Raw genomic sequence first — 57,671 nt, 5'->3', positions numbered from 1 at the left:
TTGATTGCAAAACCGTTTAATTGTGGGTTGAAATCAAAGTCAGTTACTTTATTGTGGCCTAACATTACTTTAGTAGCGTAATTTACGTAAGGCTCTCCATAAGCTTTTGCAATGAACGGAACTGTTCTTGAAGCTCTTGGGTTTGCCTCGATGATGTAAACCGTATCGTCTTTAATTGCAAACTGAATGTTGATTAATCCAACCGTTTTTAAAGCTCTAGCAATTTTATGTGTGTGATCTTTAATTTGCTGCATTACGAATTCTCCTAAGTTGAAAGGAGGCAATGTTGCGTTACTATCTCCAGAGTGAACACCGCAAGGCTCAATGTGCTCCATAATTCCGATGATGTACACATTTCCATCAGCATCACAGATGGCATCTGCTTCAGCTTCGATTGCTCCAGCTAAGTAATGGTCTAGTAACAATTTATTTCCTGGAATTGCTTTCAGCAAATCGATTACGTGCTCTTCAAGCTCTTTTTTGTTGATTACAATCTTCATTCCCTGACCTCCTAATACATAAGAAGGACGGATTAAAAGTGGAAAATCTAAAGTATCAGCTAATTTTGAAGCTTCATCAGCCGTTTCAGCGATTCCGAATCTTGGGAAAGGAATATTTAACTCAGTTAATAAGTCTGAGAAACGTCCTCTATCTTCAGCTAAGTCAAGTGCATCAAAACTAGTTCCGATGATTTTTACACCGTATTTAGACAATTTATCTGCTAATTTAAGAGCTGTCTGACCTCCAAGCTGAACGATCACACCTTCTGGTTTTTCGTGCTGGATAATGTCATAAATATGCTCCCAGAAAACTGGCTCAAAGTATAATTTATCAGCCGTATCAAAGTCTGTAGATACTGTTTCAGGATTACAGTTAATCATGATGGTTTCGTAACCGCATTCTTTAGCAGCTAAAACTCCGTGTACACAAGAGTAATCAAACTCGATTCCTTGTCCAATTCTGTTTGGTCCAGAACCTAAAACGATCACTTTCTTTCTATCTGTTACAATGCTTTCGTTATCAACAAAACGCTCACCATTCGGTTTTTCAATTTCAGCTTCAAAAGTGGAGTAGTAATAAGGAGTCTGCGCTTTAAACTCAGCTGCGCAAGTATCAACTAATTTAAACACACGGTTGATCTTCTGCTCCATACGTAAAGTATGAACTTCACTTTCCAGACAACTCATCATGTGGGCGATTTGTCTGTCTGCAAAACCTTTTTGTTTCGCCTCAAGCAATAATTCTTTTGGAAGATTCGAAACTTTGTAATTTGAGATTTCTTTTTCTAAAGTATAAAGCTGTTCATATTGTTTTAAGAACCACATATCGATTCTTGTAATTTCATGAATGGTGCTCAGTGGAATTCCCATTGCGATTGCATCGTAGATTACAAAAACACGATCCCAACTTGCATACGTTAGTTTCTCAATAATCTGCTCGTAATTTTTATATCCTTTTCCGTCAGCACCTAAACCGTTTCTCTTAATTTCTAGAGATTGAGTGGCTTTGTGAAGCGCTTCCTGGAAAGAACGTCCGATCCCCATAACCTCACCTACAGATTTCATCTGAAGACCTAAAGTTCTATCTGAACCTTCAAATTTATCGAAGTTCCAACGTGGTATTTTTACGATTACATAATCTAAAGTTGGTTCGAAAAGAGCCGAAGTAGATTTTGTAATTTGGTTTTGCAATTCATCTAAGTTGTATCCTAAAGCTAGTTTAGAAGCGATTTTTGCAATTGGATAACCTGTTGCTTTTGAAGCCAAAGCAGAAGAACGAGATACACGAGGATTAATCTCGATTGCTACGATATCTTCTTTTTCGTCTGGCGAAACTGCGAATTGTACGTTACATCCTCCCGCAAAATTCCCGATACTTCTCATCATTAAGATAGCATAGTCACGTAATTTTTGGAAAGTAGTATCCGATAATGTCATCGCTGGCGCAACTGTAATCGAATCTCCAGTGTGGATTCCCATTGGATCCATGTTTTCGATAGAACAGATAATTACAACGTTGTCATTTTTATCTCTTAAAAGCTCTAGCTCGTACTCTTTCCATCCCATCAAAGCTTTGTCGATCAAAACTTCATGAATTGGAGAAGCTTCAAGTCCGCGAGTTAAAAGCTCATCAAAATCTTCTTTTTTGTACACCACAGCTGCTCCTGTTCCTCCAAGTGTAAACGAAGGACGAATTACAAGCGGGAAGCCAAATTCTTGAGCAATTTCTTTTCCTTCAAGGTAAGATGTAGCTGTTTTTGCTGGTGCAGTTGGCACATTGATTTTTTCTAAAAGCTGTTTAAATTGCTCTCTGTCTTCAGTAATATTAATTGCATTTACATCAACACCGATTAATCTTACTCCGAAATCTTGCCATATTCCTTTTTCTTCAGCCTCCAAACACAAGTTCAAAGCAGTTTGTCCTCCCATTGTTGGAAGAACTGCATCAATTTGCGGATGTTCCTTAAGAATCTCAATAATCGATTTTGTCGTTAAAGGTTTCAAATAAATATGATCGGCCATAGATGGGTCGGTCATAATCGTCGCTGGATTCGAGTTAATCAAGATAACCTCAATTCCTTCTTCACGAATCGAGCGTGCAGATTGAGATCCCGCATAATCGAATTCGCAAGCTTGGCCAATAACAATAGGTCCTGAACCTATTATTAAAACTGATTTTATTGATGTGTCTTTAGGCATTTTGTATGTATTGTGTAGTTATTTACGATTTAAAAACCTCTCTAGTGCGTTATAAACTAGAAAGTTGAAAAAATTTGTACCGAAAAGGTATAAAAAAAGGCGATACTAAAAAAGTAATCGCCTTATGTATGTTTATACAAACATTATTTTTTGTGTCTAGGCTCGCTAGAAACAGTTAATTTATGTCTTCCTTTTGCTCTTCTACGCGCTAGAACTTTTCTTCCATTCGCAGAAGCCATTCTGTCCATAAATCCGTGCTTATTTCTTCTTTTTCTTTTCGATGGTTGAAATGTTCTTTTGCTCATTGCTTTGTATCTTTAAAAATGGTATCTATTAACTTATTAATTTGTTTTTGATATCGTTATTCAAAAACCGAGTGCAAATATACAAAGACTTTTTTTTCTAGCAAGTACTTTTATAAAAATATTTTTAATTCCTTTTACTATCTTTGCAATCACAAATTTACATTAATTATGTTTCACAAAAATATTAAACTTATTTTGGCCGGACTTCTTGTAGTGGCGGGCATTTGGCAATTTACAGAAAGTAATATCGGAAATGGAATCTTTCTTATATTATTGACTGCAATTCCGATTTTTCTTTATTTCAAAAACGAATTTATCCTTTTAGCTTTCCTTAAATTAAGAAAACAAGACTTCGCAGGAGCTAATAAATGGTTATCATATATCAAAAATCCAGAAGGTGCATTAGTAAGAAAACAACAAGGATACTTAAACTATTTGCAGGGTATCATGTTGTCTCAAACCAATATCAACCAAGCAGAGAAACATTTCAAAAAAGCAATCGAACTCGGACTATCAATGGATATGGATTTAGCTGTAGCTAAATTAAACCTTGCAGGAGTAGCCATGTCACGCAGAAGAAAATTGGAAGCGACTAATTTATTAAACGAAGCTAAAAAATTAGACAAACAAGGAATGCTGAAAGAGCAAATCTCTATGATGAAAGAGCAAATGAAGAAAATCTAAACGATTTTTTAAATTCCAAATATTAGAAATCCCAAATTCCAATTTTCTGGCGTTTGGGTTTTTTTTTGGAGCTATTTCCTGCTATCCGCTTGTATCTTTTATGGCGAACCCCGCCACAAAAGGATACCGCTTCTATCAGGGCTAGAGCAAACATTTTCATAAGAAGTTTAGTGATTCTTTCATTTTTTGTCTTTGTGAGTGAAGTCGAAGAATCTCGTACTAATCTATTCAATCAGCCAAAGTATCAATAACAAATCCCGGAGGCACGGGCATAATAACCATTTTTTTTATTTCTTTTAAATCTATTTTTTTATTCGTTTTAACAAATTGATGATTATTTTTCAATTGATCTAATGATTTTCCAAATAACCAAAATTGTTTAGGACCAGATTCGTGAATTTTCAGTTTTTTAAACTTTTGTTCGCTCTTTAATACAAAGGCATTCGTCTCTCCATCCTCAACTTTACTATTTTCAAAACTTTCTTTCTTAGGAAAAGTTATAGTATCCAAAATATTTTGCATTTTCTCCTTTTCTTCTTTATTTAAAATTGTAAAAAAACTTTCTTCTTTATTATATCCATAAACATCAATATAATAAAGCGTATCAGAAGAATTAAACTTTAAATAATAAGAGTCATGGATATTCCATTTAAAAAAAGTAAAATCATAATCTTTCTTTGGAGATTTACATCCTGCTAAAATTAACACTAAAACAACTATACAGATTCTCATATTTTTTCTTGAATTTCTTAACGGAGTTACTTTCGCAAAGATTACAACTCTACATTTTGGAATTTGGAATTTTAAAATTGAAGTTTTACTCCAAAATTATCGAAGGCAAATTCTCATTCAGCCATTTATACTTATTGAGAATCATAATATGGGTTCCTCCTTTAACCAAAATGCATTTATCGATATATTTAATTGGAAAAACTTCGTCTTGATCTCCGTGAATGTGCACTACATTTTCGTCAATTTTATCTCGATCCCATAAGATTACACTTTCTACAGCCCATTGCAGATAACCTAAATCGCGTACAGATAGAAACTTCTCGTATAATTTTATTCTCTTATTGACTTTTTCTCCAAAAGAAAACTTGGCAAGCTTTTCAATATTAAGAATCAGCTGCATCGGGATTAGTTTATAAGCTTTTGTTCGCTTTCCTATTTTCATTCTTCTTGGAAATTCATGATTGCTTCTTACACTTGATATTATAATGACTTTTCGCGCTTTTATATGCTTCGAAATTTCCTGAACTAAGATGCCTCCAAAAGAAACTCCGATTAAAACAGGATTTTCTTCTTTTATGTTTTTACTAATTCGAAGCGCATAATCTGATAAAGATTCTTTAGGGTTTGGAATTTCCCACTCGAGAAGATGCATTTCAAAAATATCTTCATCCAATTTTATCCTTTCAAAAATAGACGAACTTGCCGCCAAACCCGGCATAAAATAAACTGGAATTTTACTCATAACATTAAAATGAAATTACCATTGGGATATTTATTCATAAAAAATAAAGTTACTTCTTTTAATATCATGATAATCAAATTTCAGACCTATTTATTACATCTGACTCAAAAAATCAAACTTCAAAACAATAACTTAAAGTTTACAGCTGCAAAAAAATAATTTAATATTGAAAATCAAATGATTACCTTTGCATTTCGAAATATTTTTTGATTTTAAATCTTATAAAGAATTTTCTTTCAATACATGTTTCGAATCCCAAATTCACTATTTACCAATAACCTAACAAGAAATTAGTATGGAAACTTCTGTAACTATGGAAATCAAAGACAACACATTTGCACGCCAATTCGAAACTGTCATCCCTGAAGGAATGTTAGCAGTTGAGTATCAATTTCAAGAAAAAAAAATCTTTTTAACCAAAATCAACAAACCTGATTCGTACGAAAATGAAGAAACGATCAATACCTTACTTAAGAATATTTTAGATTTAAGTTCTGAAAAAAATTACAGAGTAGTTCCTATCCATCCAAAGATTGTTTCATTTTTCAAGAAAAACCCTAAATACAAAGAGTTACTTCCTCCAGGAATTAGAATCTAAAAATATCCAATAATTCGGAGCCACAATCCTCCAATTACCATATAGATCAAGAGCATAACCAAACCGGTTATAAGCCCTTTGACCCACCAGCTCTTTAGGTCAACGTAGCCGCTCCCGAAAAATACGGGTGCCGGACCATGACCATAATGCGTTAAAGTTCCGTAAAGAGATCCGACGAAACCAAGCATAAATGCTAGCAGTAACCCAGGAATTCCGAGCGAAACACCAACACCAAGTAAAGCCGCATACATTGCTGCAACGTGTGCGGTTGCACTTGCGAAAAGATAATGACTAAAGAAATACACTAATATAATAATCGGAAAAGCCATCTGCCAGCTTAACCCGCCAATTTCTGCTTTCACTAAATCGCTAAACCAAGCAATAAAACCCAATTCGTTAAGCGAACTGGCCATCATTACCAAAACAGAGAACCAAACTATAGTATCCCAAGCTCCTTTTTCGGCTTTTACATCATCCCAAGTCAATACTGAAGTCAAAAGCAAAATTACCAACCCTATAAAGGCAGTTGTAGTTGCATCGATAGAAAATAAATCCCCTGTCATCCAAAGGAAAAGCAGAATAAAAAATGTTAGCAACATCATCCATTCATTTCTTGTTATCGCCCCCATTTCTTTTAATTTCTGCGTTGCTATCTGCGGAGCATCACCAGTTTTTTTTAATTCTGGAGGATAAATTTTGTAAAGCACAAATGGAATTACAATAAAAGCACACAAACCCGGAACAATCGCAGCAGCTGCCCATGACATCCAGCTGATTTTTATCCCTAAATTCAAAGCAAACTTCTGACACATCGGATTACTTGCAGTTCCTGTTAAAAACATAGAAGAAGCAATTAAGTTCATATTATAACTATTTAGAGTCAAATATGCCCCTAATTTTCTATGTGTTTCAGGTTTGTCTGGCATTGAACCAAAACTCATTGACATTGATTTCATAATCGGATAAACAATTCCTCCTCCTCTAGCGGTATTACTCGGAACGGCTGGCGCTAGAACCAAATCTGCTAATCCTAAACCATAAGCCAATCCTAAAGAACTTTTCCCAAATATTTTTATGAATAAAAAAGCAATTCTATTTCCAAGACCTGTTTTTATAAATCCTCTTGCTATGAAAAACGAAATTCCAATCAGCCAGATTACCTTATCTCCAAATCCTTTTAATGCCAGCGTGATCGATTTTCCAGGATCTCCTGGAGCCAAAACCTGAGACATAGCTGTCAAAGCAATTGCGATCATACACATCGTTCCCATCGGAGCTGCTTTTAAGATGATTCCTAAAATAGTAGCTACGAAAATGGCAAATAAATGCCAAGCTTCTATCACAACGCCTTCTGGAGCTGGAATAAACCAAATGGCAACTAAAACTGCCAGCGTAATTAGGGTCTGTGGAATTTTTACTTCTTTCATAAAAACAAAAATTAAGTGAATTAAATTCTGAGCTGTAACTGAATTAAAAATAAATTATCGTTGTAGGTTGATGTATCCGGGATGCTTTTATCGAATCTGTCAATTTCAAACCCCATTTCGATACGGCCTGTATACGACTTTCCGAATTCTAAACTAACCATTGGCGTGTAAGTGGTACGCACGTTTGAATTGATTTTATAACTAGGGTCGAAAGTTTCGTAACGACACGACAATTCAAGCGCAGTAAGTTTTTGATAATTTACCTCATATCTAAAGTTCGGCAAGAAATAAATGCCTCGCATTTGATAATCGGCAACATTATCTGTTCGGCTTTCAACTGGCAAGGAATAATATAAATTATGGTTTGTTCCCTGTTTATATTCGATCTGCAGATCAAAACTAAGTTTATCGGTTAGTTTAAAATCGCTTGTAATATCTGCTCCTAGCGCAAATACATCTTCTTTAAAAACCTTTCCAAAACCACCATTCAAGCCCAGATTAATTTTATGTTCTTTTGACAAACCGAAAACCCATCTCGAAGAATATTGTTTTCCATTGTCTTTGTCCACTTCTACATTTTTACCATTTCCATTTAAAACCGAAATAGCATAATTCACTGGAATTTTCCCAATATCAAAAGCTCCAGTTGCCGACGCTCCAATTTGAAAACTTGTCCATCCGTTTTTCCCGAATTCATAATATTGATTTGAAAAGTCAAAAGACTTAATAATATCTACCGGAACAAGCTCTTCTATACCAAAAGCTGGACGAAATTGACCTCCTGTTAGAGCAATATATTTATTGAAAGTATATTTTCCATAGGCATTTTCGAGAACTTTACCTTTTGTATCCGATTTAAAATCTGCCAAATTCACCAGAATTACAATTTCCGTAGTTTCGCTTAATTTGGTATTTAGCCCCACACGCATTCTTTTAATATCAAAAGAACTTTGCGTTACATCTCCAGTAGAGTGATGAGTCCCTAAAACATCTACGTTATCTCCAAAACTTTCCAAATATCTGGCTTGAAGTAGCCCTTTTAACTGAAATTGCGGATATTTTACTTCCTCATTCTCTATTTTATCTGTTTTATCTGCTCCTTGATTCAAATCGCCTTGGGCGTGTAAAAAAGTTGGCGTTATAAAAAAAAGAAAAAAAATGGGCATTAGTAGACTTTTACTCATAGGCTTAAAATAAATTGAAACATTAATGCTTGTATAGCGATTTAAAAATCAGCTCTTTATTCTTGAGTTCAAAAGTTAACTGCTTATAGTCAACAGGAAAATGGAAGTACTAAAATAACAAAAAAAGATATTTTATGTAAAAAAAATTGCATTAAAATATTGTTACAATAACAAAAAAAGGGCATAAGATTAAAACTTATGCCCTTTTCAAATTATAATGAAAAATATTATTTCTCGATTTCTCTCATAGAGTCCATTTTCTTATGCGCTAAGAAACCTGCCACATCTTCAAAATGTTCTTTTACTCGTTTATTTCCGAATTCAAAAACCTTAGTTGCTAATCCGTCAAGAAAATCACGATCGTGAGAAACTAGGATCAAAGTTCCGTCAAAATCACGCAAAGCATCTTTAATAATATCTTTGGTTTTCATATCAAGGTGGTTTGAAGGTTCATCCAGAATTAATAAGTTTACTGGCTCCAACAATAATTTAATCATTGCCAAACGCGTTTTTTCTCCTCCAGAAAGCACTTTAACTTTCTTAGTGATATCATCACCTTGAAACATGAAAGCTCCTAAAATATTTTTAATCTGTGTTCTAATATCTCCAACAGCAATATTATCTATGGTTTCAAAAATAGTTGCATTTTCATCCAACAGAGAAGCTTGGTTTTGTGCAAAATATCCAATTTGCGCATTATGTCCGATTTCAACGCTTCCAGAATCAACGCCGATTTCCTTCATGATCGCTTTAATCATTGTCGATTTACCTTCACCATTTTTTCCAACAAAAGCCACTTTCTGTCCGCGTTCGATAACAATATTGGCATCTTTAAAAACAACATGATCTCCATACGATTTAGACATTTCCTTTACAATAACTGGATATTGTCCTGAACGTGGTGCTGGAGGGAATTTTAATCGCAATGCCGAAGTATCTACTTCGTCAACCTGAACAATTTCTAATTTTTCAAGCATTTTCACACGAGACTGAACAGCATCTGTTTTAGAAAATGTTCCTTTAAAACGCTCAATAAAGGCACGATTTTCAGCAATCATTTTTTGCTGCTCATCGTATGCTTTCTGCTGGTGAATTCTACGATCTTTTCTTAATTCTAAGTAATGAGAATATTTTGCTTTGTAATCGTAAATTCTTCCCATTGTAACCTCGATAGTTCTGTTTGTGATATTATCTACGAATGCTCTATCGTGCGAAATTACCACAACGGCTTTTGCTTGAGTCAACAAGAAGTCTTCTAACCATTGAATGCTCTCAATATCCATGTGGTTGGTAGGCTCATCCAGCAAAATCAAATCTGGTTTTCTTAGAAGGATTTTAGCCAATTCAATACGCATTCTCCATCCTCCAGAAAATTCAGAAGTCTGACGTATAAAATCTTCACGTTCGAATCCAAGACCTGATAATACTTTTTCAACTTCAGCTTCATAATTTACTTCTTCGATAGCATAAAATTTCTCACTTAAGTCAGAAACCCTTTCGATCAATTTCATATATTCGTCACTTTCATAATCGGTACGAACGGTCAATTGCTCATTGATATCGTCGATTTCAGCTTTCATTTTAAAAACTTCACTGAAAGCTTTTGACGCTTCTTCCATAACCGTAGCACCATCTTCAGTAAGCAAATGCTGAGGCAAATAGGCAATTACAGCTTCTTTTGGAGCAGAAATATTTCCTGTAGAAGGTTTATTTACACCTGCAATTATCTTTAAAAGTGTCGATTTTCCCGCACCATTTTTACCCATAAGGGCAATTTTATCATTTTCATTAATAGCAAAAGAAACATCGCTAAAAAGTGTAGTTCCGCCAAACTGAACCGAAATATCGTTAACTGTAATCATTTGTGTTTGTGAATTTTGTTTAATCGGTTAATCGTTTATTTGACTACCCATTTTTTTCGTGCTGCAAAGATAGATTTAATTAGATAATGTCCCAATTTGATAATTAGATAATTTTGAAAATGTGATAATTAGATAATTTGCCAATGAGACAATTTGATAATGCAAAAATTTAAAGAATTAAACAAAGTCTAAATTGCAAAGAATCAAACCAAATCGATTTGTTTCTATTTTTAAAATTTAAATCTTACCTTGTATAAGAATTTAAAAATCAGCAAAATATGAGAACGAAATTAAAACTGGCTGTTTACGTAATTGCAGGACTGATGATTGGTTTTTCTTCAAATGCACAAAAAACCGTAATTAAAAAAGAAGCTTTACCAGCAAATGCCCAAACATTCTTAAAAACACATTTTGGATCTAAAAAACCGAGCTATATCTTAGAAGACAAAGAAATTCTTTCTACAGAATACAAAGTTCAGTTTGACAATAAAATTGAAATTGAATTTGACAAGAAAGGAAATTGGAAAGAAGTGGACGCCAAAATTGGCAAAGTCCCAAAATCTATCATCCCGAAAAAAATTGCTTCTTATATAAAAGCTAATTTTCCTAAAGAAGATGTAACCAAAATAGAAATTGAGACTTCTGGTTATGAAACAAAACTTACCAACGGTTTAGAATTAAAATTCAATATGAAAGGAGATTTTATTAAAATTGACAAATAAGTAAAATTAGAAAATGTGTCAATTAGAAAATTAGAAAATTCTCTAAAACCCTAAAATAACAAAACCCGACAGGTTATTAAAACCTGTCGGGTTTGCAAAAAATTATCTAATTGACTAATTATATAATTATCTCATTAAAATCAGTCTTTTCTCCATTTTTTAGTTTCCTCGAAAATATGTTCCATAATTGCAGCTTCAGTTGCATCAAATTCTATATTTCTTCTACTCATCACTAATCTTGCTGTTTCAAAAGCTTTTTTAGTTACATAAGTCGTAAATCCGGCAGCACCGCCCCAAGAAAAACTCGGAACAAAGTTGCGAGGAAATCCGCTTCCGAAAATATTAGCGCTTACCCCAACCACAGTTCCTGTATTAAACATCGTGTTGATTCCGCATTTACTGTGATCTCCCATCATTAAACCGCAAAACTGAAGCCCTGTTTTAGCAAAACTTTCTGTTTCATAGCTCCATAATTTCACTTCTTCATAATTGTTCTTTAGGTTCGAGTTATTAGAATCTGCTCCGATATTGCACCATTCTCCTAAAACTGAATCTCCTAAAAATCCTTCATGTCCTTTATTTGAATTAGCAAAAAGAACCGAGTTTTTAACCTCGCCTCCTATTCGGCTTCCAGGCCCAACAGTTGTTGCTCCATAAACCTTAGCCGACATTTTTACCATTGCATTTTCGCATAAAGCGAATGGTCCTCGAATTACGGTTCCTTCCATAATTTCGGTATTCTTACCTATATATATAGGACCAGTCGATGCATTTAAAGTTACAAACTCTAGTTTTGCTCCTTCTTCAATAAAAATATTCTCTGGCGAAATTACATTAACACTTTTAGGAATTGGCTGAGACGTGCGGTCTTCTGTCAAATATTTGAAATCCTGACGAATCGCCGCGTCATTTTTAGAAAAAATATCCCAAGTATGTTCAATGGTGATACAATCTTCATTGTACTGAATGATTTCGTAAGAATCAAAATCGACTTCTTCCTGATTTTCGTTCGCAAAAAATGCAATTACATCTTCACCTTTAAAGATTGCCTGATTTTCTGTCAAATTAGAAACCATCTCCGCAAGAGTATCATTTGGCAAATACGCTGCGTTGATCATTACATTTTCCTCCATTTCAACCATTGGAAATTTTTCAGACAAATATTCTTCGGTTATCGTAGTGATTGTCGAACCAAGATATTTTTCCCATTTCTGGCGAATCGTCATAATTCCTACCAAAATATCAGCTACCGGCCGTGTAAAAGTAAAGGGTAATAAAGCATTCCGAACGGGACCGTCGAAAAGAATGTAGTTCATAAATAATTGAGTGTTTGTTAAAATTTGATTTGGTTACCTGGCTTCAAAGTTACGAATATTTTACCGGTTTACTAAAAAACCATTTTAACGAAAAGTAATATTTAACGCATAAAAAAAGCCTCCCAGAATTGGAAGGCTTTTGTATAATTTAAAACAGCTATTATTTTTTAGCGTGTTTAGCATATTTAGTTTTGAATTTATCAATACGTCCTGCAGTATCGATAAGTTTAGATTTACCAGTATAGAAAGGGTGAGATGTTCTAGAAATCTCCATTTTTACAACTGGATACTCAACTCCGTCAACTTCAATTGTTTCTTTTGTATCTGCAGTAGATTTAGTGATAAAAACCTCATCATTCGACATGTCTTTAAATGCAACTAATCTGTAATTTTCTGGGTGAATTCCTTTTTTCATCTTTTCTTTTATTTATTGTTTGGAGCACCTTTATTTTGAAGCTTTTTCATGGTTAGAAAAAGGTGTAAACAAATAATACTCTTTTTTGTTTAAAAATTTAATTATTTTTGAGTGTGCAAATTTACAATTCTTTTTTAATAAACAAACAGTTAGCTTACTTTTTTTTAGTTTATTTCGAAAAGCTTTTTTTATATCCGATTATAGTGGGAATTACTATATTTGTGGATTAATTTTAAACATATCGAAATATGATTAATGAAGTTATAAAAAAGAATGGAGTTACGTATGGTGTAATGATCGGAATTGCATCTGCTTTGGTTACAGCTACAATCTATGCTATTGATTTAAATCTGTTTACAGCTTGGTGGATGGGAATACTAGGAATCGTAATAAGCCTTACAATTAGTATCATTTTACTTTCTAAAACTAAGAAAGATTTAAACGGTGTTTTTCCTTTTAAAGATGCTTTTACTACTTATTTTATAGCTGCAGTAATTGGTATTTTAATATCAACAACTTTCAACATCGTATTATTTAATGTAATTGATCCAGGTGCAAAAGACACTTTGAGCGAAATTATGATCAAATACACTATTGGTATGATGCAGAAATTTGGCACGCCAGCTTCAGCAATTAATGAAGCTGTTGCTAAAATGAAAGAAAGCAATCCGTATTCTACTTTTGAATTATTAAAAGGATCTGTTTTTGCTATGGTTATAAGCGCAATTTTCGGATTAATTTTCGCAGCATTTTTTAAAAGCAAATCTACACAAGAATAAAAATATAAATGAATTTATCTATACTTATACCGCTTCTAAACGAGGAGGAATCACTTAAAGAACTCTACACTTGGATCATTAAAGTGATGCAGTCTAACAATTACTCTTATGAAATCATTTTTGTAGATGATGGTAGTACAGATAATTCTTGGCAGATTATTGAAGGTTTCTCTAACGAAAATCCTAATGTAAAAGGAATTCGTTTCATGAAAAACTTCGGAAAATCTCAGGCTTTACATGCTGGTTTTGCAAAAGCAAAAGGCGATGTTATTATTACAATGGATGCCGACTTGCAAGATAGTCCAGACGAAATTCCTGAATTGTATGAAATGATTACAGCTCAGAAATACGATTTGGTTTCAGGTTGGAAAAAGAAACGTTACGATTCTGTTGTGGCAAAAAATCTTCCGTCAAAATTATTCAACTGGGCCGCTAGAAAAACTTCTGGCGTTGATCTGAATGATTTTAATTGCGGATTGAAAGCTTATAAAAATGTTGTGGTAAAAAACATTGAAGTTTCTGGCGAAATGCACCGCTACATTCCTGTTTTGGCTAAAAATGCCGGATTCGGAAAAATTGGAGAAAAAGTGGTAATTCACCAAGCCAGAAAGTATGGTGAAACTAAATTTGGAATGGAACGTTTTATAAACGGATTTCTAGATTTGATTACCATTTGGTTTTTATCAAGATTCGGAAAAAGACCCATGCATTTATTTGGCGCAATAGGCTCTTTAATGTTTATTATCGGATTTTTAGCCGCTGGATACATTGGAATTTCTAAACTGTACCATATGTATACTGGAATGAAATATAGCTTAGTTACCAACAATCCATGGTTTTATATTGCTTTAACTACCATGATTTTGGGAACTCAGTTATTTTTAGCAGGATTCTTGGGCGAAATTATTTTAAGAACAAAAAATAACGAGGCAAGATATAAAGTAGCACGAGAGGTTAATTTTTAAAAAAGTTCTTTATAAGTTATATTTTTAAATCTATGTTTAATTAAGATATAAAAATATTTCATAAAGCACCTTAAACTCTCAATAACAAACTATTTTTAAACAAACATAAAAACGAAATCATATAATGAATATAGCACCAAATATATTAAATGCTGTAAACGAATGGCTGACGCCAACATTTGATCAGGAAACGCAAGCTGCGGTTAAGGAATTAATGACTACTTCTCCAAAAGAACTTGAAGAGAGTTTTTACAAAAACCTAGAGTTTGGAACTGGAGGAATGCGCGGTGTAATGGGTATTGGAAATAACAGAATCAACAAATATACACTTGGAAAAAATACTCAGGGATTATCTGATTATCTGCATAAAGTTTTTCCAAACGAACCTTTAAAAGTAGTTATTGCTTACGATTGCCGTCATAACAGCAATACGTTGGCAAAAGTGGTAGCTGATGTTTTCTCGGCAAACGGAATTCAGGTTTATTTGTTTTCTGATTTGAGACCAACTCCAGAATTATCTTTTGCTCTTAAATATTTAAAATGCCAATGCGGAATTGTTTTAACAGCTTCTCACAATCCACCGGAGTACAACGGATATAAAGTATATTGGCAAGATGGAGGGCAAATTGTTCCTCCTCAGGACAAAGAAATTGTAAATGTGATTGAAAGCTTAGGTTATGACAAAATCAAATTTAACGCAAACGAAAGTTTGATTCAGTACATTGATACCGAAATAGACAAAGCATTTATAAAATCATCTATCGAAAACGCAAGTTTTAATACTCCGGCTGAAGCCAAAGACAATCTTCATATTGTGTTTACTTCATTGCACGGAACTTCTATAAAATCAATTCCAGACGTTTTATCGCAAGCTGGATATAAGAATGTTCATATCGTTCCGGAACAAGCTATTCCAGATGGAGATTTCCCAACGGTAAAATCTCCAAACCCAGAAGAACCAGAAGCTTTAACTATGGCTTTGGCTCTAGCAGATAAAACAAATTCTGACATTGTAGTGGGAACAGATCCTGACTGCGACCGTTTAGGAGTTGCTGTTCGTAACAATGACGGCAAAATGATTTTATTAAACGGAAACCAAACGATGGTTTTGATGACTTCTTTCTTATTGAAACAATGGAAAAAAGCAGGTAAACTTAACGGAAAACAATTCGTTGGCTCAACAATCGTTTCAACTCCAATGATGATGGAATTGGCAACAAGTTATGGCGTTGAGTGTAAAGTTGGCTTGACTGGATTTAAATGGATCGCAAAAATGATCAAAGATTTTCCTGAACTTGAATTTATCGGAGGTGGTGAAGAAAGTTTCGGATTTATGGTTGGCGATGCTGTTAGAGATAAAGATGCAGTTGCCGCTACTTTATTGATATGCGAAGTTGCCGCTCAGGCAAAAGCTGCGGGAAGCTCTGTTTATAAAGAACTTTTACAGCTTTATGTTGAAAATGGTTTCTATAAAGAATTCTTAGTTTCTTTAACCAAAAAAGGAATGGAAGGCTTACAGGAAATCAACCAAATGATGATTGATTTACGCGAAAATCCTTTGAAAGAAATTAACGGACAAAGAGTTATTATGGTTGAAGATTATCAATCGTCTATCGCTTTAAATTTATTAGACGGTTCAGAATCAACAATGGATATTCCAAAATCGAATGTATTGATTTATTATACTGAAGACGGTTCTAAAATTTGCGCAAGACCAAGCGGAACTGAACCTAAAATTAAATTCTACATTAGTGTGAATGCCGAAATCGAATCGGTTTCTGATTTTGATGAAGCAGAAAGTTTCTTAGATCAAAAGATTCAAAACATTATAGCAGATATGCAGTTGAATTAAATAAATCCTTTTTTTGAAAATATTGCCATTTGCAAATAGTCTTAAAAACAAGGAGTCCAATATTTAAAACTCTGATTTGCATTCTTAAAGATGCAAATCAGAGTTTTTTTTATAAAAAAAACCTAAAAGGAATTGAAAACAATCCAATTGGATTAATTTTGTGCAGTAAAAATTCGTTAACGCGAATTTATTGTAACAAAAAATGTAATGCTAAAACTCAAGCAAGCATAACCAAGCAAAAAAATAACACCCAAAAATAAATGAGTAATTTTAAAAAAATAGTTCCTTTTATATACCCATATAAAAAATACGCTTTCTTAAATATTTTCTTTAATGTACTGTATGCGCTTTTCAGTACACTTACTTTTATGTCATTAATTCCAATGTTGCAGGTTTTATTTGGCAAAGGTGAGAAGATTACCAAAATGCCATCTTTTGAAGGAATTACTCATATAAAAGAGTATGGAGAAAATTATGTCAACTATTATATCACCACACATAATGACCCGAACAATCCTGGCTTTATACTTTCAATAATGGTAGGGGTAATTATTTCGATTTTTTTATTAAAAAATTTGGCCGATTACCTGGCAATGTTTTTCATTAACTTCTTAAGAAATGGTGTTTTGAGAGACATGCGAAATGCACTTTACAAAAAAACACTGGAACTGCCTCTATCTTTTTTTTCTGAAAAAAGAAAAGGAGATGTAATTTCAAGAATATCTGGTGATGTAAATGAGGTACAAACTTCTTTTTTAGCAATTCTGGAGCTTATCGTAAAAGAACCTTTGACAATTCTATTTACAATAATAGCAATGTTGATTATCAGTGCAAAGCTAACATTATTCGTTTTTATCTTTATTCCTGTTTCTGGATACATTATTTCTCTAATTGGAAAACAGCTTAAAAAACAATCTACAAAAGCACAGGAAGAACAAGGGACTTTCTTGTCAACAATTGAAGAAACTATCGGCGGTCTAAAAGTAGTAAAGGGATATAATGCTGAAAATTATTTTAATAAGATCTTCACAGGCTCTACTGAACGCTTTTTCTCTTTATCAAACAGCATTGGCAATCGTCAGAATCTCGCATCTCCTGCTAGTGAGTTTATGGGAATTACCGTTATTGCCATATTACTTTGGTACGGAGGTCAAATGGTTTTAATTGATAAAACTCTAGAAGGCGCTTCGTTTATTGCTTACATGGGTTTGGCTTATAATATTCTTACTCCTGCAAAAGCAATTTCTAAAGCGTCATACGGAGTAAAAAGAGGAAATGCAGCTGCAGAACGTGTTCTTGAAATTTTAGAGCAGGAAAATCCAATTACAAGTAAAGCTGATGCAATTGAAAAAACAACGTTTGACAACAACATCACCGTTCAGAATATCAACTTTAAATATGAAAATGAAAATGTTTTAAAAGACTTTTCTCTTGAAATTAAAAAAGGGCAAACTGTTGCACTTGTCGGTCAGTCCGGAAGCGGAAAAAGTACAATCGCAAACCTTCTTACTCGTTTTTATGATGTAAACGAAGGTTCTATTTCTATAGACGGAATCAACATTAAAGACATGAATCTGCATTCACTTCGCAGTTTAATGGGATTGGTAACGCAAGACAGCATTTTGTTTAATGATACGATAAAAGCCAATATTTCTTTAGGAAAATTAGACGCTACTGATGATGAAATTATCGAAGCTCTAAAAATCGCAAATGCTTATGAGTTCGTTAAAGATCTTCCAAAAGGCATTTACACCAATATTGGAGACAGCGGAAACAAACTTTCAGGAGGTCAAAAACAACGTTTGTCTATTGCTCGTGCTGTATTAAAAAACCCACCGATTATGATTTTGGACGAAGCAACATCTGCATTGGATACAGAAAGCGAAAAATTTGTTCAGGTTGCACTAGAAAACATGATGCAAAACAGAACATCGATCGTAATTGCACACCGTCTTTCTACAATTCAAAAAGCAGATGTGATAGTGGTAATGCAAAAAGGAAAAATCGTTGAACAAGGAACTCACGATGAATTAATTTCAAAAAATGGAACTTACAATAAGCTGGTAACAATGCAGTCTTTCGAATCATAAGACTTTCACATAACAAATAATCTAACACAGATTAAGGAAATATTAAAACTCAGTTTAATTTCTTTAATCTGTGTTTATTTTTATAACTTTAGGATAGTTAAAGATTGAAATTTAATTCTTTCAGAAAATGTATCTTAACAACCCCAACATAAAACTTCCCGACGATCCCGATACTATTGTTTGGAAATATCTAGACCTATCCAAATTTCTTGATTTATTGCTTTCGAAGAAACTTTTTATGTCACGTTCAGACAAGTTTGAAGATCAATACGAGGGAACTTTCAGCGAACCCACTTACGAAGAGATTAAAAAACTTGCCGCAGATAATCCCGAATTCTTAAATTACTACAAAACGCATCGCGAAAAAGTAGCGATTAGCAGCTGGCATATCAACGAATATGAATCTTTTGCCATGTGGCAGATTTTCACCAAAAACAACGAAGGTTTAGCTATTCAGTCTACGATTAGAAGACTGCAGAAAGCTGTGAGACCAGAAAACAATTATGATCAGTTTATTGGCGAAGTAAACTACATTGACTATAAAAAAGAATATATTCCGTTTGATGATTTATTCTTTCCATTCTTATTTAAAAGAAAAAGCTTTCAATACGAACGAGAAGTCCGAATTCTGAGTGACACTTCTAAAAGCGACATCAAATTAAACGACGGATTAAAAATCAATGTCGACATTAACCAATTGATCGAAAAAATATACATTCACCCAAAATCTGAAAACTGGTATAAAAAACTGGTAATAGAATTGGTAGAACGCTTAGGTTTTGGTTTCGAAATTGAAAAATCGGATTTGGAGAGTGATATATTAATTTGAAGTTTCTAAGATACTGAGACGCTATGATTCTAAGTTTTTTTTCTTGCCACAGATTAAAAGAATTTGAAAAGATTAAATATATTAGTCTAATTTATTTTTCTTTGAGTTTTTCTAAATACCTATTTCTAAGATACAAATTTTGATCTTCAATGATGATTTGTCTTCCTTTTTTATAATAATAAACAGAATCAGATTTAGACTTTTTCACCACAGAATCACCAATCTCTATTTTATCATATAGTTCACTACTCACTTGCCATCTAATTCCTGAATTCAAAAATAAATAATGAGGAAAACGATATCCCTCTCCACCTTCTATTTCCTTTTCATAAACTACTCCTGAAAAACTATATTCATTAGCTTCTTTATATTCCTTTTCTATATATCCCATTGAATTACCCACGAAATATGCTCCAATAACAGTAAGAATGAATATGGGCATAAAAACATAAGTCAAAACAGTACTAAATTCCTTCTCCTGTTCTTTTAATTCATCTTCAGAATACATTTTAAAATTTTAAAAAGTTATATCGGCTTATAACTCTTCACCTCCCATTTTTTAGAAGCCAAATCTATATAATTATAGTGAAGAACATCATTTTTATCAAACTGGCCGTTTTGGTTGGTATCTTCGATAGTTCTAAAATACAAACGGTTTTTAGATTCAATTAAGCTCCAATCTACCAGTTCTTGAAGGTCAGCAGAAACTTTCGTAAAATTTTCTCCGCTGATGTCACTTAAATATAAAGTTTTAATATCACTAGTATCTATTTTACCATCTTTATTGGTATCTGAATCTGTCAGGGTGTAAACCATCACATTATTATGAGTTCTATCTGCAACCGTTTTCAAATACGTAGCTGTTAAAATCAAAACCGGTTTATCTGATAATGGTCGGATAGAATCTGAATCTACTTTTTGGAATTTTAAATTCTGAAGGTATCCTGTAATTTCATATTCGCCTAAATTAGAAATTGTAAAACTCACATCATTTACACTCGAAGAACCATATCTAGCTTTAGATCCTCTTTCAAAAACCCTTAAATCTCCAACTGGATGAATTAAATAACTTGTTCCTTCCATTTGAATTGGCAAATCGGCGATTTCAATTTGAGTTGTATCGGCTTTAGTAACACTTACTTTGTTTGAAGCGCCATAACTTACTTTTGGTTTTTGAACTTCCTCTCGACAGCTGATTACTGTTCCGACAAGTATTAGCGCGATATATTTAAAATACTTTTTCATCTACAATGATTATATACGATTATCAAATATACTATTTTTGATTGTAATTTTTGTTTTTATTGAATTTTACTAGCGCAAAGATGTTTAGTAGAACAATTCCTAGATAACCTAGAAAAATAAGCCAGCTCTTTTTATACAAAGAAAGATGATAAGCCCGTTCTCTTTCCTTATCTTCTTTTAACCAGAAATCTTTATTGGCTTCATAATAACCACAAGTTATTACACGATAATTATTTTTATTTGGTTTTGGTTTTGGGCTTGTTAATACATAAATATCATTCCCAAACAAAGCCCAAGTTGGCACTTTTTCTTCTGCTACCAAATTAATTACATTAACAAAAGTATCATAATCTGTTTTTGACCCAAAATGAATTTTAGCGCCATTTATAGTGTCATACTTTTTGACTATATCTCGAACAAAAAATCTTAATTCTTTTATTTTGTCAAGTTCTTTTAATTTTACATCATTAAAATTAAACCTTTTATACTTTCTTAAATCTGCGATTTTATATTTTTCAAATTCTTCTTTATCAGGAACCATTAAATTTAAGGATCCATAAACCATAAAAGCATCAACTTTAAAAAAATGATAAAAACAAAACAGCGGTATTAAGACTAAAGAAATCATTCCTGGAACGTAAAAAATCTTTTTTCTCTTTTCACGTTTTTCTATCATAACCTCGCATTTATCTTAACGTTAAAAACCCTCGAAGTCATATAATTTGGAATCGCATATTGATTTTTTGAATACACGTCACGAACCCAAGTATTGGTAATAGCATTTTGATTATTGAAAAGATTGAAAATTTCCAGTCCAACAGCCAATTCTTTAAAGTTTTTCAGCCAGCCTTTTTTTGCATTCTGCGTACTAGCGTCTACAAAAACCTTTGCAAAACCAATATCAGCTCTTCTGTAATCATTCAATCGGTTTTGATATAAATACGGATCAGAATATGCTGGCGCACCTCCAGGCAAACCTGTATTATAAACCAAATTCAAATACACTTTCACGCTTGGAATATTCGGCATATAATCCTGAAACAGCATCGCAAATTTCAAACGCTGATCTGTCGGACGGGCAATATACCCTTTGTTTTCATAATTCTCCTCCGTTTTCATATATCCGAAACTTACCCAAGATTCTGTTCCTGGAACAAATTCTCCATTTAATCTAAAATCAAGACCTTGTGCATACGCTTTTGCATTGTTATTGGCAACATAACGAATTCGGACATTGTCAATTGAATACACATTTACATCAGAAAGCGATTTATAATACAGTTCGGTCACCCATTTAAAAGGACGATTCCACATTCTAAAATTATAATCATTTCCTAAAACTATATGAATTGCTTCTTGAGCTTTCACATTCGGATTCACAACACCATTTAAATCTCGTAATTCTCTGTAAAACGGCGGCTGATGATACAATCCGCCCGAAATTCTAAAAACCATATCGCGATCCCAATCTGGCTTTATGGCAAATTGCGCACGCGGACTTACCACAAACTGTGTTTTTCCTTCTTCTAAAGCTCCCGCAACATTCCAACCTTGAAAACGCGCTCCCAAATGATACCAAATCTGACTTGAGCCTAATTCCGACTGCTTATTCCATTGTGCATAACCGGAAAATCTATTTATAGTATTAAAATTGGTTGCTCGAATATTTTGATATGGCAAAAGCGGTCCTGTGTAAGGCGTATACGGCTGATTATTTTTTGGAAGAATAACCAAAGGCGGATTTATAGAAAATCCAGCCGAATCAATAACTTCCCACTCCACTACTCGATCACGAATAGATTCTCTAGTATATTTTAAACCAAATTCCAACTGGCTTTCTTTCCAATCTTTAGTTCCTTTCAGTTCAATATTTGCAATTAAAGCATCGAGATCATTTCGAGCGTGGTTTAATTGAGAACCAATTCCGCGTGTAAAATCAACTGCAGATGTGTTTTCTGGATCTTCAGCATTTACATTGCCTAAACGATATTGCGCCAAAATATCAAAATGTTCTTTTTCTGTGGTATGAAATAAAGATCCAATTAATTTTAGCGTAAGCGTAGGCGATGCTTTATAAGTCGTTTTTAAAGCTCCAAAATAGGTATCGTATTGATCTTTTTCTTGTCCGTCATAATAAACCGCAAGCGCCATTGGCTGATCTCCCGTTCCAAAATTAGTTTGGCGCACCAAAGGTTCATACGAATATTTGTTCTGAGAAATATTTCCTAAAAAGCTCATTTGCCATTTTTCAGAAATATCATAATTCACATTGGTTTGAATATCTGCAAAAGTCGGTTTATAATTCGTCTCTGTATCTTGACTATTCACCAAAAGACTATTATTTCTATAACGAACTCCTGTTACAGCAGACCATTTTTTATTCTTCGAAACCAGATCGACCGCAGCGCTTCCGCCTAAAAAACTGGCTTCAAAAGCAGCGCCAAACTGAGTCGGCTTTCGATACGTAATATCTAAAACAGAAGATAACTTATCTCCGAACTTCGCTTGAAATCCTCCTGCTGAAAACTCGACATTTTGAACTAGATCTGTATTCGTAAAACTCAATCCTTCCTGCTGTCCTGAACGAATTAAAAACGGACGATATACCTCTACTTCATTTACATAAACTAGATTTTCGTCATAATTTCCGCCACGAACCATATATTGCGAGCTTAATTCGTTATTTGAATTAACGCCAGGAAGTGTTTTGAGAATATTTTCGATTCCTGAATTTGCACCCGGAATCTTTTTTATGGTTTCAGTATCAACAGAAGTTATTCCTTGAACTCGTTTTCTGTTTCCAGAAGAAACAAAAACTTCTCCCATCTGTTCTTCAGAATTACTCATAATCGGATTAAAAACAAAAACTTCATTTGTTTTCAAATTCACCGTCAAACTCATCATTTTTAAAGAAACGTGAGTAAAAATCAAAGAGACTTTCTTGTTTGATGGAATTACAATTTCATAAAAACCATTTGAATCAGACTGCACTGTAATATCTTGTGAGGAAACATTTACCTCCGCAACAGGATGTTTTTCATTATCTAAAATAAGCCCTTTGATACGAGCGTTTTGAGCTAATGCAATGCAGCTGAAAAAGAAAAAAAGAAAAACGAATGTAAACCTGTTATGACTCAAAGATTTTGGGTTTTATTTTTGTTGACTTCTAAAAAAACGAGTTTCAAAGATAGTAGTATTTCCTACATTATCAACAACTTCAACTTTTAATACGTTTTCACCTTCTGCTAAATATTGATCATCAAAAGTATGCGTAATTCTTCTCGCTTTATTTTCGTATTCAAACAAAACCCAACTTCCATTCAAATATCCGTTATAAGATTTTATTCCTGATAAAGAATCGCTTATCGTTAAATCAATTTTCTTTTGATCGCTAATCCATTTTCCTTCAATTGGTTTTGCAATTTTAATCACTGGAGCAATCGTATCCAGAACCAAACCGTAAGTGCCCAATATTTTTGCTTTCGCAGTAAAAACATCCTCTTTTCTGATCGTTCCATTATAGCTTGTTCCCTTTCCGATATAAAGTTTATCACGCAAAGATTCTGGATAAGTATCGTCTTTTATGGTGATGGTAAAATTAGAATGCACTGGAACGGTATCGTCATGAATAAAAATTTTATTATTTCTCACATCAAAATTCATATTGAAGTCATCATAAAAAGTTCCAGCCGGAAAGAAAACCGACATATTATCTTTCTCAAAATTGGCATCTCTATTATACTTGATAAAATACTGCCCATTAACTGGCTCCGCTTCCACAAGAGGTGTTGTGGCATCAAACTCAATTGGGACTGTAACCGAATTCATATTTCCAAAATAATCCGAAACTTCAATTTTATAATTTGAAGTTAGATTAGGTTCAGCTTTTACAATACCGCGAAGAGAATCTGTTTTGATAATGCTTAAAGCAAAAGGCGTTTTCATGAAAAGCTTCTGCACGCGTTGCCCCGATTTTTTATATCTAGAATAATCAATCAAAGCATTGATATAACGCATTTCATCAAAGGAATACGTATTAAACTGATAATTATAATTCTGATTTCCGTTTAAAAAAGTCGAAACATTAAAAACTCCATTTTTATTATGCGACACATCATCGGTATCAACGGCATTAATTCCGAAACCAATTTTTCCGTTTGCTTTAATTTTAGATGCTAAATAAGTCCCGTCTTTCTGAAGTGCCATACTTACCAGCAATGGCTGTTTTGACTGATTTACCGTTGCATTATCCAAAGGATAAACATACAAACTAGACAAAGTTGGCTTCTTGGTGTCTTTTAAATTTTGGTCAAAGCCAAAGAAAATCGGATTGATAACAAACTCTGTTTTTGTATCTCTGATTTCAAAATGAAGATGCGGTCCTTCTGATGAACCCGTATTCCCCGAAAGTCCAATTATATCTCCTTTTTTTACAGGAAGCTCGTCTGGCTTTGGAAACATTTCAATCTCATAGGCTTTTTCTTTGTAATGCGTTTTTTTTACATAATCTAAAATTGCCCCAGTTGGCGTTTGCAAATGTCCGTAAACAGAAGTATATCCATTTGGATGTGTAATGTAAATGCATTTTCCGTTTCCAAAAGTCGAAATTTTAATTCTCGAAACATAGCCATCTGCGATCGCATGTACAGTCAAACCTTCTCTCTGGTTGGTTTTTAAATCAAAACCCGCATGAAAGTGATTAGGTCTTAATTCTCCAAAATTGCCAGAAAGCTGCATTGGAATATCTAATGGGGGACGGAAATAATCTTTAGGATATTGTGTTTGAGCAAACACAGAATTACAAATTAAAAGGGCAAGTACATATAATCTCATAAACAACATTTTTGCTAAGATAAGCAAAAATAAGCCAATAAAAGCAAGAAAAAAGCTTCAAAAACCCAATTGATTGAATTACAATATATTTATCTAAAATAATGCAAAAAAATCGATAAAAAATTGCATTAATAAAAAGGAATATTAACTTTGTAGGATTAAGTAATGAATAGGATGTATAATGAGTGTAATTGCAGAAATAATTGATACTCTTGAATATAAAGTTGAAAAGCTTTTTGAGAAATCAAAAGCCTTTGAACAAAACAATCAAGTATTACGATTAGAACTAGCCAAAGCTGCGCAAATTATCCAGAAACAATCTGAGGAAATGGAAGCTTTGAAGAAGCAAAATGAAACACTTAAGATAGCCAATTCGTTGCTCGGCAGCGACAATAACAAGAGAGAGACAAAGCTTAAAATAAATTCATTAATTCGCGAAATCGATTACTGCATAGCGCAACTATCAGATTAATAACATGGACGGAAAGCTTAGAATTAAAATATCAATTGCCGACCGCGTTTACCCACTTACGGTTGAACCCGCTCAAGAAGAAGGACTAAGAAGTGCTTCTAAAAAAATTGATGCCATGATTAAGCAATTCGAAGAAAATTATGCGGTACGTGACAAACAAGATGTTCTAGCTATGTGTGCATTGCAATTTGCATCACAGGTAGAACAAAAACAGATTGATAATGCAATCGATGGAGAAGAGACTATCGAAAGAATTAAAAGATTAAATACGCTTTTAGATCAATATCTCGAAAATTAAACGTTCTTTACAGAAACTAAGATACTGCCTACATTAGTTCACATTTGGTAAACTCAACACTAACAATTTAGAATGAGCAAATCGTCGCTACTATAGTATGCCCTCCTTTTGGCTGGGAAACTTGAACAGTGAGTTAGCTCAAAACTTGTCTTTACGAGTTTATACAAGCAATTAATGTAGGCTTTTTTTATATATAAACCCTAACAAACATGGACATCATAACGATCATTATTGGTATTGTAGGTATTGCGGCAGGATTTGCAATAGCTAAAATTATCGAGAAAAGTAATATTTCAAACCTAATTAAAAACGCTAAAAAAGAAGCGGCCTCCATCTTAAAAGACGCTAATTTAGAAGCCGAAAATATCAAAAAAGATAAAATTCTTCAAGCCAAAGAGCGTTTTATCGAACTAAAATCAGAACACGAACAAGTTATTTTAGCGCGCGATAAAAAAGTTGCTGAAGTAGAAAAACGCGTTCGCGATAAAGAATCTCAAGTTTCTAATGAACTTTCTAAAGCTAAAAAAATAAACGAAGATTTTGAAGCTAAAACAGCTGAATACAACAATAAAATTGAGCTTTTAGACAAAAAACAAGCTGAAGTTGACAAACTTCATAAAAGCCAGCTACAGCAATTAGAAGTAATCTCTGGTCTTTCTGCTGAAGAAGCAAAAGAACAATTGGTAGAAGGATTAAAAGCAGAAGCTAAAACAAAAGCAATGTCTCATATTCAAGAAACTATTGAAGAGGCAAAATTGACTGCGCAGCAAGAAGCTAAAAAAATCATCATTAATACGATCCAAAGAGTTGGAACGGAAGAAGCGGTTGAAAACTGTGTATCTGTTTTCAATATCGAATCTGATGATGTTAAAGGTAGAATTATTGGACGTGAAGGGCGTAACATTAGAGCACTTGAAGCCGCAACTGGTGTGGAAATCATTGTTGACGATACGCCAGAAGCAATTATTCTTTCTTGTTTTGATCCTGTTCGTAGAGAAATTGCTCGTTTATCTTTACACAAATTAGTAACTGACGGACGTATTCACCCAGCAAGAATCGAAGAAGTTGTGGCTAAAACTGCCAAACAAATCGATGACGAAATTATCGAAGTTGGAAAACGTACTGTTATCGACTTAGGAATTCACGGTTTACACCCAGAATTAATTAAAGTTGTAGGTAGAATGAAATATCGTTCTTCTTACGGACAAAACTTATTACAGCACTCAAGAGAGGTTTCTAAACTTTGCGGTATAATGGCTGCAGAATTAGGACTAAACGTAAAACTGGCAAAAAGAGCAGGTTTATTACACGATATCGGAAAAGTGCCTGATACAGAGAGTGATTTGCCACACGCACTTTTAGGTATGCAGTGGGCTGAGAAATACGGAGAGAAAGAAGAAGTATGCAACGCGATTGGAGCTCACCACGATGAGATCGAAATGAAGTCTTTATTATCTCCAATTATTCAGGTTTGTGATGCTATTTCTGGAGCTAGACCAGGCGCTAGACGTCAGGTTCTTGACTCTTACATCCAGCGTTTGAAAGATCTTGAAGACGTGGCATACGGATTCAGTGGAGTTAAAAATGCTTATGCGATCCAAGCTGGTAGAGAGCTTCGTGTAATTGTAGAAAGCGAAAAAGTTTCTGATGACAACGCAGCAAACTTATCTTTCGAAATTTCACAAAAAATTCAAACCGAAATGACTTATCCTGGACAGGTAAAAGTTACAGTTATTAGAGAAACTAGAGCTGTAAACATTGCTAAATAATCTTGGAAATAATATATAGAAAAAATAAAGGCTGTCAATTGACAGCCTTTATTTTTATTTAGCTCTTTGCAAGCTTACATATCATTAAAAACGATTTTAAAGCTTGTCCCAACCCCTACTTCACTTTCTACTTCAACAGTTCCTTTCATTGCTTCAATTTGATTTCTTGTAATGTATAATCCAATACCTCGCGCTTCTTCATGTTTATGAAAGGTTTTATACATACCAAACAGCAAATCACCATAGACTTTCAAATCGATTCCGAGACCATTATCTGTTATTTTAAGGGATTTAAAACCTTCAGGCTCAATAGCAAAATCAAAAGTAATTACAGGATCACGATCTGGATGCGCATATTTAATTGCGTTTGTTGTAAAATTCAACAAAACGCTTTCCATGTAAGCCGGATTAAAATTTACCGTCAAATACTTCGGTACGTTATTGATGATCGTAACTTTTCGTTCTTTATGATACCCTTTAATCGTTGAAATAGTTTTCTCGATATATTCACAAAGTTTTAGTGGCACTACCGCAATATTAATATTACTCTGCGTTTTTACAATTTGGGTAAGATTCGAAATAGTTTCATTCAGATCATTAGAAACGGTGCGTAAATATTCCAGCATTTCTGTTACGGTCTGTTTACTAACATCTGCATCAATAAGATCTAAAATCGATTTTATATTTCCAGCCTGTGTATTTAGATTATGAGAAACAATATGCGAGAAGTTCAATAAACGGCTATTTTGATCACTATACAGTTTCATGGTTTTCATAAGCTCCAGCTCTTTTTCTTTCTGAGCCGAGACATCAGTATGCGTTCCAATTACTCGCAAAGGCCTTCCGTTTTCATCGCGTTCAATTACTTTTCCGCGGTCTAAAATCCATTTGTAATTACCGCTGGAAGTCATTACACGATGATAATTTTCATAAAACGGAATCTTATTATCAAAGTGTTCATGAATATCCGAATAATATTTTGGAAGATCATCTGGATGCACAATTTTATCCCATCGTTCTGGATCATCAAAAATATCAGTCGATTCTAATTCTAAAATTTTAAGAGACAGAGAAGAGTAAAAAACCCTATTGGTGACCATATCCCAATCCCAAATTCCAGCAGTAGAAGCATCTAAGGCAAATTGAAAACGCTCTTCCGAAATCCTTAGCTTCTCTTCTTTATCTTTCAACTCGGTAATATCCGAAACATGACCATAGAAAATCACATTTCCATTTGCCGCAGATTCTGTTTTTGCAGAAATTTTAAACCAGCGAATTCCTTTTTTAGGAAGAGTAGCTCTAAACTCTATTTCCCAAGGTTTTATTTCCTTTCTGGCTTTGACTAAAGACTGAAAAAAAAGTTCGCGATCCTGCGGTAAAATTCGATCGTAAACTATAAGCTTTATATCATTATTAAAATCTGCAGCAGAAAGTTCAAATATTTCGTCTGCCGATTTGCTTACAAGGGGAAACGAGTAATCATTATCAGCATCAATAACAAACTGAAAAAGCAAGTCCGGCATTTCGGCCAACAATTTTCTATAAAAATTATTTACCTCTAAGCAATCTTCGTTTCCATATAAATCAAAAACCATATGTTACTCTTTTATGTAAATAAGATATTCAAACTTATTCCGAAAAGCAAAAAACAAAACTCACTTGTCAACGTCTTTACTTAATCAAAACAATATTTTAACACAATATATGGATTTTCACAACAAAAACATAGGCTATTATGAAAATAATTACTTTCTAGGATGAAAGCTATGCATTACTTCCTTTAAAAAACTGCGATCCAAATGCACATAGATTTCAGTTGTTGTAATAGATTCGTGACCCAGCATCAATTGAATTGATCTCAAGTCGGCGCCGTTTTCAAGCAAATGAGTCGCAAAAGAATGTCTCAGGGTATGCGGACTAATACTTTTTTTAAGTCCCATTTTCTGAGCAAGATCTTTGATAATAGTAAAAACCATGGCACGCGTTAACTGATTCCCACGTCTGTTTAAGAACAAAGTGTCTTCGGCACCTTTTTTTATATTGAGATTTGAACGGACTGCATTTTTGTAAATATCAATATACTTTTGAGTTAGAGGACCAATTGGAACAAATCTTTCTTTATTTCCTTTACCCGTGATTTTAATAAAACCTTCATCAAAAAAAAGATCTGAAATTTTAAGCGTAATCAATTCAGAAACACGTAATCCGCAACCATACAAAGTTTCGAGCATTGCGCGGTTTCTCTCGCCTTCATTGGTGCTTAAATCGATTGTTTCGATCAGCGCATCAATTTCCTGAAGCGATAAAGTATCAGGCAATTTTCGGCCTGTTTTTGGCGCCTCAATTAATTCTAAAGGATTGTCATTTCTATAATCTTCAAAAACCAGATAATTAAAAAAACTTTTAAGCCCAGAAATAATCCTCGCCTGTGATCTCGGATTTACTTCTTTAGCTACTGTATAAATAAACTGCTGTAATGTTTCATCAGAAATTTTTATTGGTGAAACATCAATTTGATTGGTTTCTAAAAAAAGACACAAACGTTCAATGTCAAAACCATAATTTTCGATCGTATTTTTAGACAAGCCTCTCTCTATCCTCAAATACGACTGATAATCTTTTATATATCTGCTCCAATTCATACTCACAAAGTAAGTGATTTTTTGGCATAAAAAAACCTTCCTTTTAGGGAAGGTTTTTTGGAATACATTACAATAATGCATTAAAATTTATATCCTAAAGAAATCTGGAAATTACTGTTTTTTGTACTGTCATAATAATCACTAAAATCTTCGTAATTGCGGTCAAATATTCCAGAAAGACCAATTGCATAACGTAAGCCAACAGAAAAATTATCTGTAAAATTATAACCTGCACCAAAATTAAATCCGTAATCTGCAGTTTTGTAAGCATCTTTAATATCTCTATCTTCATTTTTAGCAGAAACTAAGAATCCAATCTGCGGACCTGCTTCAACGGTAAATTGTTTCGTAACATAAAATTTAGCCAAAACAGGTACATTAATGTAATCCAACTTATAAGACCCGCTTTGATTACCACCAATCATATTGTATCTAGCACCTTGAGTAGAAAACAAAAGCTCTGGCTGAATGGCTAAATTTTCGATAATTTTAATTTCAGCAAAACCTCCAACATGAAAACCAGCTTTAATATTGGTGTCAAAATCTCCAGTAAAATTGGTAAGATTAAGACCTCCTTTTATTCCAAATCTTGTTTCTTGGGCATTTGAGAATGCAAAAGCCATAATCGCAATGGCCGATAAAATAAGTTTTTTCATTTTTAATTTGGTTTGGGTTAAAATAGAGATTCAAATATAAATATATACTTATTAAAAAGCCTTCATTCCCTCAATAAAACATTCGTTTATAAAAAAACCTTCCTTTTTAGGGAAGGTTTTTTGGAATGCATTCCAATAATGCATTAAAATTTATATCCTAAAGAAATCTGGAAATTACCATTTTTCGCACTGTCATAATAATCATCCGAATTATCAATATCTCTATCAGAAATAGGAGACAAACCGATAGTGTAACGAAGACCTACAAAGAAATTTTCAGTAAAATCATAGCCAGCTCCTAAATTAAAGCCTAAATCTGTTGATCTTGTATAATCTTTGAAATCTTCTCCATCTGATTTAGCTGATAATAAAATACCCAGTTGTGGACCAGCTTCTACGCTAAACTTCTTGTCAACAATGTAATACTTTGCTAATACAGGAATGTTTAAATAATTTAATTTTAAGTCTGCGTCAGATCCAAAAGGTCCGTCAAATTTAGCACCTTGAGCAGAGAACAATAGCTCTGGTTGAATATAAAACTTTTCAACTACGTGAATTTCAGCTAAGCCTCCAACGTGAAATCCTACTAATGATTTAGTATTGTCTACGTCTCCTCCAACAATACTTGAAATATTAAGACCTCCTTTTACTCCAAATCTTGTTGACTGAGCATTTGTGAATGCAAAAGCCATAATTGCAATGGCAGATAAGATAATTTTTTTCATTCTAATTTGTTTTGGGTTAAATTAATCGAGTCAAATATAAAAATATTCTTCATAATTCTACATTAGGAATTTAACAAATAAAATAGTAACTATTACGCTAATTGTTAATTTTAGATTAACTCAAGTTAAAATTAGAATTCTCCAGCAACAAAAAAGCCTTCCCTAAAATTAAGGAAGGCCTTTTAAAATTAACTAACTGTTTCTTTAACTTAGAATTTATAAACAACTCCGAAGCTTACATCTCTTAAGTCTGTTCCAAAACCAAAAGAATTAGTTTTTTCAGCTCCATGTCCTCCATTGTTGTTTACGCTGTATCCTAAACCAAGCCAAGTTGCTTCGATTGCAAAATGGTTAGATAAGAAATAACTCAAACCTAAACCAAGGTTAGCTCCAATCTCATTTGATTTAAAATCTCCTGGCTTGTGTTTGTAATTTGTAAAATCTAGACCCGCTTGTCCGTAGATTGAAAATTGTGAAGCAGGTGTAAAATAGTATCTACCAAAAGCCCCAGCAGTAAATGAATTTGTTTTATCATCCCCTACTTTATCTGAACCAAATCCTAATTTTGCTCCAATCGCAATATTTTCAGTAACAAAATAACCTACTTTTGGCTCAATTGTGAAACCGCTACTTTTAGCATCACCTGTTTTTTCTGAACTCACATTCAATGCTCCAGAAATAAATGTATCTCCTTTTGCGAATCCTCCCGTTTGTGCATTAGCAAATGTAAAGCCTAATACTGCAATAGCAGCCAAAATAATTTTTTTCATGATTTTTAAAATATTATTTGATTAATATTCGACAAAACTAAGATTAGACTTACAAAAAATACTCCGCAATAAGTTTAAAAAGTATTAAAATAAGACAAAAATGAAATCGATATAGACTAATTGAAAATCAAAGCATTGAAAGGAGAAATGCCATTCTTGAAACAAGAAAAAGCAATTTGAGTGGGAATTTTAGTAATTATTTAATCCAAATTATAATGCAATAAAATGCTAAATATGTAGTTTTGAACTTTAAATAACATTTTAAAATACCAATTTTTAAAAACCTTTTTATGAAGAAAATAATTTTAGCAGCTGTAATGTTCATTGCAACATCAGCGGCAGTACAAGCACAATTACTAAAAATCGGGGTAAAAGCAGGGGTTAACTTTGCTAGTCAAACTGGAGACTTTCCAGACCAAATTAATAAAGATGGAATTACTAGTTACCATGCTGGTTTGGTAGCTGAAGTAAAATTACTAGACAAATTCTCTATTCAGCCAGAGCTTTTATACTCTACTGTTGGTGCATCTTATAAATTTAGTGAAGTAAGTGAAGATGTAAAAAATGAACTAGGATATATTTCTATACCAGTAATGGCTAAATTCTATTTAAATAATACTTTCAGCTTAGAAGTTGGTCCGCAGGCTTCTTTCTTAGTTAGTGAAAGAAATGATTTTGATGTTAAGAATGGTGAAACTTTTGAATTTGGTCTTAACGCAGGATTAGGAGTTAAACTTACTGAAAGCATCTTTTTACAAGGTCGTTACGGTTTAGGTTTAACAGAGGCATCTAAAAATGCAGATATTAAAAACTCAGTATTCCAGATTTCAGCTGGATTCATGTTCTAAAAGAATATCACATACTTTTATAAAAACCGCTCTATTTATTAGTGCGGTTTTTTTATTTTTACAAAGTTGCAATGACAATTGCAAAATCAATTGCAATATCAATATCTCAAAATAAAAAAACTTATGAAAATCTGCATTATCAACGGACCAAATTTGAATCTTTTAGGAAAGCGCGAACCAGAAGTTTACGGAAGCCAAACTTTTGAAGATTATTTTGAAACGTTGAAACAAAAATTCCCAAACATTGAACTTTCTTACTACCAAAGCAATATTGAAGGCGAATTGATTGGTAAAATTCAAGAAGTTGGTTTTTCATTTGATGGCATTATTCTGAATGCTGGAGCGTACACACACACTTCCATCGGTTTGGGCGATGCTATGAAAGCCGTTACCACGCCAGTCATTGAGGTCCATATTTCGAATACTTATGCGCGCGAAAGCTTTAGACATCAATCGTATTTATCCGGAAATGCAAAAGGTGTTATTCTAGGCTTCGGACTAAAAAGTTACGAATTGGCTATTCAATCTTTTTTGTAATGTAATTATCATTCTGAGGGAATTTCGACTTCTCGCAGAATGATACAGTCTCATCAATTTAACAAATTATTAATAAGCTCAGATTTAACTTATTATATTTTTGTAAGATATACCACATTTGCATGAGAAACTATACTTTATTTGCCTTTCTATTTTTTTCACTTTCCAATTTTGCTCAAATAAGAGGAACAGTTACAGACGACAAGGGAAATCCGCTTCCTTTTGTATCCGTTTTTGAAGAAAACACCTATGCTGGAACAACTACAAATGAACAGGGAAAATATCAGCTGAACGTAAAAGAAATTGGCGGAAACATCATCACATTTCAATATTTAGGTTATAAAACCAAAAAAATAACTGTTCTGGCCGCAACAAGAATAGTCAATATAGATGTTAGCCTTCAGGAAGAAAGTTTTGCATTAAATGAAGTAATCATTGATCCTAAAAACAATCCTGCAAACGCTATTATAAAAAGCGCAATAGCTCATAAAAAAGAAAACTCAGATAAAACCGGACGTTATACAGCCGATTATTATTCAAAAGGAATGTTTAAGGTTAAAGATCTTCCTAAAAAAATTCTAGGCAAAAAAGTTGATTTGGGCGATGACATGGCTTCGAATCTCGATTCCACTGGAACAGGAATTTTGTATTTATCTGAGACGATTTCGAAGGTGACTTTTGAGAAACCAAACAAACTCAAGGAAAAGATTATTGCTTCTAAAATTTCAGGAAACAATCGCGGTTATAGCTATAATACGGCTGCTTTATCGACTTATGATTTTTACGGCAATACTTTAGATTTTGATGTAAAACTCATCTCTCCTATTGCCGACAATGCTTTCAATTATTACAAATATAAGCTTGAAAGCACTTTTTATGACGACAATAACCAGCAAATTAATAAAATCAAAGTTACTCCAAAACGAGATAAAGAACCTGTTTTTGAAGGCTACATCTATATTGTAGATGACAGTTTTGCGATTTATGCCATTGATCTTGATATCAAAGGGTATCGAATGAAAAACGAGTTTACAGAAACCATGACTTTAAAACAGAGTTTTAGCTACAATACCAAAAATAAAATTTGGTCTAAGAATGCACAGACGCTTTCTTTTAATGCGGGTATTTTTGGTGTGAAATTTTCTGGAAACTTCAATTATGTATATTCAAATTATGAATTTCCTGATTCTTTTGACAAGAAAACTTTCGGAAACGAAATTGTTGCTTTTGACCTTAATGCCAACAAAAAAGATGATGCTTTCTGGAATGAAATTCGCCCAATTCCGTTAACTATTGAAGAAAGCTCAGATTATGCCAAGAAAGACAGTCTGCAAACCATTAGAAAATCAAAAAAATATACCGATTCTATTGATGCCAAAAACAACAAATTTAAAGTTTGGGATATTTTAATGGGTTACGATTACAAAAACACTTTTAAAAAATATTCTTTCGAATATAAAGGCTTGCTGAACATTAGTTCTTTAAGTTTCAATACTGTTCAGGGTTTTAATTTGGATTCTGGCTTTTCTTTTAGAAAATGGGATGAAGAAAAAGGAACAAACACTTCTATAAGCACGACTTTCAATTATGGCTTTTCTGATGAACGTTTTCGTGCAATTGGCCAATTCAGCCATCGTTTCAATACTATAAATTATGCCACAATATGGGGTTCTGGAGGGGTAAAAACTACTCAGTTTAACAGTGCTGAACCTATTAGTAAGTTTGTCAATTCTATAAGTTCTTTGTTTTTTAAAGACAATTATATGAAGCTGTACAACTTGGAATTTGCTGAAATCAATTACGGACAAGATGTTGCAAATGGAATAAATCTTACGGGAAAAATAGGTTACGAACAGCGTAAACCTCTTTTCAATACGACTGATTATTCTTTCTTTAAAAAAGATGATATTTATTCTTCGAACAATCCTTTGGCGCCAAACGATTTTGCAACTCCAGCTTTTAACCAGCATCATTTGTTTAAAGCTCTTGTAACAACTAGAATTAACTTTGGAAATAAATACATATCAAGACCTGACGGAAGATATAATTTTAAAAACGATAAATATCCTACAGTTTATCTGGCTTTTGAAAAAGCATTCGCGGCAAGCGAAAAAAAATATGAATATGAACGAATCGGTGCTTCGGTACAATATGATTTGTCGCTTGGAAACAAAGGTCTTTTAGGAACCAATTTTAGAGCTGGTAAATTCTTTAATGCAGAGAATATTTCGTTTATCGATTATAGACATTTTAATGGAAACCAGACTCATATCGGAACAAGTGATCGCTATTTGAATGTCTTTAACATGATGCCATATTATGCGAACAGCACAAACGATAGTTATTTTGAAATGCACACTGAATATAATGACACTGGCTTCATCATGAATAAAATTCCGTTGTTAAATCTTTTAAAGTCAACAATGAATATTGGTTTTCATGCTTTGGCTATTCCCGACCGAAAACCATACTCTGAGTTTACTGTTGGTTTAGACAATCTAGGTTTTGGAAAATTCAAATTATTCCGAATCGATTATGTGCACTCTTATCAAGGTGGCATTCAGCAAAACGGCGTTGTCTTTGGCTTGAAGATTTTGAATATTTTAGATTAAGATGCAAAGCCACAAAGTGACAAAGGCACAAAGTTTTTTCTTAACTAAAATTAAAACCCCCATTATTCTTAAGGAAGAATAATGGGGGTTTTAATTTTAGCCTACTTCTCAGTTTGAGCAAAGTCAAGGATACATAAAGTACTTCAGCTCTGTTTCTTTGTCACTTTGCAACTTTGAACCTCTCAATGATAATCATCTGGTTCAACATGAATCAATACATGTCCTAATTCAGGATTTTTTTCTCTGAGTGTATCTTTCAGTTTATGTGCCAAATCGTGCCCTTCTTTAACCGAAATTTTTGCCGAAACAATAGCATGAAGATCAACATGGTATTTCATTCCAGCTTTACGGATAAAACATTTTTCAGTCCCTAAAATACCGGGAACTGTAAGTGCTACAACACGGATTTCTTCAACCAAATCTTCATTTAGATTCTCATCCATAATTTCGCCAAGCGCCGGTCTGAATATTTTATAACTATTATAAAGAATAAAAAACGCTGCAAAAAGTGCTGCCCAGTCATCTGCAGATTCGTAGCCTTTTCCCATAATTAAAGCAATCGAAATTCCGATAAAAGCCGCTACAGAAGTTATGGCATCGCTTCTATGGTGCCAGGCGTCGGCTGCTAAAGATGTGCTATTGGTTTGTCGGCTTCGTTTCATAACCAAACGGAAAGAGTATTCCTTCCAAATAATAATGGCGCCTAAAATATACAAAGTCCAAGATTTAGGTAAATCGTGCGAAGTGCCAATATTAGCAATACTTTCGTAACCAATAACAGTTGCCGAAGTAATTAAAAAACCCACAACCAAAAACGTAATCAGAGGTTCTGCACGACCATGCCCGTAAGGATGATTTTCATCGGCAGGCTTATTTGAATATTTTATTCCAAAAAGAACCAAAAAAGACGCAAATATATCAGTCGTTGATTCAATAGCGTCTGCAATTAGGGCATAAGAATTGCCAAAAAAACCTGCTAAGCCTTTTATAAGGGCCAAGCAGGTGTTTCCTATTATACTAAAAATAGTAGCTTTTATAGCTTTTTGTTCATTTGTCATTTAAAGACATTTATTTTTTTGCCACGAATTACACAAATTACACGAAGACTAACATTGTGTTTTATTTCACTAATTTTTAAAAATTAAATTCGTGTAATTGAATTTCAAAAATTAAAAATTAGTGCAATTTGTGTAATTCGTGGCTAACTTTTATTTAAGCTCTCACGATTTTTGCGCCGATTGCTCTTAAACGCTCATCGATACGCTCATATCCACGGTCGATTTGCTCGATATTTTGGATTGTGCTTGTTCCTTTTGCAGAAAGCGCCGCAATCAATAATGAGATTCCCGCACGAATATCTGGAGAGGACATGGTTGTTGCTTTCAATTGAGATTCGAAATTATGCCCCATAACCACAGCTCTGTGCGGATCACATAACATAATTTTTGCTCCCATATCGATTAATTTGTCAACGAAGAACAAACGGCTTTCGAACATTTTTTGGTGAATTAAAACATCTCCTTTTGCTTGAGTTACTACAACCAAAACAATACTTAACAAGTCAGGTGTAAATCCTGGCCATGGCGCATCGGCAATAGTTAAGATAGAACCGTCAATGTCTGTTTTTACTTCATACCCATTTGTGTGAGCAGGAATGTAAATATCATCATTACGTTTCTCAACTGTAATTCCAAGTTTTCTAAACGTATTCGGAATCAAACCTAAGTTTTCCCAGCTTACATTTTTGATTGTGATTTCGCTTTTTGTCATAGCTGCAAGACCAATCCAAGAACCGATTTCAATCATATCCGGAAGAATTCTGTGCTCACAACCTCCAAGGCTTTCAACACCTTCGATAGTCAATAAGTTAGATCCAACTCCAGTGATTTTAGCTCCCATAGAGTTAAGCATTTTGCACAATTGCTGTAAGTATGGCTCACAAGCAGCGTTGTAAACTGTAGTGGTTCCTTTTGCTAAAACAGCAGCCATTACAATGTTTGCAGTTCCAGTTACAGAAGCTTCGTCAAGAAGCATGTCTGTTCCTTTAAGACCTTCTTCAGGAGTTTCTACTCCGTAAAAGTGATCTTCTCTGTTATATCTGAATTTTGCTCCAAGGTTAATAAAACCTTCAAAATGTGTATCTAATCTACGGCGACCAATTTTATCTCCTCCTGGTTTTGGAATATATCCTTTTCCGAAACGAGCCAAAAGCGGACCAACAATCATAATAGAACCACGAAGCGCACCACCTTCTTTCTTGAAAGCTTCAGTTTCTAAGTATCCAACATTAACTTCATCAGCTTGAAAAGTAATTGAACCTGGTTCGTTACGTTGAATTTTCACCCCTAAATTCCCCAACAAAGTGATTAATTTATTGATGTCTATAATATCAGGAATGTTATTAATTTTTACTTTCTCTCCTGTTAGAAGCACGGCACATAAAATTTGTAATGCCTCATTCTTTGCTCCTTGCGGAGTGATTTCTCCTTTTAAAGGAGTTCCTCCTTCGATTTTAAAAATTCCCATAGATTTTTTTTAGGTTCTTTCAAAGTTTCTAAGATTCTAAGTAAAAAAATTCAGCAACTTAGTAGCTTAGCAACTTTTTTTATTTTTGTTTTTGTTTGTTTTTTTAAAGTGTCAAAGTAAAAAAACTTAGCAACTTAGAAGCTTAGCCCCTTTAGTCCCTTCTTTACTTCTGATTATTGTTTTTTTGAAAATTCTTTTTTTGACCGCCTTTGTTGTTTTTGTTATTCTGAATTTTTGGCTGTGTTCCAGAAGCTGTTTTATTAGACATGCGTTTATTGGTACGCATTAAATCTGTCGTGTTTAACAGCTCTTCTGTACTGTGCAATAAATTGATTTTACCACCAGATAATTCATATAAATGCTCAAAAATCACATCGTCTTTTACGGTGTCTTTGTTCCAGCTCAAGAAAGATTTTTTCATGTGATTGGCAATTACCATTACCAGCGCATTTTTCATCTCTCCTTCTTCCCATTTATTGGCAACTTCAATCATGTATTTGATATTATTGCCATAAAATCTGTATTTCGGAAAATTTTGCGGATATTGCAATATCTCTGGTTTTAGCTGCAAAACATCTCTTGACGGAATCGGATATGGAGACTCAACATTTAGTTTAAAATCAGACATGATAAAAAGCTGATCCCAAAGTTTGTGCTGAAAATCTGGCACATCACGTAAATGCGGATTCAGACTTCCCATAACCTGAATGATGTATTTTGCGGCTTTATTGCGCGTTTCATCATCTTCGATTGCAGTAGCCTGATCAATCAATTTTTGCAAATGACGTCCATATTCCGGAATAATTAAACGCTGTCTTTCAGAATTGTATTCCAAATTGTACACAACATCTTTTGCGGCTTCTCTTTTATATTTTTCGATCATAAGTTTATAATGAAACTATACCTTCTATTGTAGAAACTTCTTTGTATTTACTGATCACATCATCTGAGCTGTGCATAGTAACATCAACAGAAACACTGGTAAATTTACCTGTTTTAGATTTCGTTGTTTTAATAACAGCTCCCATTCTATCAAAAGCTTTTTCTACACGCTCAACATTATCTGCTACAGAAGGCACAATAAATTTGTACAAGTATTCTGCAGGCCAAGTATTTGCGTTATCAAGCTCAACTTTTAATCTTTCGTAAAATTCGGCTGTATTTTTTTCTTTATCGTTCTCCATTCGTAATTAAAAATAAACGCAAATATACGTTTTTGATTTCAGATTTCAGATTTTAGATTTTAGATTTTTTGAGTCTAAAAATGAGGGTGTTTTTTTGCCACAAATTACACTAATTAACACAAATTATTCATTCTTAAAATTCAATTTCACCAATTTTAGTTAACTTGGCAAATCAAAAAATAAAAATTAGCGAAAATTCGTGGCAAAAAAAACTTTGCGACTTCGCGACTTTGCGAGATTAAAACACATTACAATGAAAAAATTCCTTTTACTTTTTATCGCTCTTACCTTAAATTCGGTTCAAGCACAAGAAGTCAAAACTTTCACTTATTTCCAAAATGACACTTTAAAACTAGATTTAGATTTATATCTGCCAAAGAAAAAAGCTGGTGAGAAAATCCCTTTAATTATGTTTGCTTTTGGTGGAGGTTTTTCTGGTGGAGAGCGCACAAGCGAAAAAGATTTTGGTTTATTCATGGCACAAAATGGCTATGCCGTTGCGAGTATTTCGTACAGCCTATATATGAAAGGAAAAGATTTTGGATGCAAAGGAACTTTGACCGAAAAAATAAAAGCGATACAAATTGGCGTAAGCGACATGTGGCAAGCAACTGCTTTCATGATTGAGAATGCCGACAAATACAATCTTGATACTTCAAAAATTTTTATTTCCGGAATTAGTGCTGGAGCCGAAATTGGCTTCCATGCTTCATTTTGGGATTATAAATTGATGAATTTATACAAAAGCAATTTGCCTGAAAACTTCAAATACAAAGGTTTCATAGGCGGTTCTGGAGCTATTCAAGACATTAATTTAATTACGAAAGAAAAAGCGATTCCGATGTTATTGGCACATGGAAGTAATGACGACACCGTTCCATACGCTGCGGGTTCACACCGTTCTTGTCCAACAAATGCATCGGGCTGGCTGATTCTTTTTGGTTCTTATGCCGTTTACAATCAAATGAATGATTTACATCAAGATGTCGAACTGATTACTTTCTGCGGAGGTGGCCATGAATTCTCTGGCTATCTTTTCCACCAAGGACAGCAATATGTTCTGGATTTTGTAAATGATGTTTTGAATGGCAAAAAGTTCCAATCGCATTTGACTGTTCCTTCTAAAAATGGGAAAAGTTCAGGAAAGTATTCATTTTGTGAATAGTTTATTTGGTTAAAGCCGAGATTTAAAAAATCATATAACCTCGTTGGTTAAAACCAACGGCAATTCAAATAAAAACTGCTCCAGCGGAGCAAAATATTTATAGCAAAATAAATTTCCCGCATATCAAAAGCTCCAGCGGAGCGACATATAAATTATCCAAATTGTGTCGCTCCGCTGGAGCTTTTGATTTATAATGTATAATCTTTCTATAAATATCGTCACGCTGGGACTTTCTTCTTTTAAAACAATCCCAAAAACAAAACCATTCCTCTCCTTTTTAACCCTGATGGAAGTGGAAATCCTTTTGCTTTTTTCTTTAAAAAGCAAAAGATTGGAGCGGACAGCAGGAACCCATGATGACTAAAAATGCCAAATCTTTCGTTTCTAATAAATATTCTTTTTAATTATAAATAAGTTTAGGTAAATTTGCGCTTTATTTTTAGAATAGTGCAAAAAGAAATTATAGTCTTGCTTGGCGGACCTGGTACTGGAAAATCAACACTTATTAACGAATTGGTAGCTCGTGGCTTTTGCTGCTATCCAGAAATCTCTAGACAGGTTACCATGAAAGCGCAACAAGAAGGCATTGAACAGTTGTTTTTAGAACAGCCGCTTTTGTTTAGCGAAATGTTATTGGAAGGTCGTATTGAACAATATAAAAACGCTCTTGAAGAACCTGATAATGTGGTTTTTATTGACCGCGGAATTCCAGATGTTGTAGCTTATATGGATTACATTGGCGATGAATATCCAGCAAGTTTCGTTAAGGCATGCGAAGACTATAAATATTCTAAAACTTTTATTTTACCGCCTTGGGAAGAAATTTACCAAAGTGATTCTGAGCGTTATGAAAATTTTGATCAGGCAGTAAAAATTCAAGAGCATCTTGTTGATACCTATAAAAAATATGGTTACGAACTGATTGAGGTTCCTAAAGATACAGTTGAAAACAGAATTCTTTATATCTTAGACAAAATTTAGCGGCATGGTTTAAAGTTGCAAAACTAGAAACTGTTTTCTAAATTTTTAACTTTAAAACAAACGCAATGCTCGGAGCGCAGGATATTCTTCTAAAATACTGGAAACACGACAGTTTTAGACCGTTGCAAAAAGAAATTATCGATTCTGTTCTTGAAGGACAGGATACTTTTGCGGTACTTCCGACAGGCGGAGGAAAATCGATTTGTTTTCAGGTCCCCGCGATGATGCAAGAAGGAATCTGTCTTGTTATTTCTCCTTTGATTGCTTTAATGAAAGACCAGGTGATGAATCTGCAGAAAAGAGATATTAAAGCAATTGCTCTTACTGGCGGAATTCATACCGAAGAATTAATTGATCTTTTGGATAATTGCCAATACGGAAACTATAAATTTCTCTATTTATCACCAGAACGTCTACAATCAGATTGGATTCTGGAGCGCATTAAAAATCTACCTATCAATTTAATTGCTGTTGATGAAGCACATTGTGTTTCGCAATGGGGCCACAATTTTAGGCCTGCCTATCTTAAAATTTCGGAACTGAAAAAATACTTTCCTAAAATTCCGTTTTTGGCCTTGACTGCTACGGCAACCCCGAGAGTTATTGAAGATATTAGAACCCAATTAGAATTAAAAAATCCGAATCATTTTCAGCAGTCGTTTGAGCGAAAAAATATCGCTTACATGGTTTTTGAAGTTGAAGACAAATTATACCGTACCGAACAGATTCTTAAAAAAAATCCACAACCTTCTATTATATATGTTCGAAATCGCAAAGCTTGTTTGAACATGTCTTCGCAATTGCAGTCACTTGGTTTTACAGCAACGTATTATCATGGCGGACTTTCGGCAAAAGAAAAAGACAAAAACATGCAGTTGTGGATGTCCGAGCAGGCACAGGTTATCGTAGCCACAAATGCTTTCGGAATGGGAATCGACAAAGACAATGTAAAAACAGTTATTCATACACAGCTTCCAGAAAACTTAGAGAATTATTATCAGGAATCTGGACGCGCAGGTCGAAATGGCGCTAAAGCTTTTTCGATTTTGCTTTATAACAATTCGGATTCTATCCAGACAGAACAGCAGTTTTTGAGCATTCTTCCAGACAAAAAGTTTCTCAAAACCATGTACAACAAACTCTGCAATTACTTTCAGATTGCTTATGGCGAAGGTTTAGATGAATCTTTTTCGTTTAAACTGAATCATTTCTGCAACAAATATGAATTCCCTACTCTTAAAACATACAATGCATTACAGTTTTTAAATCAGCAGGGAATTATTACAATGTCTCAGGAATTCTCAGAAAAAATCAGCATTCAGTTTTTGATTGAATCTAAAGAAGTGATTCGATACATGAGCCTAAACCCAAGTGATGAAGAGATCATTTTGGCAATTTTAAGAACTTATCCTGGAGTTTATGAAGTAAAATCTAATTTGAATCTGGGATTAATTGCTAAAAAATCAAATCGATCTGAGGAACAAGTTATTGCTCTTTTAGAAAAATTAAAAGAAAAGGAAATCATCGAATATAAGTCTAAAAATAACGATGCTACTATTTTATTTAATGAAGTCCGAGAAGACGATCTTACTATAAATAGGGTTTCTAAATATTTAGAAAAACAAAACGAAGTTAAAAAAGAACAGCTTTTATCAGTCCTTCACTATATAAAAGACAACAAAACTTGCAAAAACAGATTGGTTTTGGATTATTTCGGCGAAGAAACAACTGAAAACTGTGGCATTTGTTCGTACTGCATTACACAAAAGGGGAAAATTACAGAAGCTGACTCGATTGCAGATAAGATTTTGTCTTTGCTTAGAACAGCTTCTCTGACTTCGAGAGAAATTGAAAACCAGATTAAAATGGATACAAAAGATATTTTATCGGTTCTTCAGGAATTGCTCGAAAACAATCATATCACTATACAAGCGAATAATAAATACACTTTAAAATCATAATGGAGAAATTGAGAATTATATTTATGGGAACGCCAGAATTTGCCGTTGGCATTTTGGACACCATTATTAAAAATAACTATGAAGTTGTGGGCGTAATTACGGCTGCAGATAAACCAGCAGGGCGCGGACAAAAAATAAAATATTCGGCTGTAAAAGAATATGCGCTTGCTAACAACCTTACTTTATTACAGCCAACCAACTTAAAAGACGAAAATTTCTTAACAGAATTAAAAGCTTTAAATGCCAATTTACAAATCGTAGTTGCTTTTAGAATGCTTCCGAAAGTGGTTTGGGAAATGCCAAGTTTAGGGACTTTTAATCTTCATGCTTCTTTATTACCTAATTATCGCGGTGCGGCTCCAATTAACTGGGCCATTATCAACGGAGAAACTAAAACGGGAGTTACCACTTTCTTTATTGACGATAAAATTGATACTGGCGCTATGATTTTAAATTCTGAAATTAATATTGAGCCAGAAGAAACTGCAGGACAATTACACGATCGTTTGATGCATTTAGGAAGCACAACTGTCATTGACACTTTGAAAGTTATTGAAAACGGAAATGTTGTAACAACCATTCAAGAAGATAACGACGACATCAAAACAGCTTATAAATTAAATAAAGAAAACTGTAAAATAGATTGGACAAAATCTGGAGCAGAAATCAATAATTTAATTCGCGGTTTAAGTCCGTATCCTGCTTCTTGGTGCTTCTTGAAAGACCAAAATGAAGAATTAAACATTAAAATTTATGAAGGTAAACTAATCTCAGAATCACATTCTTATGAGATTGGAAAGTTAATTAGCAGTAAAAAAGAAATCAAGATTGCAATAAAAGATGGGTTTATTCAGTTATTAAGTCTACAATTTCCAGGAAAAAAGAGAATGCTCGCTTCAGAATTATTAAATGGAGTGAGTTTTTCGGATGCTGCAAAAGTGTATTAAGGTCAGTAAAACAGGGGTTTGTACCTGTTTTTTATCGATAAACAACACTCTTTATGAACAAAAAAAGCAAGTTATCAACAATTTTTGCTAAAAATAAAGAAAACACTTGCACGCAACGGATTTCCTACTAAATTTGTGTATTAACAATTTTTTTTAACCAACAATTAATAACTAATTATTATGAACAAATCAGAATTAATCGATGCTATCGCTGCTGATGCAGGAATCACAAAAGCTGCGGCGAAATTAGCTTTAGAGTCTTTTTTAGGTAATGTAGGAACTACTTTGAAAAAAGGAGGAAGAGTTTCATTAGTAGGTTTTGGATCATGGTCAGTTTCTTCAAGAGCTGCTAGAGATGGTAGAAACCCTCAAACAGGAAAAACTATCAAAATCGCAGCTAAAAACGTTGTAAAATTCAAAGCAGGAGCTGAATTAGAAGGTGCAGTGAACTAAGTAAGAAAGTTCTCTAAACTTATAATATAATTAAAACCTTCCATCTGGAAGGTTTTTTTATGCGGTTTAACGATTTTTTTTGTGATTTTAATTTTTTTATGATTAAATTTAATAAAAATTGTAACCGTATGATTTCAGAAAAATTAAAAAAAGGACACCTGCTTATTGCCGAGCCTTCAATAATTGGAGATTTATCTTTTAACAGATCGGTAATTTTATTAGCAGACCATAACAAAGAAGGATCAATAGGTTTTATAATTAACAAGCCATTAAAATATACTATTAATGACTTGATTCCCGAGATTGATGCTAACTTTAAGATATATAACGGAGGCCCTGTAGAACAAGACAACCTTTATTTTATTCACAATATTCCTGAGTTAATCCCAAATAGTGTTGAGATTTCAAATGGAATTTATTGGGGAGGAGATTTTGAGTCCACCAAAGACCTAATAAACAACGGATCGATAAGTAAAAACAATATTCGTTTTTTCTTAGGCTACACCGGTTGGGAAGAAAATCAGCTTGAAAATGAGATGCAAGGAAACTCTTGGATTATTGCTGATAATAATTATAAAAATAAAATTATCGGAAAATCTACTACTCACTTTTGGAAAGAGCAGATTATCGAGCTTGGCGGCGATTATCTTATTTGGTCTAATGCACCCGAAAATCCATATCTGAATTAATTTTCAGAAATGGATTCATTTAGTCGCTGCACTAATAAATGAGCCAGATTTGCTGTAAACTCCTTTTTTCGATATTTAGTTATCGGCTGTATCCCCGTGATTACATTCGTCAGAAATAATTCATCTGCTTTTTGAAGATCAAAAGGTGAAATTACTTCTTCTAAAACCTCTATGCCTTCTATTTTTTTAGCTAGAGCTAAAATCTGTTTACGCATAATACCGTTTAATGCACCTTCTGAAATTGGAGGTGTAATAAGCTTTTTACCCGTTACCATAAAAATATTTCCTTGAAGTGCCTCTACAACATTTTTGCTGTCATTCAGCAAAATGCAATTGGCAAGGTCATTTTCATTCGCGTAAATACTTCCCGTAATGTTAATCATTTTATTAGTCGTTTTAAGAGACGACAATAATTGTTTTGTCACATAGAAGTCCTTATACAAATCTACTTCGTATTCGCTTGTATTTATAGTGTAAGCCTTATTCCCAAGAGAAATGGCGTTGATTAAGAATGAAATATCATTGCTTTTTGGAAGATATAAACCGCCATCATTTCTAAAAACAGTAATTCTGGCACGTGCCGAAGCTGCAATTCCTTGTTCGTTTACCAAATTAAGAATCTGTTCTTCAAAATATTCCATTGTAAAATCCATCGGAATCATCATTCTAACCACACGCATAGAAGCCATTAGCCTAAAATAATGATCCTCAAGAAACAAGATTTTTCCATTGACAATTTTTACCGTTTCAAATATTCCGTCACCATACAAAAAGGCACGGTTTAGAGTTAGTATATTATCTTCTTGCCCAATGTTTCCGTTAAAATTAATCATAAAAAACCCTGAATTTTGTTCAGGGCAAATATAAGGTATAAAATAGACTTTTACTAAACAGATCCTATAAGATGTTTTAGATCTGAGATTTGATTCTCCCACAATTGTTTAGCTTCGCCTAATTCTTCTTTTTCAGCAAAATCTACTACCATAAGCGATACATCTTTAGTTAATTCATCAACTAAAATATGGAGTTCGAAAAAATACTCAGTATCCTTACTGCTGTCATCAACCCATTTGAATTTTACTTTTTCGCCAGATTTTTTTGAAGCTAGACGCGCTCTCTCTTGCGAATCATTCCAGATAAAAGTAAAAAATTCACCTCTCGAATTAACATTGTCAGCAAACCATTCTTGTAAACCTGACGGCGTTGATATATATTGATACAATAGTTGTGGCGAAGAATTGATCGGAAACTCTATTTCGTAACGTATTTTTGACTCCATGTGCTACTTTAATTTTTTTCGAAATATAAGAATATATGTCCAAAAACAATGCATTTTTAAAAATATTTTTTTTTCTTCATTTTATGCTTGTATGCTTTAATATTATTTCTATCTTTGCACCCGCAATCAGGAATTCATGATAGCAGTCCAGGCGAGGTAGCTCAGTTGGTTAGAGCGCAGGATTCATAACCCTGAGGTCACGGGTTCAACTCCCGTCCTCGCTACAAAAAGGTAAAACCCTTAAACAGAAATGTTTAAGGGTTTTTTATTTAAATTAACCCTTCTTTAAGTACAGATTTTATTAAATTAGTATCTTGCAACAAGTAATTTACACAGAACATGGACATAGTAAAATTTAAAATCACATCTAAAACAATCAAAGTAGAAGTACGCAATTCAAATAATTATGTTTTTAATTTCAATTCTGCTTTAGATATTAAAAAAGAAGACAAAGATGTTTTATTAAAGCTTTACAATGCACTAGACCTTCTTTTTAAGAAAGAACAGGTTATTGAAAACAAAAATTACATTTCGCCAAATCAGACCAATATCTTAGATCAGATCTCAGCTGCAGATTTGGAAAAAGAAAATCAACAATAGAACTTTACAGTCTTTAAATTAAATGTCCTTGAATAAAATGTTCAAGGATTTTCTTTTTTTAAGACGGGCGTAATAAAACAGTATTTAATGTATTATGAAAAATAAAGAACAAGTAGAAATCGTAACTTATAATCCTAAATATCAAAAAAGCTTTAAGGATTTAAACATCGAATGGATCTCAAATTATTTTGTAGTTGAACCAAATGATGTGAAAGCGTTAGATCACGCCGAGGAATATATAATAAACAAAGGCGGAGAAATTTTTTCTGCCATTTTAAACGATGAGGTTTTAGGTGTTTGCGCTTTAATTAAAAGTGACGGGAAAGAGTATGATTACGAATTGGCAAAAATGGCTGTAAGTCCAAAAGCGCAAGGAAAAGGTGTCGGATTATTACTGGCTCAATCGGCAATTAAATGGGCTACAGACAAAGGAGCTTCTAAAATTTATCTAGAAAGCAACACTAAACTAAAACCTGCCATTAAACTGTATGAGAAATTAGGTTTTAAAGAAATAACAGGCATCTCTTCTTCTTATGACAGAGTAGACATTCAAATGATACTAAACATTAATTTTTAGATTAATAGAATCAAAAAACAAAAAAAATAGAACCCTTGACATTTCTGTTAAGGGTTTTTATTTGAAATAAATTGTAACATTTAATCTACAAAAGCGTCAAATCTTGGATTAAATTACGGTTCTTTGTAACTTATTACATTCCTGATTTAGATTACTCAATTTCTGAATACAATAATATTGAAGCCAAAGAGTTTAGAACTAGGAAGCTAGTCGCGATATTTTCGTTATGGACAATAAAAAATTTATTTTAAGTTTAAAAAAAGGTAATGAAGCAGCTTTTAAAGAAGTTTACTTCAGCTATTACGATAAACTTATAAATATTGCCAAACGATTCAATTCTTCTGTATTTACTCCTGAAGACTTTGTTCAGGAAACTTTCATAAGATTATATAATAAAAGAGAACTGCTTAACGAAGATGTGTTGTTTGACAAACAAATATTTGTTATCTGCAAAAACATTATCATCAATCATGTGAACAGAGAAAACAAAGTAGTACAGCTTGATCCTTCTCAAGTTGAGATGCTCGATGAAGAAACTGACTCTGGAATTTTTGAAGAACGACAAGAAAAACTTCAAAATTTCATTAATCAGCTTCCAGAACAGCAACAAAAAATATTCACTTTACACAAACTGGAAAACCTTAGCTATAAGGAGATTGCAGAAATAACGGATCTTTCTGAAAAGACCATTGCCAATCATATCTATCTCGCCAGTAAATTTATTCGAAAAAAAATCGAAAACCATTAGGAACTTTTTAGTTCTCGTTTGTTATACTAAAAAACAAGAACTAAAAATGCATATCGAAGCGTATAAAACTAATGTAAAATCAAAAAAGGATGCAAGTTTACTTGTAGCTCATTTACAGTTTATCATTTCTGACTGTATCATAAATTTTGATCGCCACGGACGCGAAAACATCCTTAAAATTAAAACCAACCGTGATATTAAAGAAATGGTTTACGGTGTTTTTAATAAACAGGGATTTCATTGTCAAATTATTTAATTTCTAGAAAAAATGGATAAGGAGAAATTTGACGAGGAGTTTAAAAAGTTATGGGAAGAGTCTCCCCTATCTCATTCCGACAGCGAGAAAGAAGCTTCATGGGAACAATTTCATGCTAAAACATTTTCTGAGAAAAAAAGAAAATTTAAGCCTTGGCATCTTTATGCAGCAGCTTCGGTTTTACTTTTTGCGCTTATTGGAACTGGAATTTATTTTAACCAAAATTCTGCTGTTGAAAATATAGTTCTTGCTGAAAATGTAATTGAAAACACAACCTCAGCCATAAAATATGTAGTCTTGCCAGACAGTTCAAAAGTTGAATTGGGTCCGAATTCTAAAATTTCTTTTGGGAACAATTTTGCTTTAAACAGAAAAATTGAAATTGACGGCGAAGCTTATTTTAATGTAAAAAAAGACAAACAGCATCCTTTTCAAGTTTTTTGCGACGAAACCACAACTACTGTTTTAGGAACTTCTTTTACAGTTAAAGAATCTGAAAACAAACAAGTAACCGTTGAGCTTTTTGAAGGAAGTGTTCAAATGAATGTAAAAGGCCAAAACCAAAAATGGATTTTGAAACCGGGAGAAAAATTTACATACGGAAACCAAACTGCTTCAGTATCAGAGTTCAGCCGTTTTATAGATTTTGATAACGAAAAATTGTCTGTTATCAGTCATTATATTGAAGAAAACTATGGTTATAAAGTCAATATTCCGAAAGAGAATCTCGATCAGAAAATCACTATCCGAATCAATAAAAGAGAAGATTTAAAAACAATTGTACAATTACTATCCGAAATGTATAACCTAAACTTTGAAATAAATGAAGATTTAAAACAGATTACTTTTCAATAAAAAACAAGAAAGGATGTAAGCCGCGAAACTACACATCCTCCTAATTTTTCAGGATAACACGAGGTTATTCCATTTAATAATATTCAAAAATACAAAATTTCATGAAGCATATAATTTCAGCGTGCTTTTTTTTATTCAGTTTATGTATGTCTGCCCAAAGCGTTACCGTAACTGTAGATCAAAATGTAACTTTAAAAGAATTCTTCAAACAGATTGAAAGTCAAACCGATTTTAAATTTGCTTTTACAGATCAGATAGATACCAATAAAAAGTATTTTACTCAAAAAAACACGTATAAGAATATCGAAATGAGCAAGCTTATTACGGAATTGAACCAAACTTCGATTGTACAATTTTCTATAGTTGGAAGCAATATTTTTGTTAAGCAGAAATCTCAGACTCCGAAACCAGCCAAAAAAAAAAGCAAGCTGACCGGCCACATTTATGATGACGAAAGACAGCCTGTTATTGGCGCCAATATTTTTATTAAAGAACTGGAAACTGGCGTTGTAACAGACGCTAATGGAAAATACAGCATTGATGTCCCAAACGGAACCTACACTGTACAGGTAAGCTATGTTGGATTTAAAAATGAAGAAAAACGTGTTTCTGTTTCAGACGACACCAAAGTGAACTTCAATATAGATTCAGACAGCCAGCAGTTGGGAGAAGTTATTGTAATGAACAATAAAGCAGTTGATATTAAAACCACTCAAATGAGTGTGAATAAGCTTTCAATGCAGGAAATCAAAAAAATTCCTGTTGCAATGGGCGAACCAGATCCGTTAAAATCAATTTTGACTTTGCCTGGAGTTACCAATGCGGGAGAAGCTTCTTCGGGGTTTAATGTCCGCGGTGGTGCTGCCGATCAGAATCTGATTCTTTTGGATGGTGCTCCGGTTTACGCCGATTCACACATGTTTGGGTTCTTTTCTATTTTTAATGCCGACATTGTTAACGGTTTAGATTTGTATAAAGGAGGAATCCCGTCAAAATTTGGAGGACGTGTTTCTTCTGTTTTAGATGTTACGCAACAAACGGGAGACTTTGAAGAATATAAAGTAAATGGAGGAATCGGAATCATTTCGAGCCGTCTTTTAGTTCAAGGTCCGTTGCAAAAAGAAAAAGGTTCGTTCATCCTTTCCGGACGAGCTTCGTACGCGCATTTGTTCATGAAACTGGCAGATAATAACAACTCTGCCATGTTTTATGATTTGAATGCTAAATTAAATTATCGTTTTAATGCCAAGAATTCATTGTCTTTTTCTGGTTACTTCGGAAATGATATATTTGATATTAATGATCGTTTTGCCAGCACTTACGGAAGCACAATGGGTATTTTGAGCTGGAAACATAAATTTTCTGACCGCGTAAACAGCAATTTATCTACTTTCTACAGTGATTATAGATTTAATCTGGAAATCCCGATTGAAAGTTTTAAATGGGATAGCAATATTGCGAGTTATGGATTGAAATACAACTGGAATTTCCAGCAGTCTGAAAAGTTCAAAATCAATTACGGAATTGATGGTTTGTATTACAATTTCAACCCAGGAGTTGTAAAACCGACTTCTCCAGATTCGCAGTTTAATTATATGCAGCTGGACAAAAAATATGCTTTAGAAGCTTCTGCTTTTGTTGATTTTGAAAATCAGATTACAGAGAAACTGAATTTCCGTTATGGACTGCGCTACAGCATGTTTTATCGTTTAGGAGACGAAATTATTAGTACTTACGAAAATGGTCAAGCGGTGGTATACAATCCGTTATACAAAATTTATGAAGAAGGAACGCCCAACGGAAGCATTTCGTACGGAAAAGGAAAAACCATCAGCAAGTTTAATAATTTTGAACCTCGAGCTGCCTTGTCTTATGCCTTTAACGACGAAACTTCTATAAAAGCGAGTTACAACAGAATGGCGCAGTACATTCATATTTTATCAAACACTCAATCTCCTCTGCCAATGAGCATCTGGACACCAAGCGGACCTTTTACAAAACCTCAGCTTTTGGATCAGTATGCTATGGGGTATTTCAGAAATTTCAGAGATGGAGATTACTCTTTAGAAACCGAATTATTTTATAAAAATGTTCAAAATCGTATTGACTATATTGACGGCGCTGATGTTTTGGCTAACAACAATATTGAGCAGGTTATTTTAAACGGAAAAGCCAGATCTTACGGAATGGAATTGTTATTCAGAAAAAACACTGGCGTTTTTACTGGATGGATTTCGTATACTTTATCTAGAGCCGAACAAAAAACTCCTGGAAGAACTCCCGAAGAACCTGGAATTGCCAACGGCGACTGGTATTTATCTGGTTATGACAAACTGCATAATCTAAGCATTGTAGGAAGTTATGAACTGAATCCGAAATGGTCTTTTAATGGTAATTTTACTTTACAATCTGGTCAGCCGGTAACGTACGCAAATGGCTATTATGAAATGGGAGGTATTCATGTGCCAAATTATTCTTTGCGAAACGAAAACCGTTTGCCACTTTTCCACCACTTAGATGTGGCGGCAACGTACACGCCAAAACCAGACAAAAAGAAAGGTTGGCAAAGCTATTGGGTATTTAGCCTTTACAACATTTACAACAGAAAAAATGCGGCTTCAATGAGCTTTACAACCAATGAAGATACAGGTGCAAATGAAACCAGAAGACTTTCTATTTTCGGAATTGTTCCTGGGGTTTCTTATAATTTTAAATTTTAATGCTATGAATAAATTGAAAAAATATACGATAATGAATAGAGCACTGGCATTAATAAGTCTTCTTTTTGTTTTTTCTTTTGCGTCATGCGAAGATGTGGTCAATCTGGATCTGGAAACTGGCGAAACCAAGTTGGTTATCGATGCCGAAATTATCTGGAAAAAAGGAACTGACGGAAAGGAACAAACCATAAAAATTAGTAAAACTGCTCCTTATTACAGCGGTACAACTCCAAAAGTTTCAGGCGCGCAAGTACGAGTTGAAAACAGTAACGGAGATGTTTTTACCTTTAATGAAACCGAAGCAGGAGTTTATAAATGCACCAATTTTCTCCCTGTAGTTGACATGGAATACAAGTTATTTATTACTGCCGAGGGACAAAGTTATACTGCGGTTGAAAAACTGAGTTCTGCCACTCCAATCAATAAAATTGAACAAAAAATAGTTCCTGATTTTGGTGGAGAAGATGTTATTGAATTGACATTCTACTACAATGACCCAGCAGATCAAGTTAATTTTTACGTAACCGATTACCAAAGTGAATTCTTGATTTATCCGGAATACGAAATTACCAATGATGAATTTTTCAATGGAAACGAAATCAGCACCAGATATTCTCATGAAGACATGAAATCTGGAAACACTGTCAAAATAACGCACAGAGGCGTTTCTAAAAATTTCTACAACTACTGGAAATTAATCTTGGAAGCTTCAAGCGCAAATCCTTTTCTTGTTCCTCCAGGAAACATTCGAGGAAACATTGTAAACACTTCTGATGCCAATAATTTTGCTTTTGGCTATTTCAGACTTTGCGAAGCCGATCAGGTTGATTATTTGGTGAAATAGAAAATCAATTTTATAAAAGACAAAAGCCTTAAACATTTCGTTTAAGGCTTTTGTCTTTTCCAATCTTCTTTATTTATTTGATACACAAAATTCAATTTTGGCTTTTCTCCGAAGTAAGCCACTTCTTCTTCAGCGACTTTTTTGGCTCCTACTCTAGAAATTGCAATTTGCGATCTGATATTTTCTGAACCAATATGAAACTTCGCTTTCGAAACATATTGAAAAAGATAATCCAACATGGTCTTTTTTACGCTTTGATTAATGCCTTTTCCCCAACACGAAACCGCATAAAAAGTATAACCGATAAAAACACTATCGTCTTCTTCGTTAAAATCGTAAAATCTGGTACTTCCGATAACTTCTCCTGTTTCTTTACTTATAATTTTAAAAGCGCCTTTGCTTTTCATGGCTCCTTCAAAAAAGTTTTCGAAAACTTCTTTTTTCCATCGGTCTTTATTTGGATGCTGTTCCCAAATTTTAGGATCGGAAGCTACTTTGTACAATGCTTCAAAATCGTTTTCTTCTAAAGGAGACAAAATACAAAGATCATTTTCTAAAATGGGCTGTAAATTAAAATTCATATTTTTTGCTATTATAATACTAATTCTTCAAAAACAGATTCTTGCAAAAGTGTTGCATACAAAGATTCTATATTTTTTTTAGGTCCGTGTATCTGCCATTCTAAAACTACATGATCCAAATTACGGCGCTGCGTAATCAGTTTTGATTTTACGTCATTAGCAGAAAAAAGTTCTTTGCATTTTTCGAGACCATTGTCTGAACGTTTAAAAGTTATCCGAAGCGTTTTATGTTCGTTGATGAGGTCAATTTTATCCTGAAGAAATGTAAGCACTGTAAGAATAGAAAGAATCATTAAGGCCGCGCAAGCCGATGCAAAATAATATCCTGCTCCTACTCCCATGCTTACAGCTGCAACCGACCAAATTGTTGCTGCTGTTGTAATACCGGTAACATGGCTATCGGATCTAAAAATAACTCCTGCACAAAGAAATCCTAAACCGGTTACAATATTAGAAGCTATTCTATCTGGATTTCCTGCTCCACCAATCCATTCGGACATAAAAGTGAAGAAACAAGCTCCGACTGAAATCATTATTGTGGTGCGAAGACCTGCCGCTTTTCCGCTATATTCTCTTTCGGCACCAATTAAAGCTCCCCAAAATGCTGCTAAAAGCAATCTTATGACAATTTCTAGTTCCATTAAATGTCTTCTGTTTTTTCAAATAAAATTAAGGAAAAAACAGAAAAAAACCTCCAAAATCAAAATGACTTTGGAGGTTTTCTACTTGCTTTACTTACTTATATTCTTCTTCTTTTTGCTTGTACCAATCTTTCATCACATAAAAAGCTTTCTTTTTAATTCCTTGATCTGAAATTAATCCTTTACGGTTGAAGAAATCCTGAATATTTGGCAACTGCCTTCTTGGAGATCTGAAGTCAACCAAAATCCAAGGAGAAACTCCTGCCAAGCCTTCAATCCTATTGAACATTTGTGTGTTTTGAATGTATAATTCTTCTTGATATTCTTCGTTCCAGCGTTCTTTTTTATCTCCATGACGACCTTGTAAGGCTTCGCCTCCGAATTCGCTGATAATAACCGGTTTGTTGTAGGGAATTACCCATTGCATGTCTTTGCAAGATTCGTTTGTTCCTCTGTACCAGCCTAAATATTGATTGAAACTTACAATGTCTACAAACTCGTTCATATTATCATGAAGTGTATTTATATTGTTTGGACTTTTAGTCACTTCCATTGCCATACTGATTAAACGAGAATTGTCCTGCGTACGCGCATATTTTGCCAGTTTGCTTAAGAAAATATCTCTATCATCTCCGTGTGGTGTTTCGTTGGCGATTGACCAAATTACAATTCCACAACGGTTTTTATCACGATAAATCATATCGTGCAATTGATGTTCTGCATTGGCATAAGTATCTGGATTTGTCCATGAAATTGTCCAATAAACCGGAACCTCAGACCAAATCATTAACCCCATTTTTTCAGCTTGTTTTACCATGTTTTCATTGTGCGGATAGTGCGCCAGACGAACATAATTACAGCCTAATTCTTTTGCCCAATTCAACAACGTTATGGCATCGTCTTCAGACCAAGCTCTTCCAGATCTAAAAGGCGCTTCTTCGTGAATACTGATGCCGCGTAAAAAGACTTTTTTCCCGTTTAACAGAATTTCTTTTCCTTTAGTTTCAATAGTTCTAAAACCAATTTGATCCGCAATATTTTCATCGGCCTTAGAAATGGTTACCTCATATAATTTTGGCTTTTCTGGCGTCCATAAAACTGGATTGGCTTTTATTTCAAAATATGCCATTCCTTTTGCATCTGTAGTAATGTTCTTTTTGATTTTCAATTCAGGAATAGAAACCGAAACAGATTGGTTTGCTGTTTCACTATTCAATTTTATCCAACCAGAAATTTTTCCTTTTTCTTTTTTATCCAATTGAACCAAATAATCTTCGATATACGTATTCGGAACTTGAGCCAAAGTGACGTCTCTTGTGATTCCGCCATAATTCCACCAATCCATGTTTACCGTTGGCACATTGTCTTTGTGGCGCTTATTATCGACTTTTACTACTACAAAATTATTTCCGTCAACTAATAAATCGGTTACATCAAAATTGAAAAGCGTATAACCACCAACGTGCGTTCCCGCCAGTTTTCCGTTTACGTAGACTTTTGCGTCATAATTGACTGCTCCGAAATGAAGAATTCCTTTTGTTTTTACATCTTTTTTATAATTAAAGTCTTTCTGAAACCAAACCGTTCCTTCATAAAAAAACAACCTTTGATCTTTCGAATTCCAATCAGACGGAATATCCATTACTGCTGAGGTTGCGAAATTATATTCGGTTAAGTCTGTGGTATTCCATTTTTTATTTTCGAAAAATCCGTTGTTTTTAAAAGGCATTAAGCGGTAATCATAATAACCATTTTCTAGCGGATCTACGATATAACTCCATTTTCCGTTTAAAGTAATATTGTTTCGGGCCGCAATATTGGAAACTAACGGAATTTCCTGTGCAATGGCTTTTCCCATAAGGAGAAAACTACAGCACAGCATTACAATTTTTTTCATAGTTTTTATTTTTAATTATATGGATCTAATTAATTTAAACACATAGAAACATAGTTCTCTTTGAGCATAAAAGACGTTTTACTTTCATAATGCACATCACTATATTTTATCTGCTGATCTGTTAAATCTGCGGGCTGATATTTCTCTCGCAGATTTGGC

55 protein-coding genes and 1 tRNA gene (1 of these 56 only partly in view) are annotated in these 57,671 nt (G+C 33.7%); 28 read left to right on the top strand and 28 right to left on the bottom strand.

Annotated features, from left to right (window positions below; genetic code table 11):
• Positions 1 to 2,699, bottom strand: the 5' portion of a protein-coding gene (carB, locus tag BLP44_RS17575) for a carbamoyl-phosphate synthase large subunit (RefSeq protein WP_008464849.1). The gene continues 157 nt to the left of window position 1, outside the view; only the first 2,699 of its 2,856 coding nucleotides appear in the window; its start codon is at positions 2,697 to 2,699; its stop codon lies beyond the left edge, outside the window.
• Positions 2,700 to 2,842: 143 nt separating this feature from the next.
• The gene (rpmH, locus tag BLP44_RS17570; RefSeq protein ID WP_008464848.1) at positions 2,843 to 3,004 is read right to left on the bottom strand and encodes a 50S ribosomal protein L34; all 162 of its coding nucleotides are present in this window, start codon (positions 3,002 to 3,004) and stop codon (positions 2,843 to 2,845) included.
• Positions 3,005 to 3,172: 168 nt separating this feature from the next.
• On the opposite strand from rpmH, the gene BLP44_RS17565 reads away from it, so the two are divergent.
• On the top strand, positions 3,173 to 3,688 hold the full coding sequence (locus tag BLP44_RS17565) for a hypothetical protein (protein ID WP_008464839.1): 516 nt from the start codon (positions 3,173 to 3,175) through the stop codon (positions 3,686 to 3,688).
• A gap of 228 nt (positions 3,689 to 3,916) precedes the next feature.
• Here the strand turns inward: BLP44_RS17565 and BLP44_RS17555 are convergent, their stop codons facing one another.
• Complete coding sequence (locus BLP44_RS17555) at positions 3,917 to 4,420, bottom strand: hypothetical protein (RefSeq protein WP_091134804.1); 504 nt, start codon at positions 4,418 to 4,420, stop codon at positions 3,917 to 3,919.
• Between the two features lie 85 nt (positions 4,421 to 4,505).
• A complete protein-coding gene (locus tag BLP44_RS17550) occupies positions 4,506 to 5,162 on the bottom strand; it encodes an alpha/beta hydrolase family protein (protein ID WP_091134802.1) in 657 nt (218 codons plus the stop codon).
• A 295-nt stretch (positions 5,163 to 5,457) separates the two neighbouring features.
• On the opposite strand from BLP44_RS17550, the gene BLP44_RS17545 reads away from it, so the two are divergent.
• Positions 5,458 to 5,760, top strand: coding sequence for a GNAT family N-acetyltransferase (locus BLP44_RS17545; protein WP_008464832.1), 303 nt, complete (start codon positions 5,458 to 5,460; stop codon positions 5,758 to 5,760).
• On the opposite strand, the gene BLP44_RS17540 is transcribed toward BLP44_RS17545, so the two are convergent.
• The 3 genes from BLP44_RS17540 to BLP44_RS17530 all read right to left on the bottom strand — a co-directional run bounded on the left by BLP44_RS17540 (position 5,757) and on the right by BLP44_RS17530 (position 10,233).
• Positions 5,757 to 7,187, bottom strand: a complete 1,431-nt coding sequence (locus tag BLP44_RS17540) for an anion permease (RefSeq protein WP_091134800.1) — start codon at positions 7,185 to 7,187, stop codon at positions 5,757 to 5,759. The genes BLP44_RS17545 and BLP44_RS17540 overlap by 4 nt on opposite strands.
• Before the next feature lie 20 nt (positions 7,188 to 7,207).
• Entirely contained in the window at positions 7,208 to 8,353 is a 1,146-nt protein-coding gene (locus BLP44_RS17535; protein ID WP_091134798.1) for a porin, read from the bottom strand.
• Between the two features lie 245 nt (positions 8,354 to 8,598).
• On the bottom strand, positions 8,599 to 10,233 hold the full coding sequence (locus BLP44_RS17530) for an ABC-F family ATP-binding cassette domain-containing protein (RefSeq protein WP_008464824.1): 1,635 nt from the start codon (positions 10,231 to 10,233) through the stop codon (positions 8,599 to 8,601).
• 278 nt (positions 10,234 to 10,511) lie between these two features.
• On the opposite strand from BLP44_RS17530, the gene BLP44_RS17525 reads away from it, so the two are divergent.
• On the top strand, positions 10,512 to 10,955 hold the full coding sequence (locus tag BLP44_RS17525; RefSeq protein WP_066033701.1) for a PepSY-like domain-containing protein: 444 nt from the start codon (positions 10,512 to 10,514) through the stop codon (positions 10,953 to 10,955).
• A 140-nt stretch (positions 10,956 to 11,095) separates the two neighbouring features.
• Here BLP44_RS17525 and BLP44_RS17520 read toward each other — a convergent pair whose 3' ends face one another.
• Together BLP44_RS17520 and BLP44_RS17515 are read right to left on the bottom strand one after the other, a co-directional pair.
• Positions 11,096 to 12,271 (bottom strand): GlmU family protein, encoded by a 1,176-nt coding sequence (locus tag BLP44_RS17520; protein ID WP_091134796.1) that lies wholly within the window; start codon positions 12,269 to 12,271, stop codon positions 11,096 to 11,098.
• Positions 12,272 to 12,431: 160 nt separating this feature from the next.
• Positions 12,432 to 12,686, bottom strand: a complete 255-nt coding sequence (locus tag BLP44_RS17515) for a type B 50S ribosomal protein L31 (RefSeq protein ID WP_008464817.1) — start codon at positions 12,684 to 12,686, stop codon at positions 12,432 to 12,434.
• Between the two features lie 248 nt (positions 12,687 to 12,934).
• Between BLP44_RS17515 and BLP44_RS17510 the strand changes: the two genes are divergently transcribed.
• From BLP44_RS17510 to BLP44_RS17485, 5 genes are all read left to right on the top strand, one after another.
• Entirely contained in the window at positions 12,935 to 13,465 is a 531-nt protein-coding gene (locus BLP44_RS17510; RefSeq protein WP_008464815.1) for a DUF4199 domain-containing protein, read from the top strand.
• An 8-nt stretch (positions 13,466 to 13,473) separates the two neighbouring features.
• A complete protein-coding gene (locus BLP44_RS17505) occupies positions 13,474 to 14,430 on the top strand; it encodes a glycosyltransferase family 2 protein (protein WP_008464814.1) in 957 nt (318 codons plus the stop codon).
• A 124-nt stretch (positions 14,431 to 14,554) separates the two neighbouring features.
• Positions 14,555 to 16,282, top strand: a complete 1,728-nt coding sequence (locus tag BLP44_RS17500) for a phospho-sugar mutase (RefSeq protein WP_008464813.1) — start codon at positions 14,555 to 14,557, stop codon at positions 16,280 to 16,282.
• A 260-nt stretch (positions 16,283 to 16,542) separates the two neighbouring features.
• The gene (locus BLP44_RS17490) at positions 16,543 to 18,372 is read left to right on the top strand and encodes an ABC transporter ATP-binding protein (RefSeq protein WP_091134792.1); all 1,830 of its coding nucleotides are present in this window, start codon (positions 16,543 to 16,545) and stop codon (positions 18,370 to 18,372) included.
• Positions 18,373 to 18,499: 127 nt separating this feature from the next.
• Complete coding sequence (locus BLP44_RS17485) at positions 18,500 to 19,201, top strand: hypothetical protein (RefSeq protein WP_091134790.1); 702 nt, start codon at positions 18,500 to 18,502, stop codon at positions 19,199 to 19,201.
• 91 nt (positions 19,202 to 19,292) lie between these two features.
• Here the strand turns inward: BLP44_RS17485 and BLP44_RS17480 are convergent, their stop codons facing one another.
• From BLP44_RS17480 to BLP44_RS17460, 5 genes are read right to left on the bottom strand one after another with little or no spacing between them, the layout of a single operon-like run.
• Positions 19,293 to 19,709, bottom strand: coding sequence for a hypothetical protein (locus tag BLP44_RS17480; protein ID WP_008464810.1), 417 nt, complete (start codon positions 19,707 to 19,709; stop codon positions 19,293 to 19,295).
• A gap of 17 nt (positions 19,710 to 19,726) precedes the next feature.
• Positions 19,727 to 20,446 (bottom strand): CREC-EF hand family protein, encoded by a 720-nt coding sequence (locus tag BLP44_RS17475; RefSeq protein ID WP_066033694.1) that lies wholly within the window; start codon positions 20,444 to 20,446, stop codon positions 19,727 to 19,729.
• 31 nt (positions 20,447 to 20,477) lie between these two features.
• Positions 20,478 to 21,122, bottom strand: coding sequence for a hypothetical protein (locus tag BLP44_RS17470; RefSeq protein WP_066033693.1), 645 nt, complete (start codon positions 21,120 to 21,122; stop codon positions 20,478 to 20,480).
• Positions 21,119 to 23,584, bottom strand: a complete 2,466-nt coding sequence (locus BLP44_RS17465; RefSeq protein ID WP_091134787.1) for a TonB-dependent receptor plug domain-containing protein — start codon at positions 23,582 to 23,584, stop codon at positions 21,119 to 21,121. The genes BLP44_RS17470 and BLP44_RS17465 overlap by 4 nt, the downstream gene beginning before the upstream one ends.
• A gap of 12 nt (positions 23,585 to 23,596) precedes the next feature.
• A complete protein-coding gene (locus BLP44_RS17460) occupies positions 23,597 to 25,279 on the bottom strand; it encodes a M23 family metallopeptidase (RefSeq protein WP_091134786.1) in 1,683 nt (560 codons plus the stop codon).
• A gap of 181 nt (positions 25,280 to 25,460) precedes the next feature.
• On the opposite strand from BLP44_RS17460, the gene BLP44_RS17455 reads away from it, so the two are divergent.
• The 3 genes from BLP44_RS17455 to rny all read left to right on the top strand — a co-directional run bounded on the left by BLP44_RS17455 (position 25,461) and on the right by rny (position 27,818).
• Positions 25,461 to 25,751 carry a hypothetical protein gene (locus BLP44_RS17455; protein ID WP_008464802.1) on the top strand — a complete coding sequence of 97 codons (291 nt, stop codon included), beginning with the start codon at positions 25,461 to 25,463 and terminating at the stop codon, positions 25,749 to 25,751.
• Positions 25,752 to 25,755: 4 nt separating this feature from the next.
• On the top strand, positions 25,756 to 26,049 hold the full coding sequence (locus tag BLP44_RS17450) for a cell division protein ZapA (RefSeq protein ID WP_008464801.1): 294 nt from the start codon (positions 25,756 to 25,758) through the stop codon (positions 26,047 to 26,049).
• A 209-nt stretch (positions 26,050 to 26,258) separates the two neighbouring features.
• Positions 26,259 to 27,818 (top strand): ribonuclease Y, encoded by a 1,560-nt coding sequence (gene rny, locus BLP44_RS17445; protein WP_008464800.1) that lies wholly within the window; start codon positions 26,259 to 26,261, stop codon positions 27,816 to 27,818.
• Positions 27,819 to 27,892: 74 nt separating this feature from the next.
• Here rny and BLP44_RS17440 read toward each other — a convergent pair whose 3' ends face one another.
• From BLP44_RS17440 to BLP44_RS17420, 5 genes are all read right to left on the bottom strand, one after another.
• Positions 27,893 to 29,413, bottom strand: coding sequence for a sensor histidine kinase (locus BLP44_RS17440; protein WP_091134784.1), 1,521 nt, complete (start codon positions 29,411 to 29,413; stop codon positions 27,893 to 27,895).
• Between the two features lie 150 nt (positions 29,414 to 29,563).
• A complete protein-coding gene (gene xerD, locus BLP44_RS17435) occupies positions 29,564 to 30,460 on the bottom strand; it encodes a site-specific tyrosine recombinase XerD (protein WP_066033689.1) in 897 nt (298 codons plus the stop codon).
• Positions 30,461 to 30,540: 80 nt separating this feature from the next.
• Positions 30,541 to 31,116: a porin family protein gene (locus tag BLP44_RS17430; RefSeq protein ID WP_091134782.1), complete on the bottom strand. Its 576-nt coding sequence runs from the start codon at positions 31,114 to 31,116 to the stop codon at positions 30,541 to 30,543.
• Positions 31,117 to 31,259: 143 nt separating this feature from the next.
• Complete coding sequence (locus BLP44_RS17425) at positions 31,260 to 31,841, bottom strand: porin family protein (RefSeq protein ID WP_091134781.1); 582 nt, start codon at positions 31,839 to 31,841, stop codon at positions 31,260 to 31,262.
• Positions 31,842 to 32,050: 209 nt separating this feature from the next.
• The gene (locus BLP44_RS17420; RefSeq protein ID WP_066033687.1) at positions 32,051 to 32,611 is read right to left on the bottom strand and encodes an outer membrane beta-barrel protein; all 561 of its coding nucleotides are present in this window, start codon (positions 32,609 to 32,611) and stop codon (positions 32,051 to 32,053) included.
• 290 nt (positions 32,612 to 32,901) lie between these two features.
• Here BLP44_RS17420 and BLP44_RS17415 point away from each other — a divergent pair, with 290 nt between their 5' ends.
• The 3 genes from BLP44_RS17415 to BLP44_RS17405 all read left to right on the top strand — a co-directional run bounded on the left by BLP44_RS17415 (position 32,902) and on the right by BLP44_RS17405 (position 36,608).
• Positions 32,902 to 33,459 (top strand): porin family protein, encoded by a 558-nt coding sequence (locus tag BLP44_RS17415; protein WP_091134779.1) that lies wholly within the window; start codon positions 32,902 to 32,904, stop codon positions 33,457 to 33,459.
• 123 nt (positions 33,460 to 33,582) lie between these two features.
• Positions 33,583 to 33,996: a type II 3-dehydroquinate dehydratase gene (aroQ, locus tag BLP44_RS17410; RefSeq protein ID WP_066035150.1), complete on the top strand. Its 414-nt coding sequence runs from the start codon at positions 33,583 to 33,585 to the stop codon at positions 33,994 to 33,996.
• A gap of 122 nt (positions 33,997 to 34,118) precedes the next feature.
• A complete protein-coding gene (locus BLP44_RS17405; protein ID WP_091134777.1) occupies positions 34,119 to 36,608 on the top strand; it encodes a DUF5686 and carboxypeptidase regulatory-like domain-containing protein in 2,490 nt (829 codons plus the stop codon).
• A 182-nt stretch (positions 36,609 to 36,790) separates the two neighbouring features.
• On the opposite strand, the gene BLP44_RS17400 is transcribed toward BLP44_RS17405, so the two are convergent.
• From BLP44_RS17400 to BLP44_RS17385, 4 genes are all read right to left on the bottom strand, one after another.
• Complete coding sequence (locus BLP44_RS17400; protein WP_091134775.1) at positions 36,791 to 37,666, bottom strand: cation diffusion facilitator family transporter; 876 nt, start codon at positions 37,664 to 37,666, stop codon at positions 36,791 to 36,793.
• 154 nt (positions 37,667 to 37,820) lie between these two features.
• Entirely contained in the window at positions 37,821 to 39,134 is a 1,314-nt protein-coding gene (gene murA, locus BLP44_RS17395; protein WP_091134773.1) for a UDP-N-acetylglucosamine 1-carboxyvinyltransferase, read from the bottom strand.
• A gap of 163 nt (positions 39,135 to 39,297) precedes the next feature.
• Entirely contained in the window at positions 39,298 to 40,017 is a 720-nt protein-coding gene (locus BLP44_RS17390) for a DUF4290 domain-containing protein (protein WP_066033684.1), read from the bottom strand.
• 4 nt (positions 40,018 to 40,021) lie between these two features.
• Positions 40,022 to 40,318, bottom strand: coding sequence for a DUF493 family protein (locus tag BLP44_RS17385; protein ID WP_066033683.1), 297 nt, complete (start codon positions 40,316 to 40,318; stop codon positions 40,022 to 40,024).
• A gap of 253 nt (positions 40,319 to 40,571) precedes the next feature.
• Between BLP44_RS17385 and BLP44_RS17380 the strand changes: the two genes are divergently transcribed.
• The 6 genes from BLP44_RS17380 to BLP44_RS17355 all read left to right on the top strand — a co-directional run bounded on the left by BLP44_RS17380 (position 40,572) and on the right by BLP44_RS17355 (position 46,514).
• Positions 40,572 to 41,483 (top strand): alpha/beta hydrolase family protein, encoded by a 912-nt coding sequence (locus BLP44_RS17380; RefSeq protein WP_091134771.1) that lies wholly within the window; start codon positions 40,572 to 40,574, stop codon positions 41,481 to 41,483.
• A gap of 447 nt (positions 41,484 to 41,930) precedes the next feature.
• Complete coding sequence (locus tag BLP44_RS17375) at positions 41,931 to 42,464, top strand: AAA family ATPase (protein WP_008464763.1); 534 nt, start codon at positions 41,931 to 41,933, stop codon at positions 42,462 to 42,464.
• 65 nt (positions 42,465 to 42,529) lie between these two features.
• Positions 42,530 to 44,425, top strand: a complete 1,896-nt coding sequence (locus tag BLP44_RS17370) for a RecQ family ATP-dependent DNA helicase (RefSeq protein WP_091134769.1) — start codon at positions 42,530 to 42,532, stop codon at positions 44,423 to 44,425.
• Positions 44,425 to 45,372 (top strand): methionyl-tRNA formyltransferase, encoded by a 948-nt coding sequence (fmt, locus tag BLP44_RS17365; RefSeq protein ID WP_091134766.1) that lies wholly within the window; start codon positions 44,425 to 44,427, stop codon positions 45,370 to 45,372. The genes BLP44_RS17370 and fmt overlap by 1 nt, the downstream gene beginning before the upstream one ends.
• Before the next feature lie 180 nt (positions 45,373 to 45,552).
• A complete protein-coding gene (locus BLP44_RS17360; protein WP_008464760.1) occupies positions 45,553 to 45,825 on the top strand; it encodes an HU family DNA-binding protein in 273 nt (90 codons plus the stop codon).
• Between the two features lie 128 nt (positions 45,826 to 45,953).
• The gene (locus BLP44_RS17355; protein WP_008464759.1) at positions 45,954 to 46,514 is read left to right on the top strand and encodes a YqgE/AlgH family protein; all 561 of its coding nucleotides are present in this window, start codon (positions 45,954 to 45,956) and stop codon (positions 46,512 to 46,514) included.
• Here the strand turns inward: BLP44_RS17355 and BLP44_RS17350 are convergent.
• Both BLP44_RS17350 and BLP44_RS17345 read right to left on the bottom strand, forming a co-directional pair.
• Complete coding sequence (locus BLP44_RS17350; RefSeq protein WP_008464758.1) at positions 46,511 to 47,347, bottom strand: aminotransferase class IV; 837 nt, start codon at positions 47,345 to 47,347, stop codon at positions 46,511 to 46,513. The two genes, BLP44_RS17355 and BLP44_RS17350, sit on opposite strands and share 4 nt — an antisense overlap.
• Before the next feature lie 53 nt (positions 47,348 to 47,400).
• Complete coding sequence (locus BLP44_RS17345; protein ID WP_008464757.1) at positions 47,401 to 47,793, bottom strand: START-like domain-containing protein; 393 nt, start codon at positions 47,791 to 47,793, stop codon at positions 47,401 to 47,403.
• Positions 47,794 to 47,943: 150 nt separating this feature from the next.
• On the opposite strand from BLP44_RS17345, the gene BLP44_RS17340 reads away from it, so the two are divergent.
• From BLP44_RS17340 to BLP44_RS17305, 8 genes are all read left to right on the top strand, one after another.
• Positions 47,944 to 48,017: transfer RNA gene (locus BLP44_RS17340), tRNA-Met, on the top strand.
• Positions 48,018 to 48,132: 115 nt separating this feature from the next.
• Positions 48,133 to 48,393, top strand: coding sequence for a hypothetical protein (locus BLP44_RS17335; protein WP_008464756.1), 261 nt, complete (start codon positions 48,133 to 48,135; stop codon positions 48,391 to 48,393).
• Between the two features lie 94 nt (positions 48,394 to 48,487).
• Complete coding sequence (locus BLP44_RS17330; RefSeq protein WP_091134761.1) at positions 48,488 to 48,970, top strand: GNAT family N-acetyltransferase; 483 nt, start codon at positions 48,488 to 48,490, stop codon at positions 48,968 to 48,970.
• 226 nt (positions 48,971 to 49,196) lie between these two features.
• On the top strand, positions 49,197 to 49,718 hold the full coding sequence (locus tag BLP44_RS17325) for an RNA polymerase sigma factor (RefSeq protein WP_091134759.1): 522 nt from the start codon (positions 49,197 to 49,199) through the stop codon (positions 49,716 to 49,718).
• A 46-nt stretch (positions 49,719 to 49,764) separates the two neighbouring features.
• Positions 49,765 to 49,974, top strand: coding sequence for a hypothetical protein (locus BLP44_RS17320; protein ID WP_091134757.1), 210 nt, complete (start codon positions 49,765 to 49,767; stop codon positions 49,972 to 49,974).
• Between the two features lie 12 nt (positions 49,975 to 49,986).
• Positions 49,987 to 50,829, top strand: coding sequence for a FecR family protein (locus BLP44_RS17315; protein ID WP_091134755.1), 843 nt, complete (start codon positions 49,987 to 49,989; stop codon positions 50,827 to 50,829).
• Positions 50,830 to 50,930: 101 nt separating this feature from the next.
• A complete protein-coding gene (locus BLP44_RS17310; RefSeq protein WP_091134754.1) occupies positions 50,931 to 53,549 on the top strand; it encodes a TonB-dependent receptor in 2,619 nt (872 codons plus the stop codon).
• A gap of 4 nt (positions 53,550 to 53,553) precedes the next feature.
• Positions 53,554 to 54,393 (top strand): DUF4249 domain-containing protein, encoded by an 840-nt coding sequence (locus tag BLP44_RS17305; RefSeq protein ID WP_066035148.1) that lies wholly within the window; start codon positions 53,554 to 53,556, stop codon positions 54,391 to 54,393.
• A gap of 41 nt (positions 54,394 to 54,434) precedes the next feature.
• Here BLP44_RS17305 and BLP44_RS17300 read toward each other — a convergent pair whose 3' ends face one another.
• The 3 genes from BLP44_RS17300 to BLP44_RS17290 all read right to left on the bottom strand — a co-directional run bounded on the left by BLP44_RS17300 (position 54,435) and on the right by BLP44_RS17290 (position 57,512).
• Positions 54,435 to 54,974, bottom strand: a complete 540-nt coding sequence (locus BLP44_RS17300) for a GNAT family N-acetyltransferase (protein ID WP_091134752.1) — start codon at positions 54,972 to 54,974, stop codon at positions 54,435 to 54,437.
• Positions 54,975 to 54,985: 11 nt separating this feature from the next.
• Positions 54,986 to 55,615, bottom strand: coding sequence for an MgtC/SapB family protein (locus BLP44_RS17295; protein ID WP_091134751.1), 630 nt, complete (start codon positions 55,613 to 55,615; stop codon positions 54,986 to 54,988).
• Between the two features lie 94 nt (positions 55,616 to 55,709).
• The gene (locus BLP44_RS17290) at positions 55,710 to 57,512 is read right to left on the bottom strand and encodes a glycoside hydrolase family 2 protein (protein WP_091134750.1); all 1,803 of its coding nucleotides are present in this window, start codon (positions 57,510 to 57,512) and stop codon (positions 55,710 to 55,712) included.
• Between the last annotated feature and the right edge of the window lie 159 nt (positions 57,513 to 57,671).

The sequence above is a fragment of the Flavobacterium anhuiense genome, assembly GCF_900101855.1.
GTDB classification, from domain to species: Bacteria; Bacteroidota; Bacteroidia; order Flavobacteriales; family Flavobacteriaceae; genus Flavobacterium; species Flavobacterium anhuiense.
Note: the sequence above shows the minus strand (reverse complement) of the source record. Positions and strands in the feature narration are given on the sequence as shown.

Excerpts from the sequence above, each read along its gene's own strand:
- rpmH (WP_008464848.1), bottom strand. The coding sequence starts at position 3,004 with ATGAGCAAAAGAACATTTCAACCATCGAAAAGAAAAAGAAGAAATAAG.
- BLP44_RS17565 (WP_008464839.1), top strand. The coding sequence starts at position 3,173 with ATGTTTCACAAAAATATTAAACTTATTTTGGCCGGACTTCTTGTAGTG.
- BLP44_RS17555 (WP_091134804.1), bottom strand. The coding sequence starts at position 4,420 with ATGAGAATCTGTATAGTTGTTTTAGTGTTAATTTTAGCAGGATGTAAA.
- BLP44_RS17550 (WP_091134802.1), bottom strand. The coding sequence starts at position 5,162 with ATGAGTAAAATTCCAGTTTATTTTATGCCGGGTTTGGCGGCAAGTTCG.
- BLP44_RS17545 (WP_008464832.1), top strand. The coding sequence starts at position 5,458 with ATGGAAACTTCTGTAACTATGGAAATCAAAGACAACACATTTGCACGC.
- BLP44_RS17540 (WP_091134800.1), bottom strand. The coding sequence starts at position 7,187 with ATGAAAGAAGTAAAAATTCCACAGACCCTAATTACGCTGGCAGTTTTA.
- BLP44_RS17535 (WP_091134798.1), bottom strand. The coding sequence starts at position 8,353 with ATGCCCATTTTTTTTCTTTTTTTTATAACGCCAACTTTTTTACACGCC.
- BLP44_RS17530 (WP_008464824.1), bottom strand. The coding sequence starts at position 10,233 with ATGATTACAGTTAACGATATTTCGGTTCAGTTTGGCGGAACTACACTT.
- BLP44_RS17525 (WP_066033701.1), top strand. The coding sequence starts at position 10,512 with ATGAGAACGAAATTAAAACTGGCTGTTTACGTAATTGCAGGACTGATG.
- BLP44_RS17520 (WP_091134796.1), bottom strand. The coding sequence starts at position 12,271 with ATGAACTACATTCTTTTCGACGGTCCCGTTCGGAATGCTTTATTACCC.
- BLP44_RS17515 (WP_008464817.1), bottom strand. The coding sequence starts at position 12,686 with ATGAAAAAAGGAATTCACCCAGAAAATTACAGATTAGTTGCATTTAAA.
- BLP44_RS17510 (WP_008464815.1), top strand. The coding sequence starts at position 12,935 with ATGATTAATGAAGTTATAAAAAAGAATGGAGTTACGTATGGTGTAATG.
- BLP44_RS17505 (WP_008464814.1), top strand. The coding sequence starts at position 13,474 with ATGAATTTATCTATACTTATACCGCTTCTAAACGAGGAGGAATCACTT.
- BLP44_RS17500 (WP_008464813.1), top strand. The coding sequence starts at position 14,555 with ATGAATATAGCACCAAATATATTAAATGCTGTAAACGAATGGCTGACG.
- BLP44_RS17490 (WP_091134792.1), top strand. The coding sequence starts at position 16,543 with ATGAGTAATTTTAAAAAAATAGTTCCTTTTATATACCCATATAAAAAA.
- BLP44_RS17485 (WP_091134790.1), top strand. The coding sequence starts at position 18,500 with ATGTATCTTAACAACCCCAACATAAAACTTCCCGACGATCCCGATACT.
- BLP44_RS17480 (WP_008464810.1), bottom strand. The coding sequence starts at position 19,709 with ATGTATTCTGAAGATGAATTAAAAGAACAGGAGAAGGAATTTAGTACT.
- BLP44_RS17475 (WP_066033694.1), bottom strand. The coding sequence starts at position 20,446 with ATGAAAAAGTATTTTAAATATATCGCGCTAATACTTGTCGGAACAGTA.
- BLP44_RS17470 (WP_066033693.1), bottom strand. The coding sequence starts at position 21,122 with ATGATAGAAAAACGTGAAAAGAGAAAAAAGATTTTTTACGTTCCAGGA.
- BLP44_RS17460 (WP_091134786.1), bottom strand. The coding sequence starts at position 25,279 with ATGAGATTATATGTACTTGCCCTTTTAATTTGTAATTCTGTGTTTGCT.
- BLP44_RS17455 (WP_008464802.1), top strand. The coding sequence starts at position 25,461 with ATGAGTGTAATTGCAGAAATAATTGATACTCTTGAATATAAAGTTGAA.
- BLP44_RS17450 (WP_008464801.1), top strand. The coding sequence starts at position 25,756 with ATGGACGGAAAGCTTAGAATTAAAATATCAATTGCCGACCGCGTTTAC.
- rny (WP_008464800.1), top strand. The coding sequence starts at position 26,259 with ATGGACATCATAACGATCATTATTGGTATTGTAGGTATTGCGGCAGGA.
- BLP44_RS17440 (WP_091134784.1), bottom strand. The coding sequence starts at position 29,413 with ATGGTTTTTGATTTATATGGAAACGAAGATTGCTTAGAGGTAAATAAT.
- xerD (WP_066033689.1), bottom strand. The coding sequence starts at position 30,460 with ATGAATTGGAGCAGATATATAAAAGATTATCAGTCGTATTTGAGGATA.
- BLP44_RS17430 (WP_091134782.1), bottom strand. The coding sequence starts at position 31,116 with ATGAAAAAACTTATTTTATCGGCCATTGCGATTATGGCTTTTGCATTC.
- BLP44_RS17425 (WP_091134781.1), bottom strand. The coding sequence starts at position 31,841 with ATGAAAAAAATTATCTTATCTGCCATTGCAATTATGGCTTTTGCATTC.
- BLP44_RS17420 (WP_066033687.1), bottom strand. The coding sequence starts at position 32,611 with ATGAAAAAAATTATTTTGGCTGCTATTGCAGTATTAGGCTTTACATTT.
- BLP44_RS17415 (WP_091134779.1), top strand. The coding sequence starts at position 32,902 with ATGAAGAAAATAATTTTAGCAGCTGTAATGTTCATTGCAACATCAGCG.
- aroQ (WP_066035150.1), top strand. The coding sequence starts at position 33,583 with ATGAAAATCTGCATTATCAACGGACCAAATTTGAATCTTTTAGGAAAG.
- BLP44_RS17405 (WP_091134777.1), top strand. The coding sequence starts at position 34,119 with ATGAGAAACTATACTTTATTTGCCTTTCTATTTTTTTCACTTTCCAAT.
- BLP44_RS17400 (WP_091134775.1), bottom strand. The coding sequence starts at position 37,666 with ATGACAAATGAACAAAAAGCTATAAAAGCTACTATTTTTAGTATAATA.
- murA (WP_091134773.1), bottom strand. The coding sequence starts at position 39,134 with ATGGGAATTTTTAAAATCGAAGGAGGAACTCCTTTAAAAGGAGAAATC.
- BLP44_RS17390 (WP_066033684.1), bottom strand. The coding sequence starts at position 40,017 with ATGATCGAAAAATATAAAAGAGAAGCCGCAAAAGATGTTGTGTACAAT.
- BLP44_RS17385 (WP_066033683.1), bottom strand. The coding sequence starts at position 40,318 with ATGGAGAACGATAAAGAAAAAAATACAGCCGAATTTTACGAAAGATTA.
- BLP44_RS17380 (WP_091134771.1), top strand. The coding sequence starts at position 40,572 with ATGAAAAAATTCCTTTTACTTTTTATCGCTCTTACCTTAAATTCGGTT.
- BLP44_RS17370 (WP_091134769.1), top strand. The coding sequence starts at position 42,530 with ATGCTCGGAGCGCAGGATATTCTTCTAAAATACTGGAAACACGACAGT.
- fmt (WP_091134766.1), top strand. The coding sequence starts at position 44,425 with ATGGAGAAATTGAGAATTATATTTATGGGAACGCCAGAATTTGCCGTT.
- BLP44_RS17360 (WP_008464760.1), top strand. The coding sequence starts at position 45,553 with ATGAACAAATCAGAATTAATCGATGCTATCGCTGCTGATGCAGGAATC.
- BLP44_RS17355 (WP_008464759.1), top strand. The coding sequence starts at position 45,954 with ATGATTTCAGAAAAATTAAAAAAAGGACACCTGCTTATTGCCGAGCCT.
- BLP44_RS17350 (WP_008464758.1), bottom strand. The coding sequence starts at position 47,347 with ATGATTAATTTTAACGGAAACATTGGGCAAGAAGATAATATACTAACT.
- BLP44_RS17345 (WP_008464757.1), bottom strand. The coding sequence starts at position 47,793 with ATGGAGTCAAAAATACGTTACGAAATAGAGTTTCCGATCAATTCTTCG.
- BLP44_RS17335 (WP_008464756.1), top strand. The coding sequence starts at position 48,133 with ATGGACATAGTAAAATTTAAAATCACATCTAAAACAATCAAAGTAGAA.
- BLP44_RS17330 (WP_091134761.1), top strand. The coding sequence starts at position 48,488 with ATGAAAAATAAAGAACAAGTAGAAATCGTAACTTATAATCCTAAATAT.
- BLP44_RS17325 (WP_091134759.1), top strand. The coding sequence starts at position 49,197 with ATGGACAATAAAAAATTTATTTTAAGTTTAAAAAAAGGTAATGAAGCA.
- BLP44_RS17320 (WP_091134757.1), top strand. The coding sequence starts at position 49,765 with ATGCATATCGAAGCGTATAAAACTAATGTAAAATCAAAAAAGGATGCA.
- BLP44_RS17315 (WP_091134755.1), top strand. The coding sequence starts at position 49,987 with ATGGATAAGGAGAAATTTGACGAGGAGTTTAAAAAGTTATGGGAAGAG.
- BLP44_RS17310 (WP_091134754.1), top strand. The coding sequence starts at position 50,931 with ATGAAGCATATAATTTCAGCGTGCTTTTTTTTATTCAGTTTATGTATG.
- BLP44_RS17305 (WP_066035148.1), top strand. The coding sequence starts at position 53,554 with ATGAATAAATTGAAAAAATATACGATAATGAATAGAGCACTGGCATTA.
- BLP44_RS17300 (WP_091134752.1), bottom strand. The coding sequence starts at position 54,974 with ATGAATTTTAATTTACAGCCCATTTTAGAAAATGATCTTTGTATTTTG.
- BLP44_RS17295 (WP_091134751.1), bottom strand. The coding sequence starts at position 55,615 with ATGGAACTAGAAATTGTCATAAGATTGCTTTTAGCAGCATTTTGGGGA.
- BLP44_RS17290 (WP_091134750.1), bottom strand. The coding sequence starts at position 57,512 with ATGAAAAAAATTGTAATGCTGTGCTGTAGTTTTCTCCTTATGGGAAAA.